Origin of the sequence: Methylocaldum szegediense (assembly GCF_949769195.1) — a bacterium.
Taxonomy (GTDB): Bacteria; Pseudomonadota; Gammaproteobacteria; order Methylococcales; family Methylococcaceae; genus Methylocaldum; species Methylocaldum szegediense.
Window position 1 is genome coordinate 4,263,435 of the sequence record NZ_OX458333.1, and the last position, 56,330, is coordinate 4,319,764.

Consider the following 56,330-nt stretch of genomic DNA (forward strand, 5'->3'; position numbering starts at 1 on the left):
CCGGTTTATCGAGGCTTATCTGGATTTCGTGAGGCAGCGTATTCGGGCGCCTGTGTCGGGTTATGTGGCGAAGCGCAAGGTCCAGGTGGGCGACCGGGTCCACCCCGGAGACCTGTTGCTCATGGTAGTGCCCCTGGATCATTTGTGGGTGGAGGCGAACCTGCGCGAGACTGAGTTGCGTAAGGTTCGGCCGGGCCAGTCGGCCGAAGTGATCGTCGATCTCTACGGTCGGCGTCGGCTTTATCACGGCACGGTCGAAGGGCTGGTGCCCGGCACTGGCAGTGTGTTCGCCCTGCTGCCGCCGGACAATGCCACTGGCAATTTCATTCATATCGTCCAGCGGGTGCCGGTGCGCATTGCTTTGCGGAAAGACGAGATTCTGAAACGACCGATTCGTCCGGGACTATCCACGGTGACTTCGATCCATATCGGCGAGCCCGGCCAGCCGGTGAATACCTCGCTGGCTGATACATCCGCAGAGGCGTACCGAACGGATATTTTCAGCGAAGAACTTGCCGCCGCGGAACGCAAGGCGGAGGAAATCATCCAGGCCAATGTGGTGCCTAAAGACGATCTCTTGGAATCCTCTTGCACTTGGTCCGACATGTCCGTTGAATCTCCACATCAAACTGAGCGAACCAAAAGAGGCGGTCCAAAAGCAGTCCAGTGAGCCAGCTCCTGGAACACTGTCGACAACCGAGCTAAAGGAAGTTCTGAACAAGTGGATTCCGTTTAGTCTGGTCGGAGGACTCAATCAGGGTTTCCTGGAGATGAAAGCACCCCAGTCGTTACTTTCCGGTCGGCACGGACGCTTTCACAATCCGGAATAAAATTCCCGCTGATAAGTGTTCTCGCTTGCCACGGACGTCTTTCTAGCCTAAAGAAATCGGCCAACTCCTACAGCTCGTCAAACGTTTGATGCCCGGCCTTGTCGGGAAGAATTTCCAAGCGTAATCTGACCTGAGGCCGCTGATCGAAATCAACGGATGAGCCTTGAAAAGAATTAGGAACTCGCAATCTCACGAAAGACTCGAAGTTTCATGGGCCAAGGAAGGACGTTGACGCCGGTCGATTGCGGCTGTTTGTTTGCAGACTAACCTTAGAAAATAAAAGGAGTTTGCCATGTTAACCAAGTTCGGTCCTAGGCTTGGCAGGTTTACGTCGTCTTTTTTCACGGCTGCTCTGTTGGCTTCAGCGAGTTCGGTAGTCGCCGCAAAGGAATGCTGGCTCGATCTTTACGACCAAGCGGATTATCAAGGCTCCCACGTCCGAGTGAAAGGACCGGCCGAGTTGCCCAGCCTCAAGTCGCTGAACGGTGAGGACTGGAGCAATCGCATCGAAAGTTTGATCGTCGGTCCGGATGCCGAGGTTTATGCCTTTAAGCAGGAAAATTTCGAAGATACTCCCCAAGGACCGGTCTACCACGAGAACGAGCTTCAAGCTTGGGGAGAAAAGGATATTGCGAGCGCTCAGGACTTAAAGATCAGTTTCGGTCCAGGAACCAAGCAACACCACTTAGGAGACTTAAATTTTCACCGCAACATTAATTCGCTGAAAGTTCAGTGTCGCCGGTGAGGGTGATCGCTTGTACCGAAAAGCCTAATTTATGTTTCTGTCGTAGCGGGCGTCGGCCTCGATCGTGAGCCGTGCAGACTTATAGCCAAGAGCCGAACTGAACGGGCCCTATGCCCTGAGCCTTTTGGCTTCGCTTAGTAGAACAGGGTCTTCTGCTTGATTTAGGACAGGTCTGTGGAAAGGGCTTGGAACCTACAGGACACGCTCGAGTCCGCTCCCCCAAGATTTCCTCCATGCCGCGCATGCCCCGCGCTCACAACCGAACGCACTGTAACGCCCGCTATTGTCCGATGACCTGGTCGACCACGATCTTGTAGCTTCCGCTATCTTCGGGAGCCAAGGCCTCGCTCAACCCCTGCAGATCGCCGTTTTCGGCCTTCGGTTGTCCACTCTTGGAAATGCGCGCGCCGATCACGACGCGGTCGGCGGTAGAGAGCGTCATGCCTTGGACCATGGACATGGAATCGTCCAGCACGACTTCCACCGGGAGGTCTTTGGCTTTTTTGCGGACGACCGCCAAGGGCATGGGCGGGCCTTCGGCCGTGCGGGCAAAGACGAATAGTGCGTCGTCCGGCGAAACTCGGGATTTTAGGTGTTCGGCCAAGGTCACCGTGACGCGGATGTGTTTGCCGGTTCCGCTTGCGGCGGGTGCCGACGGCTCGCTCGGCGTCGGGATGCCTTGGACTCTGGCGATGTAGCCGGCAATCTGCTTGGCTTCCTCGCTGCCCGGCGCGAACTGACTCTTCAATTTTTCCCAATACTCCACCGCCTTGGCCGCGTCTTTCCTCTCCGCGGCCGCGATGCCTGCCATCCAAAGCGCGGTCCGGTGATTGGGATCCTTCTTCAGGATTTCGTCGACGATCTCGGTCGGCTTACCGGCCATGCTGCCCTGGAGAATTTCCGCCAGGGCCTGTGCGTAAAAAGCCTTGATGTCCAAATCTTCGGGGGCGAGCTTTAGGGCGAACTCGTAGGCTTTCAATGCCTTATCCGGCTGATCGGTGGCTTGCAGCGAGCGGGCGAGCAATACCCAGCCTTCCAGATCGTTCGGTTGTTTGGCGAGACGCTCCGCCAGCAGGCGTATGCTCTCCTCGATGTCGGCCATGTTGTTGGGCGCACGAGCGCCGATGAGGTCGACGCGGCCGAGCGCAAGATAAAGCGTTAAAGCCATTATCGGAATGGTCGCGAGCGCAGCGACAACCACGGAACGGCCACGGGTACCCGCTTGCGTTTTCGTCTCTTCGGATGTCTCAAGCTCGCTAAGCAGGTTACGCTCCAATTCCGCGGTCAGACGTTGCAAGTCCTCTGGGTTGGCTGCTTCCTGAGCGAGTTCGGCTTGCCGCTGCCGGTGCAAAAGGAGATTGAGCCTCGCTCGGTTTATCCGTCCGCTGCCGGCTTTGCCCAGAAGCGCGGGAAGGAAAAAGATATAGCCGACCGCGAGGATCAGTACGGCCGAAAGCCAGAAAACCGTCATTGATATTTAACCTTCGAGATTGTTGCGAAGCCGCTCGAGACGCTTTCTTTCTTCATCGGAAAGCGCGAGATCTTCGGTGGCGTTACGGCGCTTCACCTGCCGCCAGAGAAAGGCGCTGCCGCCGGCCAGGAACAGGAACGGCCCTATCCACAAGAGGGCTGTCGTCATTTTGAATGGGGGACGATACAGCACGAAATCGCCATAGCGGTCCGTAAGGAACTTGACCGCTTCCTGCTCACTCTTGCCACTTTGGATGATGGCGTAGACCTCGTCCCGCAGGTCCTTTGCAAGATCAGCATCGGAATCGGCCAGGGATTGGTTCTGGCAGACCAGGCAGCGAAGCTCTTGGATCAGATTTTCGTAGCGCTGTCGCTTGGCCGGATCGTCGAACTCGCGGATCTCGATGGCTTGAGCGGTGAGGGGAAGAATCAGAAAGAACGGCAGTAACCGGTGCATCATGAAGATTTGTTTTGCAATTGGCGGATCAATGGCAACAATTTCTTTTCGAGGATTTCCGGCGTCACAGGCCCGGTCTGCTTATGGCGGATGATGCCATCGCGATCGATGACGAAGGTTTCGGGTACGCCGTATACGCCCCAATCGATCCCGGTCTTGCCTTCGGGATCGAAAGCGCTCGCGGTATAGGGATCGCCGAGGCGCTGCAGCCAAGCGAGGGCATTGTCCCGCTCGTCCTTGTAGTTGAGGCCGTAAATGGGGACGATGTTTTGCTCTGCGAGCTGCAGCAGTACCGGGTGCTCTTCCCGGCAGGACGTGCACCAGGATGCCCAGACATTCACCAGGCTCACCTCGCCCTTGAGATCGTCAGTACTCAGGGTTTTGTTAGCATCCGCTACCTGGGGTAGGTTGAACGTGGGCGCGGGTTTGCCGATGAACGGCGAGGGCACTTCTCTGGGGTTCAATGTTAGACCGATACCCAGAAAGATCACCATGACGGCGAACACGACCAAGGGAATGAGATAGCGCATGATGAATTAAAGATTCGGTTGTGAAAGAAGCGCACCAAAAACAAAGAAATTTAGCTCAGGATAACGCGGTAACATAGGTCGCCAAGCTTTTACCGACAGCCAGCCGGGATTAGGCTCCGGCATTCCAATCGCAAACGGTGCCTCCGGGAGCGCCGGCCAGACCTTTTGCAGGACGACCGTTTACGACTGGGGTCGGATTTCGGAGCTACGGTCTTATTCCAACCTATTATGGATAGAGTCCGCATGCTCGACCCTGAGTGATCTTTACTGTTACGCCAGCTTGCTTTCGGCGGACTCGTTCCAGGCTTCCGCCTGCCGGGTCGCCAAACGGTAACGCCGATCCGCGGCGGAAAAAAGGCCGCCAGCGATCATCAACAAACCGCCCAGCCAAATCCAGCGGATGAACGGCTTGTAATAGAGCCGCACGCTCCAGGCGCCACCATCCATCCGCTCGCCCAGCGCCACATAGAGATCACGGGTGAGGCCGGGATCGATCGCCGCTTCGGTCATGACGTTTCGCTGCACCAGGTAAACGCGCTTTTGCGGCCGGAGTTCGGCGACTTCCCGCTCGCCGCGTTGCACCCGGAATTCGCCTTGTTGGGCGACGAAATTGGGGCCTTGTACCTCGGTCACGCCTTTGAACGTGAACGTGTAATCGCCCAGGGTCGAAGACTCGCCCGGTGCGAGCCGCACGATCTCTTCCTGGCTGTAGCGCTCGGACAGGACGACGCCGGTGAGAAACACCGCGATGCCGATATGCGCTAGGGTCATGCCGTAAAAGCTCCGGGATTGAGCTTTGAGACCCTGAAGCGGGGATTCACGCAGACGGACCCGATTCCAAACACTCAACAGCGCACTAGCGGCTAGCCAGAACGCCGTGCTGAGTCCCGCCATAGTCTTGATGTCCATAGGGTCCCAAAATACCGCGGTCGACACCACGCCGAGCACCAGGCTTGCAAGAAATACAAAACGTGCGCGCCGCGCGATCTTGCCGAGGTCGGCCTCACGCCAGGCGAACATCGGCGCGATGCCAGCCAAAAGAAAGATGGGTGTCATCAAAGGGCCGAACACACTCGCGAAATACGGCGAACCGACCGAAATCTTGCCGAGTTGCAAGGCATCGAGGACCAGAGGATAAAGCGTTCCGAGCAGAATGCTGGCGGCGGCCGTGATCAACAGGACGTTGTTCAGCAGTAAGAGGTTCTCTTTCGACACGAAGCCGTAGCGGACCTGGTCCTTGACCATAGGCGCCCGGATTGCGTACAGCAGCAACGAGCTTCCGACGACGATAGCCAGGAAGATCAGAATGAACAGCCCACGCGCCGGGTCCGAGGCGAAGGCGTGGACCGAGGTCAGGACGCCAGAACGAACCAGGAAAGTTCCCAACAGACTCAGCGAAAAGGCGAAGATGGCGAGTAGTACGGTCCAGGCCTTGAAGGCGCCGCGCTTTTCAGTGACCGCCAGCGAATGGAGCAAGGCGGTCGCGACCAGCCAAGGCATGAAGGAGGCGTTTTCCACGGGGTCCCAGAACCACCAGCCGCCCCAGCCGAGTTCGTAATAAGCCCACCAGGAGCCGAGCACGATGCCGAGGGTCAGGAACACCCAGGCGATCAGGGTCCAGGGTCGCGACCAGCGAGCCCAGGCCGAGTCCAGCGAGCCGCCGAGCAGGGCGGCGATGGCGAAGCTGAATGCGACCGAAAGCCCGACATAGCCCATGTACAGCATGGGCGGATGAACCGTCATGCCGATGTCCTGGAGCAGGGGATTGAGGTCGTTGCCGTCGGCGGGCGGCGGAAAGTGGCGCTCGAAGGGATTCGAGGTCAGCAGGATGAACAACAGAATGCCGACACTGACGAGACCCATGATGCCCAAGACGCGCGCCAGGAATTCCTCAGACAGACTGCGGCTAAAGATCGTCACCATCACTGTCCACAGCCCCATGATCAAGGCCCAGAGCAACATCGAGCCTTCGTGGGCGCCCCAGGCGGCAGAAATACGGTAATAAAGGGGCAGGGCGGTATTGGAATTCCGCGCCACATAGAGCACGGAAAAATCGTGATTCACGAAGCTCGCGATCAGGCAGGCAAACGCCACGGCTAGGAAGAAGAACTGGGCACGCCCAGCGGCCCGCCCCACCGCCATCCAGACCGGCACGCCCTGCGCCGCGCCGAGCAGTGGAAACACCGACTGCAACAGCGCCATGAACAGCGCCATGATCAAGGCGATATGCCCCAATTCCGCGATCATTTCTGAAAATCCTTATAGTTGAGGGACATCTGTCCGCTTTGCTTCAGCGAGTCGGCAACCTCGGGCGGCATGTAATTCTCGTCGTGTTTGGCGAGCACTTGGCTGGCCTCGAACACGCCATCCGCGTTGATCTGCCCGACCGAGATGATGCCCTGACCTTCGCGAAACAAATCGGGCAGGATGCCCGTGTAGAGGATAGGAACCGCGGCGTTTCCGTCGGTAACCGAGAAGCGTACCGTCAAGCTATCGGGTTCGCGCTGCACACTGCCCTCAACCACCAGTCCGCCGACCCGGAAGGGGTAACCCTTGGGCGCTTCGCCCGCGGCGACTTGCGAAGGGGTATAAAAGTACAACAAGTTCTTTTGGAATGCGGTAAGTGCGAGAAACGTCGCTAAGCTGACGCCAACCAGAATCAGCCCGACCACGATCATGCGGCGGCGGCGTGGGGTCATGACCGTTTGCCCTCCTGCCTTATCCGACGCACGACGCTTTTAGTCACTTCGGATTTTCGGCGTATCGCCCAAAAGAGATTGAGGCCCAAAACAACAAACATCAAACCGTAGGACGTCCACACATAAAAGCCGTAGCCGCCCATGGAAAAAAACTGTTGCCAATTCATGGAATCGATTGAAGCTTGTTAACGATTAACCCGGTATTAAACCATATCGAGCCGATAATAATTGCTTGAGTGAACATAAGTCCCGAAAAACGGACAGGTTTGGATGGTTTTCAAGAAAATTTGATCGCTCGATCGGACCGTTTTGAGCCTGAACAGTTCCTCGGGGACGCCAAGGATATCCCTTTCGACATAAAACGACGGCAAATTCTAGGGTGAGTCAGGTGTGCACCGCTATAAGCCATTATATCCTCGCGACTTTCCGCGCGCCGTGACTCTCCGTTTCTGCCGTTTCGCCCAGACGTAAAGGCGCGCATAACTACCGGCAAACATGTCGGCACTGTGGGATGCGAGCATATACCATCCTGCGGCGGAACCTGGTGCATTGTTCGAATAAGTCCTCAGCTGGGCTTCTCTAAGGCCAACACTAGATAGCGCAGCAGTCCCAATCGGCTGGCCCATTCTGCGAACAGGGTTTCGATGATCGCCGACACCGTTGTCGTCGACAGGTCCTTGGCTAGCTTGCGCACGAAATCATAAGTAGGCAGGGTGTTGGATGTGATATCCCGTTCATGGCGGATGACGAATCCCGTTTCCGCAGCCAGGTGGCGATAGTCCTTCAGGGTACTGTGAAACTTGCAGCGCCCGTAGAATCCGGCCGAAGCCGGCCAGCGGGAAGCGAAGGTCATGGCGGGCCGCAGCAACGGCTTCGGGACAAAGTCTGATAAAGCCAACCGCCCGCCGGGTTTCAGCACCCGGTACGCCTCTTCGAAGAAGCTTCTCCGGCTCGGGAAATGAAAAATGCATTCAACCGCCAGAACCGTGTCGAAACTGCAGTTGGCGAAGGGTAGGGCGCAGGCGTCGGCTTGAACCCAGTTAAGGACGTTCCCGATCTCTGCAGAAACCTGTTCACGCGCGCGCCGCAACTGGCGTCGATCGATGTTCAGGCCGATCAATTCGGCGTTTCGTAATCGGCCGTTTAGGCTCGCGACCGTGCCGCCGAAGCCGCAGCCAGCATCCAATATCCGCTGGCCATCCTGGGCTTCCGCCGCCGTATAGACCATTTCGGCAAGCCGCTCGGCCGCCAGCGCGAAATCTTCGGCCGATCCGTCGGCCTGCCTAGGGTCGGGCCAATAACCCCAATGCACGTGACGCCCGAAAGCCCGTTCCACATTGGGATCGCCTCGATCCAGGAGATTCAGAAGGGCATCGAAATAAGGCAGTTTGACCGGGCTGGACATGAGGTGTCGTGGAAGTGAGAACGGGCCATATGCCGATATACTAGCAATCGGATAGATAAAAATGAAAAATTGCCGCCCGACGGCCGAATAGACCGAAATAACAAAGCGCCGCTGGCATGCTTGCCTTCAGAAAGGGTGGGTTTCCGAGACAGCGTTCTCGCTCTGGCGCTCAGGAATGAGTGCACGGGCGGAAAGCCTTTCCGGCACGACATACCGAAATCGAAGGGGCCCCATTCTGACTGACCACCGCGCGCAGGCTCGGATAAGCTACGCGTCCCGGGTGGATGGCGATTATTGTTAACCCGGCCTGTAAATATGGGCCGGGTTAATCCGGGGCAGGGATGTCCCGGCGCGGCAACAAGCCGCGTGAGCCCAGGCCGGGCGTGTACTGGGCTGGGTGGCGGCCCGTAAATACTACGAGGGCATTTACGGGCTGATTAATAAATAAAAAAACGCTTCGTCCTGACATCTCCGTCTCTCATAGCCATGAATCCCCAAGCTTCCGCCTTGGATAAATTTCTCGATCAGTACCCTATTGAAAACGAAGACGGCATTTTGATTTTTCGCGCCGTGCCTGGCGATTATCTTCGGCGGCTGCGCGGACGACCGGTGTTTTGCCAACAGACCTTTAAGCCGGAAGCAGACGCCTTGGTCGGGCTGGGTGCCGAAGCCGTCACCGAGACCGATACTCAGTGCAGTCTTGCCATCGTTTTCGCGACCAAGCACAAGGAAGAAACCCTTTACCACATTGCACAAGCGGTCTCACGGTTGCACGAGGGCGGTAGACTGGTCGTTACCGCCGCCAACGACCTCGGCGCGACTTCGCTGGAAAAACGTTGCGCGGAGCTGATCGGCAGGATTCAGTCATTCAGCAAGCACAAATGTCGGGTATTTTGGGGGAAAAAAGAGTCCGCCCGACTCGATCGGGTATTAATGGCGTCCTGGCTTCGGGCAGGCGAACTCCAGCCGATACCGGGAACAGATTTGTTGAGCCGGCCCGGCGTGTTTAGTTGGAATCGCATCGATCCCGGTTCGCGCTTGCTTGTCGAATGTCTTCCGGACGATCTCGCGGGATGCGGTGCCGACCTCGGAGCGGGTTACGGCTATTTGAGCCGCATGCTGCTCTCCCGTTCCGCCGCTATCACCGGGCTGCACTTGTTCGAAGCTGAGCATAAGGCACTAGAAGCAGCACGACGCAACCTTGCCGTATTCGCCCCCTTGACGTCCTTACATTTTCATTGGCACGACGTTACCGCGGGGTTGCCCGTCGATCAGTTTGATTTCGTCATCATGAATCCGCCGTTTCACACTGGGCGGGAGGCCGATCCCGGCTTGGGCCGAGCGTTTATTCGCACGGCTCTGACTTCCCTCAAGCCCGACGGCCGGCTCTATTTTGTCGCTAATCGCCATCTGCCCTACGAAAAGCTCGTTCGAACCTGCGCCGGCCGCGAGAAAACGCTGGCGGAATGCGGCGGCTACAAAGTCATGGAAGTGCGGAAACAATGGGAAGCCGGGCGCTATGGTCGCTGCCAAAGGCAAGCACCCGAGGCGGCGCTCGACGCCACGGCGAATAGCCCGGACCCACACCCCGCCGAAAACAAAGCACCATCAGAAGCGCCATCTGAGAGACGTCGATCATCGGACACGCTTCTGCAGGTAGAATGACGCTATTTTCGAGCCCTTGAGTACCGGATTGTGAAACCATTTTCCTATCGCTACGCCCAGGTACGAGGTTGGGCGCTGCTCGGCCTATTGCTGCTGGTGATCTTCCTTCTCGGCGGCATGATATGGCGCAACCTGGAGCGATTTGAAACCATGCGCACCTACGTCGGCTATGCCCATCATATTCAGGAAGTCGCATTCAAATTGCAGGACGCGCTGACGGGTTATTTCACAATCGGCACAAGCCGTCGCCTGGATGGACAGCAACTTTCCGAACTTTCCGTGCGGCTTGCCGAACTGGCGCGGCATGACTATCACGTCGCGCCCGCCACACCGAGCAAGCTGACCGAGGTCAGCTCGCTCGTCGACGAGATTAGCCGGGAGCACCTTTCCCCGGACAGCCAGGAGGCGCTCTTGTTCCGTGCCCTGAAAATCACCAGTGCTATGTTGGATGAAGAGACACTGGAACGGGGACGTCTGGCCGAGGAGATCGCGCTAGCGACCCGCACCGAAATCGCCTTGGTATTCGGAATCCTCGCGGCCATTCTGCTGTTAGGAGGGTTGTTTTTCCGCCGGCAGATCCTGACGCCGCTGAATAATCTTAAGGAACTGCTCTTACGCCTCGCCCAAGAAGATTTCACGCCTATCGAGACGGCGCGTGTCGACCCGATCCTGCTTCCGGTGTTCAACAGCTACAACCATATGGTCAAGCGCCTGGCAGAACTGGAGTCGGCCAAGCGTCATCATGCGGAATCGCTGGAAGCGGAGGTGCGCGCGGCGACACGGGCGCTATTGGAGCAACAAGCCAGCCTGTCCCGTGCCGAACGTTTGGCGGCGGTCGGAGAATTGGCCGCCGGTATTGCCCATGAATTGCGAAACCCCCTAGCCGGTATCCAGATGACCTGTGCCAATCTGCGCGATGAAATCGACGATGCCGAGCAAGCCGGACGGGTTGAATTGATTATTGCCGAGTTGAAGCGGATGGGGCGGTTGCTTAATGAGCTGCTAGACCACGGCCGGCACACGCCGGCGCCCGTCAGCGAATGCGATGTGACCGCGCTGATACGCGAACTGGTGACGCTGGTCCGCTATCAGATCCCGCCGACCATTAAGCTCGATTGGGCAGCCTCCGGCGACTTGGTCACCCGCCTTCCAGGCTGCCGTTTGCGGCAGACACTGCTCAATCTGATCCTGAATTCGGCTGAGGCCATCGGAGACCGAGAGGGTTCGATTGAGATTCGGGCGTCTCGCCAGGAAGACCACGTTCTCGTTTCGGTGATTGATGATGGTCCCGGTTTTTCTGTGGAGATCCTGGAAAACGGCATTCGTCCGTTCGCGACTGGACGTCCTGGCGGTACCGGGCTCGGCCTTGCCATGGTTCAGCGTTTTACACGCGATTTAGGGGGGCAACTGAGTCTTTCGAACGTCGAGCCCCATGGTGCTCGAGTGAGTTTGACGCTTCCTTGTCAATAGGTTTGAACGTGCCATGCAGAATACCTTGCTGATCATAGAGGACGAGGCCCTGCTCGGTTCCGAGCTGACGCGCCACTATCGCAAAGCGGGCTGGGAGGTGGAGTGGGCAAAGGATCTCAAGGAAGCGAGAGAATGGTTGCTGGAACGCGATTTCGAGCCCCTCGTGATTCTGTCCGACATGTATCTTCCGGACGGCAACGCCTTGGATTTCATGGAATCGCTTCAGGGGCAGATTGCCAATACGGAATGGTTGCTGCTCACCGGCTACGGGAGCGTGCCGGATTCGGTGCGGGCCTTGCGCCTGGGGGCGTACGACTTTCTCGAAAAGCCGTGCGAGAAATCGCGGTTGGACCTGGTCGTTGCCGCCGCCGCGCGCAGTGCTCAGGCGCAAAAGCGGCTCGCGCAGCAGGCGCGTCAGCGCCATCGCCGCTATTCGCCTGACGCCTATGTCGGCAGGAGCCAGGCGGCCCAGCGGGTGCGCGAAATGTTGACGCGCTTGACCCAAGTCCCTTTCAGCGCCCTGATCATCAGCGGCGAAACCGGTACCGGCAAAGGGCTCGCGGCCCGGATCCTGCATTACGGCGGCAAACGAGCGGAAAACCCGCTGATCGAGCTCAACTGTGCCGCGCTGCCCCGCGAACTGTTGGAATCCGAGCTGTTCGGGCACGAAGCCGGCGCGTTCACGGGCGCTGTATCGCGCCACCGGGGATTGATCGAACAGGCCGACGGCGGCACCTTGTTCCTAGACGAGATCGGCGAAATGGCGCCGGACCTGCAGTCCAAGCTTCTCAAGGCCATCGAGGACCGGAAGATTCGTCGGCTGGGTTCGGAAAAGGAGATCGCCGTCGATGTGCAAATCGTGGCGGCCAGCCACCGGGATCTCGAGGACATGGTCAGGCGCGGCGAATTCCGCGGCGATCTTTATCATCGTCTGAGCGTGTTCAAGCTCAGGCTGCCGCCTCTCAGAGAGATCAAGGAGGACTTGGTGGATTTGGTCGAACTTTTCGTGGCCGAGTTCAACGCTAAGGCCGGAAAGCACGTCAAAGTGGTTCCGGAAGCCGTCTGGGCGGAATTGCGGGCACACGACTGGCCCGGCAACGTGCGGGAATTGCGGAATGTCATCGAGCGCTGCGTGCTGTTCGCCGAAGGACCGGTGTTACCGGCCGAATGGCTGCAATTGCGCCGGCATGACGCGAGAGAAGTTCCGGCGGGAGGGGCGGCGACGGCGGACGGATTGTTCATTCCGCTCGACGGGAGCATGGCGTTGGACGATATGGACTGTTATATCATCCGAACCACGCTGGAACGCCATCACGGCAACGTTACCGCCACTGCCCGCGCCCTCGGCACGACCCGCGAAACGCTGCGCTATCGCATCCGGAAATACGGATTGAAAGAATCGAGCTAATCGCCGCGTATCGGCCGTAGCCGAAATGGGAGAACACCGATCAAGGCGTAACGGAGGTCGCCGGGGCGAACGGTTCGGCGCGTCTCCGTCAGCCGCTGCCGACCGCGCTTGAACGTAGCAACGGTGCCAGAATCACACCGACGAAATTCAGCAGAAAGTGCAGGACGATGAGACTCACGAGACTCTGGCGCCAAAGATAGAGCATTCCGAGACCGAAACCGGCGACGGCGACCGTGATCACTCCGACCGATCCCTCATACCCGTGGCCAAGAGAGAATAGGATGGCGGAGAGTGTCGCGGCGCCTACCGGGCTCGCGCCCAGTTCGACGAAGCGCAGAATCAGGTAGCCGCGAAAGATGATCTCCTCTGCCACCGCCACGACCGCGAGCAAGAGCATGGCCAGAAGATATTGCGGCAGGTTTCCCGGGGTCAGGAATTCCGGCCGCGGTGCGCGTGAGGCTGCAAACCCAGCCGCATGCAAAGCGCTTTCCACGAGGCCTATGCCTACGAAAAACGGAATGAACAGCGCGAAGCCGATGCCGATTTCGGTTCGGACATTCCTGAGTGTCCAGCCGATGCGATCTGCCGATTGCTCGTTTTTCCAGAGAAAGTAAGCGACCAGGCCGACCAGCCCTAAATCCCGCAGGATGGTTGCCCAGGCCGTGACGGTGAAGCTTGCGGCGCCTTGCTCGACCACGAGGAAAGACTGCATCATGGATGGAACGATCAGCAACAAAAAAACCGAGACTTCGAAAAGCTGTGCCTTTTTATCCGAGTCGAATCGGTATTTGCGGCGTAAGCCGTTGTTGCGCGGGTTGCCGTTCACGATGATTTACCCTGGAAAGCGGCGGTGATCTTTGCGGCAAAGTCGCGGTTGGTCATTGGCGGCCGGAGTTTTCAATGGTTTGAACGATGTATCGGTAAAGTTCCAAGGCTTCCCGGTCGGATAGTCTGTCCGCAGGAAACGCCGGCATCGTGCCGACCGAGCCATCCGGAAGCTTGGGATTGCGAATGAAGGCTATGAACCGGTCGGCATCCGCCAAATGCGGGGAGCCTCGCAGGGGCAAATCGGGATTCATGATGTTGCGGCCTTGAGGGTGACAACTGGCGCAATTGGTGGAAAACAATTCGGCGCCCGCTTGGGCTTCGTCGGAATGGGATGGTTCTTCGGCGGTATAGACCAATTCGCCGCCAAAGTAGCCCAGGACGACGACCACGAGAAAACACAGGCTGTAGCTGACCAAAGCTACGCTGGATTCGGCACCGGCTCCACGTCCGAGGAACACCGCCGCTGCCATTAAAATCAGAAGAACGGGCGTGAGGATCAGTTTCATCTTGATCGGAAATGGCATGGCGCCTGCGTAATAATGCAGCCAGTCCATCACCCCGAACAGCACAGTCGGAAACAGCCAAATGAAGGCAAGAACGATGCAATCATATGCTGTTCGGGCAAGCCTCGGCCGCCGGAGAAGCCAAGCAGTCCAGGCGAAGATAAATGCGCCAACCACCAGTCCGATGGGCATATGGACCTCGGTCGGATGGATCGGGTGAGGGTAGCCCCAGCGAGCAAAAGACTCGTAAATAGAATCGAGCATGGTGTTTCCGTTTTGCATGCGCTCGGCATGGTCCTCGTCAAGGTCCGGCGTCATCTTTTGTTTCCATTCCCGCCGAAGCTTGCTCGAGACGCGCCTCCGTTCCTCGATTTCAGACTAGCGGGAAGCGCTAAGGTTCGGTCGGAACCGCCGTCGCACCGAATGCTTGTCTGGGAGTTTTGAATCGGAACGCCGTGCACAGATCCGTCGGATGGCCGGAGCCCGGCGGATCAAAGCCGTTTTTGAGACATCCGGCCGCCGCGTTTAGGGCGGATCGGAGTGATGTCTTGTGCGCCGGGTAGACGTAAGTTCCTGAGCCGAGAGCGCCGGCTCCTGAGGCCGAGCTTTTACGAATAGGTCAAAGCCTAGCCAGAACAAGAGCCAGGCGGGGACTTTTTCGATCATGAGCCCGTTCCGTATCAGTGACCAGAGTCCCGCTCCGACGAAGGCCAACGGCAACACTGTGCGAAGATCGATCGGGAGTCCCGTCCAGCGGCTCAGGCGGGTATTCAAATCGCGAATCGCCTCGTTCGCGGTCAGTGTGGTCTGCGGTGGAATCACCGAGGGGCCGTGAGTCAGATCTTCTACGATGACGTCGATGTCTTGAAGGCACCTGAAGATTCCGGCTTTATCACATCGGGCCGGGTCGTAATGAACCACGAAGCTCCCAGTTACGGGATTCACGCGCACCTGGGAAACACCGGATCGGGCTTCCAGGCCGCCTTTTATCCGGTTCAGAAGCGAGGGGTTGTTGCGAGCGTGACGGTACTTTATCCGCAGCCGTCCAGGCGTGGTGCTGACCATTCGCGCCCGATGAGTTTTGCTTGAACTCATATCGACCGTCGTCTCCTGGGTTATTGCCGGCCCGATCGAATTTCAACACTGGACTCGTTCGGATATTTGTGACGAATAGCCGGCGCAACCGATACGAACCTTGAGTTTCGCCTGGTAGACCTTAAACCGTTCGACTTAGTTTCGGGCGAATGGTCTACAGCGGTCGGAGCTCAAGTGTCGATTACTAAGCTTCTGACATCGAATGCTTTTGGAGATTCCTCGATTGCGACCTCTTGTCGGTGGCAGCCGCGCCGGCTGGCCTTGGTCGTGGTCCGTGAAGGCGTTAAAAAGCCGATCAAAAAAGTAGTACGAGTCTTTCTCGTTTTCCCAAGCTTGAATCTTGTAAGGGTAATTCCACTCGAGCGGCGGTTTTGAGCCGGGCATGGTTCAGATGCACCGTCGCTGGTGGTGGTCCTGAACCACCCGGCCTTCCGCCGCCTCATTGAGCAGGCTAACGATGCCAACAAAAACAATGAAGTAACTCAAACTTCACGCTTGGCACGTAAGTCGCTTCGCCCGACTCGGTTCGCGCGGTTTGCGAGCGCGACCAAGCCTTCGTTCCATGCTTCGTGCCGGGTGCCGAGAACCGATCGGTGGGGTCTCAGAGACCGTGGCGATCGGTTCCGGCTTTTCCGGTGTTCCCGACCGAACAAAAGAAATGACCGTCATATCAATCTCTCCGCCGTCCATCGCTCTGGTCCGGTTTGCCGACCCGCTGAGCAGGGTGCTGAAAACCGAAAGCCAGGCCGAACGCGTTATCGCTGCTTTGCGCCGCTGTTCCCGATGCAGTGTCGAATTGGATTTCTCCGGTATCGCGGGCACTAGCCCGGTTTTCTGCGACGCATTTTTCGGGCTTGCGGAGCGCGAGCTTCCAGACACCTGGCTGGTGCCCCGGCACTACGAGTACCCATGGCCTAGCCTAGTGCACCGACTGGTGGGCCGATTGGCGTGTTTGCGTGAAAAAAACTGGATCAGGGGAGTCGAGTCGCTCGTCACCGGGTTCGGTTCTGTTCCGCGGCTTTATGACAGCGTCTCCGTGCAGAACGGGGCGCAGTGTGTGGTCTTGGCCTTTGAACCGCTGGCTGGACCCGGCAGGACTTCGCCCAGTTCGTTCGAACTCTGATCGAGGGATGCTGTCGCGAGGCGGACACAATCGTGCATGGGGTGGGTCCGTTGAACACGCATTCGATAGCGAGCCTCCATAGACGTTTTTGCGCTGGAGGACGCTCGACAGTTCCCTAAGCGGATAGGGATTCGCCCCAGGTCGAAGCATGGAAGCTGGCTGGACAGGGCCGAAATTGAACTCAGCGCCCTAGCCTGAGGTTGCCGACGCCCGGATCAAACTTTGTAAGCTTTAACCTACCGTCGACAGGTGGCAGGGCACCCGGATGGGTAGGGCTTCTTTCGTATTCATAGTTTATTCCTTATGTGTTGCATACTCTGGCTCGCGCAGAATGGTGTCATGATGTCGGTGCTTCCGTGAGAACTTTACATCTCGGGCGGGAGAATAAGCTTAGCGGGAAAGTCGTATGGGTTATATCAGCGAAAGGAGCGATCGACATGAGCGGCGAAGTGCAAGAACCGAAACCGCCGTTTCCAGAGCAGCATCTGGAGCGGCCGGAGCTGGAATCCGAGCTAGAGCCCCGGCCGAGATACTCGGCGCCTTTGTACAAAGGAGCGGGTAAACTCAAGGACAAGATAGCCCTGATAACCGGGGGCGATTCCGGAATAGGCCGGTCCGTCGCCGTGCTGTTTGCCCGCGAGGGAGCGGACGTTGCCATCGTCTATCACCAAGCACATTCGGATGCCGAGGAAACCAAGCAGGCGGTCGAAGCGGAGGGGCGCAAGGCTATCACCCTTTGCGGAGATGTAAAGGACGCTTCTTTTTGCCGACTAGCCGTGGAACGGACCGTCCAGGCGTTCGGCAAGCTGAACGTGCTTGTGAACAACGCGGCCTATCAGAAGCACTGCGAGAGCCTCGCCGAACTGTCGGACGAGCAGTGGGATCTGACATTCAAGACTAACATCTACGGTTATTTCTATATGACCAAGGCAGCGCTACCGCACCTCAAAGGTGGCGATGCCATTATCAATACCGGATCGATCACGGGCTTGGAGGGCAATGCTGGACTTTTGGATTACGCGGCGACCAAAGGCGCGATCGTCGCCTTCACCAAATCGTTGGCGCAGAATCTCGCGGAATCGCGCATTCGGGTGAATTGCGTCGCACCGGGCCCAGTCTGGACGCCCCTGAATCCCGCCGACCAGCCGGCCGAAAAAGTGGCGGAATTCGGTAAACAAACCAAATACCAGCGACCGGCTCAGCCGGAGGAAATCTCGCCGGCTTATGTGTATTTCGCGTCCGAGGCGGATTCGAGTTACGTCACCGGCGAGGTGTTGACCTTGCTGGGTGGGAATATTCGCGCTGGTTGAACGCAAGACTCAACGGGATGCGCGGCGCTTGATGCAGGAGCCGCCATCCGGCCTCGATCGCGCGATCAAGGCATCGCGGATATCGCTTTGACCAGTTCCCCGGCTTTGGACGCCTCGAGGCCGATTGCCAAATCGCCTTGGCTGACCATTCCGACCAGCTTATGATCTTCGATGACCGGCAACCGCCTGACGCTGTGCTTGATCATTTTCGCCAGCGCCTCGTCGATTGTGTCGTGGGCATAGACCATAACCGGCACACCCTGTGCGAGTTCGCCGGCGGTCGTCGTCGAAGGATCACGATCCGCCGCCAAGACTTTGATTACGATGTCGCGGTCCGTGAGCATGCCCTTAAGGCGGTTATCGTCTCCGCAAATAGGGAGGGCGCCGATGTCGAGCAGCTCCATGCGCTTTGCTGCTTCGACGACGGTCTCGTGTTCGCCGATGCACTCGGCGCCTCTGGTCATGATGTCTCGTACAGTTTTCATGGGATTTCACCTTTCGTTCTCGATTACGTTAAGTCAGCCGTAATGCCGACGGGGAAGGGCTTGGCCGGCGCTCCCGGCCAAGCCGTTTGCGATTGGGAGGGCTTGGCCGGCGCTCCCGGCCAAACCTTTCGTAATTGAAGGATCATCTGGGCGTCCCAACTCAAGGTTTCGGATGCCGCTCCACATCACCTGTCTCGTCTGCTTTTTCGTCGCCATAGGCTCGACCTATGGTGTCGGCCGCGTACGCGCGGCGTTCGCCTAAAGGTTCGGCTTCGCCTTCGGTCGTGTCTTCTTTGGTCTGCCGCTCCAGTTCGGCGTTGAGCTCGGCGCCAAGAAGCACCACGTAAGCGGTGAGATAGAACCAGGTGAGCAGAATGACGATGGCTCCGACCGAGCCGTAGGTTTCGTTGTAATTTCCGAAATTGGATACATAGAACGAAAACAGTCCGGAGCCCAACAGCCACAACACCACTGCCAGCACGGCGCCGGGACTGACCCATTCCCAGCGCGGCTTGTTACGGCAGGGGCCGTAATGATAGACAACGGCCAAACCGAAGACGAACGCGAGAGCGAGAAGCGGCCAGCGGAGAAGAGAGAACAGGAACGACAGAAAGCCGCCGAGGCCGGTAAAGCTCAAAAAAGCGGGCAGACCGGCAATGAGTCCTATTGCCAGCAAAGCGAAGACGATTCCGCCGAAGGTGAAGCCCAAGGCCAGACCGTTGAGTTTCAGAAAGCTTCTTCTTTCCTGTTCCTTGTAAACGATGTTCAGCGCAGTAATCAGGGACGTGATGCCCTTGGTGGCGCTCCAGATCGCGATCGCCAAACCGATCAGCACGCCCAAGCTCAGGGCGGTATTCGCATGGCTGGCAATGTCGTTCAGTTGTCGGCTCAGCAAGGCATGCGCCTCGGGCGGGACGATGCTCGCCAAGGCCTCGATTTCTTTTTGGACGTCGGCGGGGTCGGCAACCAGACCGTAAATGCCGATCATGGCCGCCAAGGCGGGGAAAATCGCCAGCAGGGCGTAGAACGCCACGCCGGCCGCGACGATAGAAATATTGTCGCGCTCGAGTTCGTTCTTGACACGATAAGCGATATCCCGCCATCCCGCGAGCGGAACATCCCAGGGACGCGTTGCCGAACGGCCCCGTTCGTGGTCTTCTGCGGAAGCGTGGGTCGGTATTGGCATTGGGGAAGCCTCCCTGAAAGAATCAAGGGCGAATAGTCCGGCGATGCAAAGGCGTCGGAGCCCCGGTAGTAGCCGGATCATCCGTCATGTCACGCGTTCGACCGGTATTTCCCATGACGCGCGACGGGTGGCGCGTCATGGTTTTTTCCGATGGGCCAAACGGGTTGGTTTTACGGCGTGTTCGGAGAGTCGTAGCCGGTTTGGCCGCTCGCGGACCCGGATATTCGTCGATCCGGCAAGCCGTGCCGCCGCTCTTCGGCAGGCGGGAATCTCGTCGCGGCTCCGACCGTCTCGGCCAGGGATCCCTTGCGGCGGTCACGTACGCCGCTGCGGCGTTCGCCCATCGGCGGCATAGCTTTCATCGATTCGGCACCAGCCGCCTCCTCACCGCCAACGGTTCTTGTGACGCCGCCCAGACCTTCGTTGGTCGTTCCGCCGGCTGTCGTGCCGACGACTGGGGCTCGTCCCGCAGGGCCGCCGGCAGCGGGCATTACGGGCGAGGTTTCGGTCCCGGTTTCGCCTCTGGCCATGTCGCGCCGAATTTCTCCTGCCATCGAGCCGGCGGTGAGCGGGCTGCTCTCGGCTTCGGTCGGTCCTCCAGACATCGGTTCACGGGTAAGCCGTTCGCCCTCAGTCGGGGCCTCGCGCATGATGTCCCGGCCGGTTTCGCGAGCCTCGCGTGCTAACCGGTCCCGGGTTTCACCCATCATCTCGTCCTCCATCCGTGTTCGGGGCATGAAGGCGCCCAGAGCCGCGCCGATGGCGAGCCCGAGTACGCCCAAGAGCAAGGGCTGATCTTGAGCGACATGTTGATACCGTTCCTGGACGGCATGCCCGAGTTGTGCGGCCTGATCCTGCGCTCGATGGGAAATGTCTCCTGCCTTTTCACGGACGCTGCTCATGGTATCGGAGACGGAGTGCCGAACATGGCTCGCCTTATCCCCCAGCGTTTCCCGAACATGGCCGACAGTGTCCGATACTCTGCCTTTCACATGTTCCATCCTTTCTCCTATCGCGCCTTCGCCCTGGCCACCGCCCGCAGCGTAAGGCTCGGAGCGAGGTACTTCGCCGTGCAGACTGTGCAAACCTTCCATTCCGTGGGAGGGCTTTGTGAACCGGGGCAAGTGTAGGTGACCCTTGGTGCCAGCGCGGCCCGACAGGGCCAGCCAAGTAAATCCGATGCCGAGAAGGCTTACCGGAATCGGATTTTCCTTGATGACGGTCCCGGCGTTTGTACTCAACCGTCGAAAGTTTTCACCGATGTGCATTTCGTCCAGATAGCCGAGAGCCTGATCCAGGAGCTGTCCGGGCGAAAATCTCTTTTGTATCGTGTCCAGAGTTTTTGCGATTTGGCTCCGTGTCCGTTCGATATCGGTTTCGATTTGTTCGGGACTTCTGGTTTCGTCATAGGTAGCCATAAAATTCTCCACTGCGCTTGCTTGAGAGCGCCCGTCCCGATCGTTTCGTCGTCTGGGGCTCGTCTCTTGATGTTGATAAAGCATCCCTGAACTGTCGGATTAACGTGGAAATCCACCGACAAACCGTCACATCCTTGTCAAACGCTCTTCTATCCAGACCCGATGCCGGTGTTCGTCCGCGAGATTGCGCTCCAGCACCGGGCGAGCCACGGGCAAGATGTCGCTGCGCTGGAGTGCCTGTCGATACGCCTGATTGGTGTCGTCTTCGTTGGATTTCATGGCTAGGAGAATGCCCTTGTCTCCGGCGATGTTCCCGATGATGACCTTTCCTTGGGTCAAGACGGCCTTGAAATCGGCTTCGGTAGGCGGCACCCGACCGAGATCGCGTACGATGCGGCTGAGTTCCTGAATATGGCGCTGGTGGTCGCTCATGAATTCACCGAGCCGATCGCCAATGCCGCCGTCGTCGATCCTTTTGATGGCCGCCGCGTACGCGGCGGTGGCATCGAAGTCGAGTTCGATCAGGTTGATGAGTGTTTCGACAAAAGAATCCTCGTTTCCGATTAAGCTAGGCATACGGTTCCTCGTTCCTCCGAAGCGTTAAAAGCCGCCGCGGTTCACTTGAGATGCTCGCGCAAGACTTCCGAGTCTCTGCGAAGCGAATCGCCGGATTTTTTCGGTACCAGGTTTTTCGCTTTGAGATTGCTGCGGCCCTTTTGCAGCAGTACCACGCCGATGATGGCGACGATCGATCCGACGATGAGCGGCGATAGCCAGGGGTTGTCGACGGCAAAGCTTCCCAATGCGTCGTTGAGCGCGGCGACCGCGGCGAGCAAGAGAATTAGGAATCCTGCGAACAGGATGGCGCCGCCGATCGTCAGTGAGCCGACCCCGGCCCCTGCTTCCGACACTTTCTCGGATAACTCGGCCTTCATCAGCTGTCCTTCCTGACGGACGAGCGTCGATAATTCGCGCGTAAAATCTGTAATCAATCCGGCAAGAGAAGGATCTTTCTTGCCTGTCACTTCGTCTGGTTGCATGACGGTATTCCTCTCAAAAATGGTTGTGCCGGCGCCCTCGAGGCCGGACGTTTCGCCTGTCGGATGACCGGCCTTTCCGAAGTCGGATCCCTTAATGGGTATAACGGGCTCCGGCCTCCGGGCGCTCCATGGAGCCATATCCCGGCTCGGTCGCTCTTCGCTCCGCGGAACTTTTGAGAAATCGCGAGAGCATCAAGCCGACGAGTAGGCTGCCTCCAAAGAACACACCCGGATTTCGGCGGGCGAAGTCCTCGGTCTTTTTGAGCACCGTGCGAAGGTCTCCCTCGCGGATAGAGTCAACCATCCGGTCGAGCGCTTCCGCCGTACGATCAAGATAACGGGCCGTCGTCGACTGCTGCCGCTCGCTTAACTGCTGGGCAGCTCGATGCAAGGCCTCCGCTACGCCACCGACTTCCTCGGCGGCCGCACGGCGTTGTTCCTTGAACAAGGATTCGCCTCGTTGCTTGACCTCATCCTTCAACCGCTGCACTTCGTGTTTGATCTCGCCGGCCATCGCCCTAGCCTCGGCTTTGACCTCGGGGGTATGCGTTTCCGTGCTGGCCGAAATACCGGTTTCAGGCTGTGATGGCGATCGGGTCGTGCCCGATTCGGTTTCTATGTGAGCCATGACTACACCTCTAATGCTTGATATTTAGCAAATTATTCCGCCTCATACCGTTCAAAAACAGTCGTAATAATTCGTATCTTTAGCGAAACAGTTCCGCTTCCGTGGTGATTCTAGGATGCGCTGGCCGTATATTTGGGGACGCGGGAGTGGTGTTTTGGATGGTTTTTGTTTGGGTCGTTTGACCGGGTTGCGAATACTGGGATTTGGATATTATCGAAAAACGACAAATATCCTTAAAAATGGATCAGGTGATCGAGGGTATAAAAACACTGATATATAAATTTTCAGACAGCCATCATGGATCGTTAGGTTGCAGGTCTACAACAGCTTGGATGAAAAATTGGAAAAAATATATAACCATGTGGCATATCTCCAACTTAGGTTAGATTGGGATCAAACCTAAATACTCCAATTTCCTGGGAAACCAAGGTCTTTTATATCAGAGGGACAATATCCGCCGTACGCCGTTTTGGAGGATGGTTAGGTGTCACGTCCCGTATGATTATTTACCCAGAAGGAGTTATGCTCTGTTCGAAGCCCGGAGCCTTCTCCAGGAGATCTTTGGTTCGTCCAAGTAAGGTCCATCACCATGCAGATTCGTCTTCATAAGAACGCCCGTACCACCCCAGCCGTTCGGCAGGCCATTCAAGCGTCCACGTTGAGCGAGCGCGCCTTGGCCCAAAAGCATGGCATTAGCCGAACGACCGTCCGCAAGTGGAAACACCGCTCCTCGGTCGAAGATGCCTCACACCGGCCCCACACCCTCAGAACCACGCTCACGCCCGCCCAGGAAGCCATCGTGGTCTACCTCCGCCAAGCTCTGCTCCTCCCCTTGGATGATCTCCTGGCCGTGACCCGGGAATTTCTCAATCCCGCCGTGTCCCGTTCCGGGCTAGACCGCTGCCTGCGCCGCCACGGGGTGGCGTCCCTCAAGACCCTGCTTCCGCCTACAGAGAAGGCGAAGGTCAAACCCTTCAAGGCCTATGAGCCCGGCTTCCTTCACCTGGATGTTAAGTACTTGCCCGCCATCGACGGCGAACCCCGCCGATACCTGTTCGTCGCCATCGACCGCGCCACCCGCTGGGTCTATGTCGCCCTCAAGCCCAACCGCACCGCCTTAAGCGCAAAGGACTTCCTCAAAGCGGTGATTCAGGCCGCGCCTTTCCGCATCCAGAAATGCCTGACCGACAACGGCTCGGAGTTTACCGACCGTTTCCTGATCCGAACTCGGCAGTCCTCGGGGACGCATGAGTTTGACCGCCTCTGTACTGAACAAGGCATCGAACATCGCCTGATTCCGCCGGGCCGGCCCCAAACGAATGGCCTGGTGGAACGCTTCAATGGCCGCATCGAGGAGGTGTTGCAAACCCATCACTTCGATTCAACCGCCGATCTGGACACCACCCTGCACCGCTATGTCGAGCTGTACAATCATCACATTCCCCAAAAGGCCTTAGGCCATCTCACCCCGATCCAGGCTCTCAAAAACTGGCAACTGTCCCATCCTCATCTTTTTCGAAAGAAGGTTTACGATCTTGCGGGACCTGACAGTTAGGGACATGATCGCCGTTCCATTGCTTCCGACTGTCTCGCTGGGGGTGAGATATGATGTTCACGATTGATCGGGTTGCGAGTTTCTTTCGGGTTTGTTGGCGATGCGCGGCGTCGGTCGCTTGGAAGCGCTTAGGTAAAGTGCTGTGCCCAGACCAGCCAGTAAGGCCACGAAACCCGCAGTCCACGCTGTTTTTCGTCTACGGATTTGCCGGTACGGTTCGAGCCAGCCGCCATGCACCGTGTCGAATTCGGGCATGGGTTCGAAAAGATTTCCCGGCGAATTTCGGTCGGGTTTGTCTTGAAAGTGACGTCGCTCGACCTTACGTGCCACGATCCGTTCCGCCAACGGGGGCACAAAAGTCCGCATGGCGATCATCCGCCCCGCGTTGCCTACCGTGACCTCTCTCTTAGGATGGCGGATGGTTTCCAGAATCGCCTCTGCTACTTCTTCCGGCGCATACACCGGCGGCATCGCCTGAACTGCTTTCCCGGAATAGTTGGCGGCATGCTGGAACAGGGGCGTGTCGATGGTCGCGGGCAGAATCATGCACACGCGAATGTCGGGCTCGTCTCGAAGCTCCATGCGCAAGCTTTCCGAAAATCCGGTGACCGCGAACTTGCTGGCGACATAGGCACTGGCATAAGGCGCCGCGACTTTCCCTTCGACGGAGGCCACATTAATCAAAACGCCGTGGCCTTGTTTGCGGAAATAGGGCAGAACCGCCCGTGCGCCGTATACATAACCGAAAAAGTTGGTTTCCATGACACGCCGGAATGCATCCGCGGGCGCGTCCTCGAACCGAGATAGCATGGTGACTGCAGCATCGTTCACCCAGGCGTCGATACGCCCGTATGTCTCGACCGCGCGGCGCGCTAATTGTTTAACTTGTTCTTCGTCGGTGACGTCGGTTCTTACTGCCAGCGCGCGTCCTCCGATTTGTTCGCACTCGCGGGCGACTTCATGTAATACGTCCGCTTGGCGGGCTGCCAGCACGACGGTTCCATGTTGCTCGGCGAGCTTCATCGCCGTCGCTCTGCCGATGCCGCTGGATGCTCCGGTTATGACGGTCACGGAATCGGCGATATTCAAACGCATGGAAACGCGCCTCCAGTTTCGGCGAGCTCGGATTTGGAATGACCTGTACGATCCGCAGAAACAAGTCAGGCGCGGTAAACAGAATGCGGCGACGGGCCCGCCGCCGTTCTGTGGCCGCGCCCCATTCGCTTCAGGCGCTTCCGATGAATTTGTTTAAAACGTTCAGGTGCTGCTGTTGCCTCGGCAGCAGTGTCGTTTGAATCAAGTTCCGAATGTCGCTCGGCATGTCGGCTTCCTGCAAAGCCTCTTGATAGTCCTCGATGCCGTTTTCTTCGCCCTGGCGTAGAGCGGTGAGAGCCGCTTTGTCGCCCAGGAGCTTGACTGCGCCCATGACCATTTTCGACCAGGAACCCCAAGCGCCGGAATCTTCCGTGGGACGACCTCCCTGTTGGAGGATTCGCTCTCTCAGCTTGTTGGCCGAGTCCCGATGGTCTTCGCAGATCGAGGCAATTTGCTGCAACTCGCCGGTTTGCGGCTCGCCGCGCAATTTATCCAAGGCTTGCTGATAGGTTTCAACGGCGGATATTTCAGCGCGCAACAGCTTGTTAAGTCTGGATGCTTCCCATGGCATAAACGTCTCCTGTTGTTTCCGACTGATGCCGGTGGAGCCGGCCATTAGGTGACGCTGGCTTCGCCGGTTACAGCGATGTCTTCGGCATCGGCTTCTTCAAAGATGTCTTTAACCTTGGAACGCTCGTCACTGTCGTCAGTATGCACGGAAATCAGAATATTTCCGTCTTTGATTTTTCCCTCGTAACGCTTGGCCTCGTACTCGGGAATGCCCATGCCGACCAGTGCTCCGACCAGCCCGCCAGTCGCGCCGCCGATAGCGGCTCCGCTCAAAGCGGCCATGATCGGGCCAGCCGCAATGAACGGCCCCACACCCGGTATGGCCAAAGTACCCAGCCCGGCCAGCCAACCCAGTATGGCACCGACTCCCATGCCTGCGACTCCCCCGGCGGTAGCGCCTTCCGGTGCCTTGGTATGTTGCTCGTGGACAAAGTCCTTGGTAGTCGACTTGTCGGGGAAGAGGACCGAAATGTCGTTGTTAGAGAAGCCCGACGCTTTCAGTCGGTCGATAATTGATTCGGCCTGATCTCTCGTTCTGGCGATGCAGAAAACGGCTTTTTTCATGTCAATCTCCTTGCAAAAGAATGCGTGATGATCATCTATGTTCGGGAATGCCGAAACGGAATGATCTACTGTTTAGATTGGAGCGAAATAGGGAAGAAGATTTGAAGTCGATAGCATTTCAAGCGTTCTTTCTCCAATATTCAGGACGCCGGCTGACGACATATATCGCTCGTGCCCGTGATAAAGAATGCGAGCATGACGACATCATCGTCAGTCCGGCTTGAAATTCCCTTTTACATCTTCATGCCTTCGATTTGCTTTTCGGCTTCCTCACGGGCTATTCCATATCTTTCTTGAATCTTGCCGATCAGTTTTTCTCTTTCGCCATTGATCTCATCGAGTTCGTCGTCGGTCAAGCGACCCCATTGTGCTTTAATGGTGCCTTTGACTTGTTTCCAGTTTCCTTTTACTTGATCCCAATTCATGATAATCCTCCAAAGAATCCACCATCGAATAAGGCATGCCGCCTTAGGTGGTCCATAAATGAGTACATATACGTATTGATGGTATATGAAACTTTCCTTGACCGTGTTTACAACTTGATAATAGTTGATAAAACTTCGACACAATGTCCCGCGAAAGATTCCGTCCGAATAATGTTTCTAGAGTCTGGACGCAGGGCGGGTGAAAAACGACTTGTGATCGCTCCCGCACCAAGGTATAAAAACCGAACATTCAGATTCTGATTTTCGAGGAGTTGCATCATGACTGAGGAACTCAAGCCTGCGAGCCACGATCAGACGTTTGATGAAGAGCAGGCCAAGAAATCTGAGGCACAGACCGGAACAAACAAGCAAGCCGATCGCCCGGAGCCGACCCGCTACGGTGATTGGGAAAAGGATGGACGGTGCATCGATTTTTAGCGTGTAGGCGTGCAAGTCACGCCGTAACCGGCGAAGTTCCGTTCATCGGGTGACCGTCGCTGCCCACGACTATCCGCAAGACGCTTTTCATAGCATGAGCGAACGTCCTCTCTCGCCCCATCTTCAGATTTACCGTTTGCCGCTGACCGCGATTTTGTCGATCACGCATCGCGTCACCGGCGTGTTACTGAGCATCGGTCTGGTATTCTTAGCGGTAGGCTTGATGGCCGTTGCCGAGGGAGAAGAACAGTTTGCCTGGCTTCAGGCGGCTGCGGGCTCGACGCCGGGCAAAATCGTGTTGTGGGCCTGGTTGTTATCCTTGTTCTTCCATTTTTCTCACGGCGTCAGGCATCTGATCTGGGATACCGGGCACAGTTTCGACCGTGACAGTCTGGATCGGAACGCTTGGCTGGAATTGGCTGCGGCGTTCCTTTTGACCTTGGGCTTATTCCTACTGACGTGATCGCCGTCTTCTGAATGCCTATGAACTATCGATCGCCACTGGCCCGTGCCCGGGGACTGGGCTCGGCTAAACAGGGAACGCACGACTGGTGGCGGCAGCGGGTGACCTCTGTCGCGCTGATTCCTCTGATATTTTGGCTTGCGCCTGCCCTGGTCGCTCTGCCGCACGCCGATTACGAACAGGTCGTCCGCTGGATCGCGACGCCCTGGAACAGTATTTTCATGCTGTCTTTCATCATTGTGGCGTTTTATCACGCGATGCTGGGGTTGCAGGTGGTGATGGAAGATTACATACACATTGAGTGGCTGAAGATGCTCGGCATTTTGGGCATGAAGCTGGTTTTTTCGTTCCTGGCGCTGGCGTCGATTTATGCGACACTGCGCATCGTGTTCATGGGGTAGCATGACCAAAGCCTACGAGATCATTCGCCACACATACGATGCCGTAGTCGTCGGAGCCGGCGGCGCGGGTTTGCGCGCGGCTCTCGGGTTAGGCGAGAAAGGCCTGAAAACCGCTTGTCTGACCAAGGTCTTTCCAACGCGCAGCCATACCGTGGCGGCGCAGGGGGGCATTAGCGCGGCCCTGGGCAACATGGGCGAGGACGACTGGCGCTGGCACATGTACGACACGGTGAAGGGATCCGACTGGCTGGGCGATCAGGACGCGATCGAATACATGTGCCGGGAGGCGATTCCCGCTGTCATCGAGTTGGAGCATTACGGGGTTCCATTTTCTCGTACCGAAAACGGCAAGATTTATCAGCGCGCCTTCGGCGGCATGACCACCCATTTCGGAAAAGGGGTAGCTCAGCGTACCTGCGCGGCGGCGGATTTCACCGGCCATGCCATTCTTCACACGCTTTATCAGCAATCGCTCAAGCACAAGGTGGAATTCTTCACCGAATATTTCACCCTCGATCTCATCATGGACGAAGGCGAATGCTGCGGGGTGCTGGCCTGGCGACTGGAGGACGGAACGCTGCATTGGTTCCGTTCCCACATGACGATTCTGGCGACCGGAGGGTACGGGCGCTGCTATTTCTCCTGTACCTCGTCGCACACCACGACCGGCGACGGCAACGCCATGGTGCTGCGCGCCGGCTTGCCGCTCCAGGACATGGAGTTCGTGCAATTCCATCCCACCGGTATCTACGGCGCCGGCTGCCTGGTCACGGAGGGTGTGAGAGGCGAGGGCGGTTATCTCACCAATTCCGAAGGTGAGCGTTTCATGGAGCGCTATGCGCCTCATGCCAAAGATTTGGCCTCGCGTGACGTGGTGAGCCGGGCCATGACCCGGGAAATCCTGGAAGGGCGGGGTGTCGGGCCGGATCGGGATCATTTACACCTACATTTGGAACATGTCGATCCCGCAGTGATCGAAGAACGGCTGCCGGGTATCAGCCAGACCGTCAAGATCTTCGCCGGCGTGGATGTAACGAAGGAGCCGATCCCGGTCATTCCCACCGTCCATTACAACATGGGCGGTATCCCCACCAATTACAAATGCGAGGTAGTCACGCTGAAGGATGGCAATCCCGAGACGCCTGTGCCTGGTTTAATGGCCATCGGCGAGGCGGCCTGTGTATCGGTGCACGGAGCGAACCGGCTCGGGTCCAACTCCTTGCTCGATCTGGTGGTGTTCGGGCGCGCCGCGGCTTTGCGCTGTGCCGAATTGGTTCAGCCCGGGAAACTCCACAAACCGCTTCCGCCGGATGCTTGTGATGCGGCGCTGGCCCGCTTCGACCGGCTGCGCCATGCCAAAGGCTCCCGGAAAACAGCGGAGATCCGTTTGGCCATGCAGCGGTGCATGCAGACCCATGCGGGCGTTTTTCGGACGGGTGAGGTGCTGAAGCAAGGCGTCGAGCAGTTAAAAGGCGTGATGGACTCCTTTCAGGATGTGCACGTTTCGGATCGTTCGCTCATTTGGAATACCGATTTGGTCGAAACCCTGGAGCTCGAGAATCTTCTCGCTCAGGCCATGGTGACCATCGTAGGCGCCCTTAACCGAGAAGAAAGCCGGGGCGGGCACAGCCGCGAGGATTTTCCCGAAAGAGATGATGAGAACTGGCTGAAGCACTCTCTGTTGTGGCTCGATGAGCGTCACAACGTTCGTATCGATTATCGTCCGGTACACCTGTACACCCTGACCGACGAAGTCGAAGTCATTCAGCCGCAAAAACGGGTGTACTAGAGCAAAGACTATGGGGCTTTTTTCACTACCCAAGAATTCCACAGTAAGACCCGGTAAGGTCTATCCGGCGCCCGAGGGTGCCACGAATGTCAAACGCTTCGAAATCTACCGTTACGATCCGGAGTCCGGCGAAAATCCACGCCTTGATGCGTTCGAGGTGGATTTGGACCGCTGCGGGCCGATGGTTCTCGACGCCATCATCAAGATCAAGAACGAGATTGACAGCACGCTGGCCTTCCGCCGCTCCTGCCGCGAAGGCGTGTGCGGATCCTGCGCCATGAACATCGATGGGCACAACACCTTGGCGTGTACTACAGCGATCGCCGACTGCCGAGAGGTGGTCAGAATTTATCCCCTGCCACATCAACCGGTGATCAAAGATTTAGTGCCCGATCAAACGCACTTTTTCGCCCAATATGCCTCCATACGGCCGTGGATCCAGACCCAGACACCGCCACCCGCTGATCGCGAGCGCCTTCAGAGCAAGGAAGAGCGAAACCGGTTGACCGGCTATTACGAGTGCATCTTGTGCGCGTGCTGTTCGACGGCTTGTCCAAGCTATTGGTGGAACAGCGACCGCTATCTGGGGCCTGCGGTTCTGTTGCAAGCGTATCGCTGGATCGTGGACAGCCGGGACGAAAATACCGGCGAGCGGCTGGACGAATTGGAAGATCCCTTCAAATTGTACCGTTGCCACACCATCATGAACTGCACGCACGTGTGCCCGAAACATTTGAACCCCGCCAAAGCCATCGCCGAAATCAAGAAGCTTTTGATCGAGCGGCAGCGTTGAACTTATGAAAGAGGCTCAGCTCCGGTGGCGCTGCCGTCGCGGCATGCGCGAACTCGATCTGCTGTTGCTGCGCTATCTGGATGATGCTTACCCTCAAGCGCCGAGCGCGGAAAAGTCGGCGTTCGTCCGGCTCCTCGATGAGCCGGACGACAAACTTTGGCGCTATCTTTATGCCGATTGCGTTCCTGTAGATTCGTCACTGGCCGAGCTTGTCCTCAAAATCCGTTCCGTCTCTCCGTCTTCATTTTGATCCATCCCTGAGTTTCTCTGCCGCCGTCACGGCCGTTCATGTGTTGGCCGGGTTTTCTGCCCTGGCCAATCCACTGCCGCTATGGGTCAGGTTCGGCACGCTTGCCGCCGTGGCGTTGAGTTTGTATCGCTGGTGGCGGGCATACTGGGTGAACCCGGATGTCAGGGAAGTGGTTCTGAAGCCAGGCGGCGAGTGTGAAATCGTCGTTCGGTCGGGCGCGCAACCTGGAACCGTACTGGACAGCAGCTTCATCACCACTGCGATAGTCGTGTTGCACATCAGAACCGAAACGAAGACACGGTTCGTCGTCGTATGTCGCGACAGCACGGATTCAGAGTCGTTTCGAATGCTTCGGGTCTATCTCCGATGTCGGTATTAGTGCCTTCCACTCTTTCGATGCTATCCGACATATTCGGAGACGAGATCGTCATTTCGGTTATGTCCGGACATCCCGAATCTAATTGTAGATAGGCCGCGACAATTTGTCATACCGGGTATCTATCGGGTTGAAACGGATATCCGAAACTTCGGTCGAGTTTATGAGTCAAAGATAATAAATTCCGCCTCTAAGCCAGGTTTATGGCTTCGTTCGACATCGTAACGCCGTAGTTACGATTTTTTCCAATAAGGGAAACTTAAACACTTGCGCGTCGGAAGACATCGAACGGAGCGGGATTATGTCACGCTACGTAACGGTAGCTCGTTCTAGACGTTCCCCGACGACATGATCGGGAATTCAAACGAATAGTTTGGGCTACCTTTTCAGGGAGAGCATGCCCTATGCAAAAAGTATTTGGATCGACCGGGTTCGAATTCGGTTTTCTGTTCGTCATGCGAGCCGAAAGCGCGATGGATCCCGAAACTTTCGAGCCTTTCTTTTGGAATCTGCCTGTCGACCCTTATATCAAGGGTGATTATCGCCTTCGGAGATTATCTCGGTTCAAGGTTTTAGAAGAAGATATCGTCAAGATGCCGCATGGCTATCTTTTTCAGCCAAAAGAATATAATCCCCTGGTCGGCGGTATAAAGAGAGAGTTTGTTGAATTGGATGACGAACTCGTCGAGTTCGACATGTTTAAACGTTTGTTATCGATATTCAGGGACTTCTGCAGTCTCGATATCGGTGCCGAAATAGGGGTCCATCAGATACGGACCACATGCTCGCCGGACAATTTTGGAAACCCGGCACCCGAAGGTATCCATAGCGATGGCTCCGATTTCGTTTGTATCTATTCCATAGACCGAAGAAACGTCCAGGGCGGAGAAACTCATCTCTACAGAGACAAAACGGGTAAACCTGTTTTTGACAAAATCTTATATCCGGGAGAATTGTTGTTAATCAACGACCGGAAGTTTTTCCACTATACCAGTCCGATTCAACCTATCGGGCCTGGCAATGGTCAAAGAGACGTTTTCGTCCTGACGTCCCCGAGCCTGCTTGTAGATCACTGAATCTGAAGATTTTTCATCTCTTCCGTACGGCAGCACGGCAGGTAGCCCGGATGCAACGCAGTGAACTTCAGGAAATCGGAGCACCGAACTCCCGGATCCGCAAAGCCTCGTTCGGGCTACGCTGGCTGTTCGTTCTTCAGAGTAATTCGGCGATATTGTTGGCCGCTCGCTTGACGTCGAGGAAAATCAGACCCAACTTGGCATTCGGCTTCGCCAGGACTGTTAGGACGGCTTCTTTGCCGGCATAGGTCATCAATACGTAGCCGGATTTTCCTTTGATCAAAACCTGTTCCAGTTCTCCGCGGGTGAGCTCCTGTGCAGTGCGGTCACCTAGAGATAACATCGCGGCGCTCATGGCGCCGACGCGATCTTCGTCGAGCGTGGCGGGCAATACGGCAGCTATCATCAAGCCGTCGGTCGAAACGAGACCCGTCGCCTCGATGTCCGCCGAAGCGCCATTCAACTCTGAAAGTATGGAAACGAGCAATTCGGAACGCATCAGATTCTCCTATTTATCCTTGTAGGCGGCGGCCAGGTTGGCAAACAAGGTGCGGCTCATGCCGGAAATCTTAAGAAATCTTTCCAGTTCCTCCGCGAGGCTCGACGCCTGATACGACTGCTGCATAACCAATAACGTCATGCCGGTAACTGCGCTTACCGCAGTCAGTACCTCGGCGCAGCGTTTTTTATCGTCTCCGTAGGTTTCCACGATCAGTTCGATCAGACGATTATTGATCAAGGTCATCGCCCCTGCCATGAACTCGACGGGTAGCTTCACTTTGACGTGCACGTCACCCACCTTGAACATGCGTTCGGCATAGGTTTTGTCGTAAGGCCCGCTGAACAGCTCCTCCATCCATCGGAGATGGGTTTTCTTCAGCGATTCGACTCGATCCTTAAGGAAATCAGCCGCTTCCGGAATGGCAAGCAGTTGCCGGTAAAAATCTTCGGTGACTCCTGCCAGTTTCGGTTTGATTTGCTTGCCGACTTCCATCAGCAGGGCTTCTCGTTCGGGTGTCAATCCGGTAAAGGATTTGGCATATTGGCTTAATTTGTCGAAATCACTTGACATCAAGTGCTCCTTCAACGTGCATTGATCTAAATTGCAACCACTCGAGTTCACGACGGGAACGAGGCCGTATGTCAGCCCTCGTTGACAAAGTGTATACCAAGGATTTCAGTCGGAAATTTTGGGGGTGGATTTTTTTAAATTTTGTGATCGACATCGCAAAAACTCGCCTTGTTGTGTTCCTCGAAGCGGGATGGGGTGTCGCACTGTTCGCGATAAGGGCGGGTTTATCCAATCCCCCCTATCGAGACGCCGTGCACGAATGGACTCCGACACGTCCGGAGAGGCCGTCCGAAGGGCCTACCCGGAAACTGTCGAAGAATTGGAGCTACTTTCGAGGTCTGTTGGAAAGTCGAATCAACGTACCAGCCGCTCTAAGCGACGGAGAATCCCGTCGGGTTCGGCCACGGCCATGTCGGTGATGGCGGTCGCACGTTCCGGGGTGTCCGCGACCGCATAGATGCGAAGTTCGTCAGCGTTGCCTGAAGGCCTGATATGGGCCACATCCCCGTTGTCGAACCGGATGCGTACGCCGTCGATGAAGTTGAGGGTGGTGATGGCTCCAAAGCCGAAATCGGCTGTGAAGAAACCGCCGAGCTCTCGTCGAATCGTGTCCAGCGCACGAATCTCTGCGTCCGTGACTTCGAGACGCCTCCCATCCGTACCGAATGCAGAGGAGCCATCGGGTAAGAACCGGATCTCGGCGATGTTCGGATTCACGGGTGAAAATCGCCGGACGATTTCCAGGCCGACCGGTCGTGGGAACTGCTTGAGTAGCGCGGCGCGGCTGTAACGTTTGGGTAGCGACGCGAACAGCTCGGTCAAACCGACGCCCCGTTCGCGAGCAGCGCAAAGCACGGCAAGGATAGGTAGAACCGCGTCACGTGTGGGCAACGCCTTGAGGAACTTGCCATTCTTAGAAATATCAGAGCCGGCCAGAAAACCCCCGTTGGCTTCCCAGCCGCAGACCGTTCGCTTGCCGCGAGCGCGCGCCGATTCCATACCGGCGATGACGAACGGCGAGCCGATACGCGTTTTCGGCTCGGTGATATCCTTGAGCGCACCGAGGTCTATGGCATCGTTGCAGCTGATCGGCACGACGACGGCGTCAGCCCCGAGGTATTCTGCCGTGATCATCCCCACCAGATCACCGCCGAAGAAACGCACAGCGGAGCTTTCCTCATCCACGCCGAGAATCAGCGGTCTGTCGCTGTCGCCGTCAGTGGAAACGACGGCGTCGATACGGCCGTGTTTTGCGCTAGCGTCGTCGAACAGTGCCTGGATGACCGCCAACCGCTCCGCATCGATGTTCTCAGTGTCGATCGGAACGAAAGTTTCGCTGCGGCCGGCGACGACGACTTCGGCGCCGAGCTTGCGGAGAATTTCGGCCAAGAGATCCCTGCCGACAGCGGAATGCTGATAGACCAGGACGCGCAGTCCTTCGAGTGCGTTGTCGGCAAAGAAATCGGTATAGCGCTTGACGTAGGCGGTGGCGGCCTCGCCGCTCTCAACGGAAAGTTCGAGGTGGCCCGCCTTAAACAGCCCGTGTTCGTCGAACAGAGAATCGGCAAACGGCTGGTTGTAGAGCCGTTCCCGGACTTCTCGGACTTTTTCGTTGATCGGCTGCTCGTGCTGTTTCAGTAGTTCTCCGCGTGAGGTGTTGGTCTTGTAGCCGTTGCGGTCGAACGGGATATGGCTGCCCGTCACCATGATGCTGCCCTTGCCCCGCGATGTTGCGTAGCAAGTCAGTGCGGGCGTCGGAATACGGCCCAGGTTAACCGGCTTCATGCCGGCGGCGCGGATGGCGCATTCGACGGCTTGCGCAAGCTCGCCGCGCCGGGGTTCGCTGTCGACGAAGCTACTAGAACTGGGGCGTAAATCGTAGGCGAAAAAGAATTCGTCGCCGCGCACAATGCCGCCCTCGGTAACCGGCAGCGATTGCAGATACTCGAGTTCGGCGAGCGCATTGATGAAGACTTCCAACTGGCTGAGGTGGACCAGCAGGCCGCGGCGGCCGCTGGTTCCAAATTGCAGCGCTTGCGGCTCATGCGCCAGCCGCGAACGGAGCGTGTCATTTCGAGAGATAGTGGATGTCATGCGAATTGCGAATTTTCCATGGCACAAAGATCGACTTTGAGTCAGCCTTGCTAGGCTAAAAGAGCCTTTCGACCCGGCTCGGAACATGCCCTTCGACTGGTTCAAGATGAACGGTCTGCCGAGTTCGGTTCTAAGTGTTCCACCAACCGGTCTGCTGGGCAAGCCGAGCGACCATCCGGCTGTAGGTGGTGAAGGCCGGAAAACCACTGACGGCGCGCTTTTCAAAACCGGGCCTATTCAGGGCGCCTCAGACTTTGCCGGCGTCCTTTGTGCTAACCTGTCGGAAACCGAGCTTCGGGATCGACGAGAAGTGTTGGCGCTCGATTCCGGCCCGACGGCAAAAAGCGACCGTATCGACATAGGAGTCCGCCATGGCGTCTTTTGATCTCGACTGGATACGTTCCCAATTCCCGGCGCTTTCTCAAGACATCGACGGCTATCGTCCGATTTTCTTCGACGGACCTGGTGGAACCCAAGTACCTCAGTCCGTCATCGACGCCATGAGCCGCTATTTGGCGACATCGAACGCCAACGCGCACGGCGCTTTCGCCACGAGTCGGCGGACCGATGAGATGATCGGCTCGGCCCGCTCGGCAGTCGCGGATTTCTTGGGCTGCGATGACGACGAAGTGATCTTCGGCGCCAATATGACCACGCTTGCCTTCGCTCTCAGCCGGGCCTTAGGGCGAAGCTTGAAACCCGGCGATGAGATCGTGGTGACGCGGCTCGACCATTACGCCAACGTTTCCCCCTGGTATGCGCTGCAAGAAGCCGGCGCGGTAATCCGCGTCGTCGACATCCATACGGAAGACTGCACGCTCGATATGGCCGATCTGGAGCGCCAGCTCAGCGAGCGGACCCGGATCCTCGCGATCGGCTATGCATCCAACGCGGTCGGCACGATCAACGACGTCGCGAAAGCGGTGCGTCTCGCTCATGCCGTGGGAGCGCTAGTCTTCGTCGACGCGGTGCATTACGCGCCGCACGGACCGATCGACGTGCGTGCCCTCGATTGCGATTTTCTTGCCTGTTCGGCGTACAAATTTTTTGGGCCGCATGTCGGCATCCTGTTCGGGAAGCGCGAACATCTCCAGCGTTTTCAGCCTTACCGGGTGCAGCCAGCTCCGGACGAAGTCCCGTTCCGCTGGGAGACCGGAACCTTGAATCACGAGGGGCTGGCAGGACTCACCGCGACCATCGATTATCTAACGGAACTCGGCCGACGCCTTTCGCCTTCGGCCGAAAACCGCCGCGCCGCCTTGATCGCCGCAATGGAGGCAAGCCGGCAGTACGAACGTGGCCTGAGTGAGCGTTTGATCCAGGGACTCCTGCAGATCCGCGGCTTGAGACTTTACGGGATAAGCGATCCCGCCCGTTTCGACTGGCGGACGCCCACCGTCGGCGTGACTTTGGCCGGTCGGACGCCCTACGCAGTCGCGGAACAATTGGGCAAACGCGGCATCTTTACCTGGCACGGTAATTTCTATGCGCTAGGACTGACCCAGCGTCTGGGCGTCGAATCGACGGGCGGCCTGTTGCGCATTGGATTGGTGGCTTACAACACGATCGATGAGATCGACAGCTTGCTGAACGCACTAGAGGATATCAACGCCGCTGTGGCCTGAAGCGGCCCGAGCGGCGTTCTTTGGTTTCACTGTCGGGTGCCTACTGGTCTGCCGTACGACTCGGGTCGGCTTGTCGAAAACGCTGCGTTCTTCGGTTTTCGCTCGGCGTCAGCCTATTCGTGCCCGCGGTGCGTGGACCGATTTCGTATCCACATCGCTGGGTCGGGCACTGCCCTGGGGCGGCATCGGTTCGTTATACCCCGTATCCATCCTATCGTCGCTGCTGTCCATCCGAATCGCCATTGTTGTCGTTTTCATCGTCATCGTTGTCGCCGTCCGCAGGTGTGGCAATGGTTACACCGGTCGGCTCGACGATATGCGGATCGGTAATGGAGGTCAGCAGTTCGCCGGAGTTTGCGTCGTAGACATTCAAGGCATTGGCGAAGTATTCGGAGACGTACAGCTTGGGCTTGCTGGGATGCAGCGCGATTTGATCGATTCCGTAGAATCCGAATGTGACCGAAACCGGGATCGATAGCTGCGGTCGTTCAGGCAATGCCCCGGTCGTTGCGTCGAAAGAAAAAACGTCGACGAAACCGTCGTAGCTGCTGCGAACGAATACCCGGTTTCCGTCCGGGGCGACCAGACCCGAAATGCCAAAATTTCCGGATAAGGCGCGCGTGTCGACCCGCTTCAGCTCCGGCACAGTGAACGAAGTCATGTTGCCGGACAAGGTCGTGACGACGATTCCCGAGGCGCTGTTCGGCGCGCAGAAAACGTTGTTGGGTTCGCCATCGAGCAGCAAGGTTTCCCCGGTATCCTTCAACGTGCCGGTGCTATCGATCGTGAGCCGGCGCACCGTACCGGTCGAGGACGTAGTGAGCACGGAACCGTCGCGACAGATATCTACGGAGTTGGTGTCGGCGTCTACGGAAAACGTGTAGATTTCGCGACGGCTTTCGATGTCGACGACCGAGATCGGTTGAACGGCGTTGCCGTCGGACACGACCAGAAACTTGCCGTCCGGGCTAAGCGAAAGATCCTCGCCGAAATTGGAGATGCGAATTGGATTCGTGCCTTCCGCGAGGCGAGGGGGCGACGTGGTCAAGTCGATCACGAAGACTTCATTATTGAAATTGGTTACGAAACCCCATCGCTGATCCGGCGTGATCAGCACATCGCCGATCGTACCAGGGGGGATCGCCAGCGACCCAAGTACGGTATCGGTATCGGCGTCGAATACCGTCACTGCAGATTCGGTGTTATCCGCCACCAAACCGAGAGTTCTCGCGGAAATCTCGGACGACTGCAAGGCCAAGGTCACGACGGCGCCGCTGAATACCGACGCCAGCCGAGCCCTTTTTCTGTAATCGTTCGTCATGATGGTCCATCCCTGAAGTATGTGTGAAAGACGTGCCGCACGTTCGTGCGGCTTCCCATCCGCGTCTTCGCCGTGACGGGGCGGCCCCCACAAGGGCGTCACCTCGAAACGGATACGCAGGACTCATGCGGTCGAAAAACCGTAACAAATTAGACAGACTTTGTATCGGACGATTCGAGTCGGATGCGGGAATTTGTAAAGATGTATCCGCAACTTGCCGTAGAACCTTCTTCCAGGCAGTATGAACGCGTGCTTTTGGAAGATCGGCTTAGCGGTGTTCAGACGCGATTACGCTGTCTGTTGCGGGGCGAAATCAGCCGGAATTAGGTACGGTCTTTGAACTTAGGGCATGCCGATCGCTCTATGAGTGAATGCCGTTTGGCGCAGTAAAAATTTTTGCGATCTGCCATGGTTGAGCAGTACGACCTTGGTGATTGCTCCAGGCAACTGACAGCGAGGTTTATGAGGCACGGCAAGGCTCTTAAGTTACAGGGAACGACCGGGTCGGATATCGTGTCGTCGAAAAGACTTTACGGGCGGAACCGACAACTTGAATCGAGGGTGCTCCCGCCGGACGGTGTCGAACCGGGCCTGGTGGGGCCGTTCGGGTTGTGGTTTGAGGCGTGGCCCCTGCGACTGGCATTTATACTGGGTTTGATTTTCTCCGGTTTCGCCTGGGCCGAGCCGGACCGCCCTCTTGTCGTAGGATCCAGGGTCGGTTTTCCGCCCTATGCGGATGTCGATGCGGAGGGCCGACCGATCGGCTTCGCCGTCGAGCTGTTTGCCGCGGCGGCTGCCGCTGTGGAGATTCCCGTCACCTTTCGGTCCGGCCGATGGGATACTGTGTGGCAAGCCTTAAAGGCCGGCGAACTCGATGCTCTGGCTCTGGTCGCACGCATCGACGAACGTGAAGGTCAGGTGGAATTCACCCAGCCGCATACCATCGGCTACGATAGCTTTTTTGTCCGCACGGATCGTCCGCACATTCATGCCATAGGCCAGGCGCGCAGCCTGAGCATCATCGTCTCACGCTCGGATGCTGCTCACCGGGCTCTCGTCGGCCGCGGCTTCACCCATCAACTCGTGATCGTCGACAGACTGGCCGACGGCTTTCGTCTGCTGGCATCGGGACAGCACGACGCGGTGTTGGCGCCGAAACTGCAGGGAGAAATGCTGGTGCAGACGAGCGGGCTTGCCGGAGTCATCGAGGCCGGTCCGCTGCTCAAGGATTACCGGCGTGAGTTCTGTTTCGCAGTACGCAAAGGTGATGTTCAGTTGCGTGACCGTCTCGACCGAGGACTCGCGATTGTCCGGGCGAACGGGGAGTACGACCGGCTTTACAGGAAATGGTTGGGCATCTACGAAACTCCGACGTTCCCGGTCAAACACGTCGCCTGGGGTGCGGGAGCGATTGCCGTCCTGCTGGCTCTCCTAGGGCTTTGGACCAGACAACTGCGTCGGCAGGTGGCTCTCCGCACCGCCGAATTGGGTCGAGCCGTTGCGGCGGTGCAGGCGGAACGCGAGCGGTTGCATGAGGTGCTGCAAGCACTTCCGGTTTCCGTGATACTGCTGTCGAGCGACTACCGGATCGCGTTCGCCAATCGTTTTTTCGAAGAGCGCTACGGCAAGGCGTTAGGGTGGCGTTGCCATGAGTACCTGTTCAACCGCGTTGAGCCCTGCGAACGCTGTGAAACTTTCAAGGTCCTGGAGACGAACGCACCTTTAAACTGGGAGTGGACCGGACCAGACGGTAACGATTACCAAATTTACGATTTTCCGTTTACCGATACCGACGGTTCTCCGATGATCATGGAGGTCGGCATCGATGTCACCGAGATCAATCGCGCCAAGCAGGCCTTGAGAGAAGTTAATGCGTCACTGGAAAGGCGCGTCGCCGAGCGCACCGCAGAACTGGAGGCGGCACGACGGGAAGCGGAGGAAGCACGTGACCTCTTGCACGTGACCATGGAAAATGCCCCCGCGCTAATGTCCTATATCGATGCCGACGGCCGATACCGCCGTGTCAACAAGGCGTATGAGCAATGGTTCGGTTATTGCGGCCAAGAGCTGTATGGGCGTCATATCGCGGATGTTCACGGCGAAGCCGCATGGCGGTCCCTCGCTCCTTATGTCGAGCGTGCTCTGGCGGGAGAGCAGCTCGCTTTCGAAACTCCGGTGTGCTACGCCAAAGGCGGCACGCGCTGGATCCAGGCCACTTATTCCCCGGATCTCGATGCGGCAGGGCGGGTCCGAGGTTTCGTGGCGCACGTGCTCGATATTACCGAGCGCAAACAGGCCGAAGATGCGTTGCGCGAAACCGACCGGCGCAAGGACGAATTTCTGGCTATGCTTGCCCACGAACTCCGAAATCCCCTGGCGCCGATCCGCAACGCGGTACAAATCATGCGCAGGTTGGGGGCGACGGATGCCAAGCTGGGCTGGGCGCGAGACGTGGTCGACCGGCAGGTGGAGCACTTGACCCGGTTGGTGGACGATCTTCTCGATGTCTCTCGGATCAGCCGTGGCAAAATCGAACTCAAACGGGAGCCGCTTTCCGTGTGCGAAATCGTGCAGCGGGCGGTCGAGACCAGTCGGCCGTTGATCGAGGCTCGCCGGCATCGGCTCGCCATGCACCTTCCATCGGAAACGGTCGGCGTCGAGGGCGATCTGGTTCGTCTGGCGCAGTCGGTGTCGAATCTGCTCAACAATGCCGCCAAATATACTGACGAAGGGGGGCTGATCAGTCTCACCGTCGAGCCGTCCGAAAGCGACGTTACGATCCGGGTCCGTGATACCGGCCGCGGCATCGATCCCGCGCAGGCAGCCAGCTTGTTCGACTTGTTCTATCAGGTGGATCACACCCTCGACCGGGCCGAAGGAGGTCTAGGGATCGGACTATGCCTGGTGAAACGCCTGGTGGCGATGCACGGTGGTGACGTATGGGCTACTAGCGAGGGGTTGGGGAAGGGTAGCGAGTTTGCGATCCGCCTGCCGCGTCTGCCGGATTACCCGGCGGCTCATCCCCCCGCCGTTCGGAACGGTACCAGCGAGCGGCGGATTGCGCAGCTTGGGCCATCGTCTTAAGAGATTGGCGTCACGGGCGGGCAATCGCGTTACGGCCGGTATCCGGAGCGTTTCCGGCCGGTCGATCAATAAACCGAGCCCGGTCCGCGCTTGCCTTTCGGTATGATGGTGATCCGGGAAGGGGATGCCGTAGCACGCTGTTGGTCGAGATACCGTGCGTCGCCGATGACGGACCCGGGCGGAATGATGTTGTAGCGGTCGACGATGGTCCGGCGCAGTTTCGCACCTCGTCCGATAACGGAGTAATCCATGATGATACACTCGTCGATGTCTGCGTCCGGCTCGATCACGACTTCGCGGCGTATCACCGAGCGATTGACTCTGGCGCCGCGGATGACGGTCCCGGCACCGAGAATGCTGTTTCGGACTTCGCCATCGATGATCCGCGTTTCCGGGCCGAGATAATTGTCGGAGTAAATCGGCCAGCTCGGATTGAAGATGTCGAAACGCGGCTCGTCGCCCAGCATATCCATGTGGGCCGCGAAATAGGCTTCGCTTGTGCCGACATCGCGCCAATAAGGTTGCTCTTCGTACGGTTTGATTCCGAGTGCCCGGTTCAAGGCGAAGTCGTAAACGCATACGTTATGCGTGTGGATCAGCCGCGGCAACACGTCCCGCCCGAAATCCTGTTCGCTGCGCAGGCGAATGGCTTTGAGTGTGCCGATCAGGACGTCGGTGCTGAAGATGTAATTGCCCATGGAAGCCAATGCTCGCCGCGGATCGCCGGCCATGGGCCTGGGATGAGCCGGTTTTTCCTGGAATTCCGCGATCCAACCGGTATGCTCGGGGCGGACGACGCCGAGAGTCGAGCACTGCTCCAGGGGCATGGCGAGCGCGGCCACGGTAACGTCCGCGTTTTGCTCCAGATGAAAGTGGACCATTTGATTGATATCCATGCGATAAACGTGATCGGATCCGAAAGCCGCCACCACGTCGGGGCGATGATGTTCGATCAGTCTCAGATTCTGATGGACCGCATCGGCGGTATTTGGAACAAGTCCGGCCCGTCGCGCATCTGAGACGGTACGACGGTGACGAGATGGCCCGCGATCAAATGGAATATCGACTACGCCCTGCGTACATGTTCAATCAAGGATTGGGACTTGTATTGGACAAGCAGATAGATCGAATGGATTTCGGGATTGACCAGATTGCTCAGTACGAAATCCACGATCCGGTACCGGCCGCCGAACGGAACCGCTGGTTTCGAACGCTCGGCCGTGAGTGGAAGGAAGCGGGTGCCCACGCCGCCGGCCATTACCATGGCCAAGACTTTGGGGGTCACCATACTCGGCCTCTGTTGTTTTAGTTGAATAGTCAAAATAGCAAACGCATACGATTGTCTTTCTCAATGTTTCCGGCAATAAGATTGATTACGGATGCCTGGGCCATGTCGTCGAATTTGGCCGGGGCGCTCAGTTTCATGACTGCGACGCGTTTGCGATGCCGCCTCAAGGAACGCTTTGGCCGATACTGGACTCCAAGCCAAGTCTTTTGCCGATCTAACGCCTGAGGTGCCAACCCGATGTCCATGTTTAGATTCCTGCCCGGAATCCTCGTCGTGGAAGCGGCGACGGTCGGCGTGGTGATGGCGGCGAAGAGCGCCTCCGGCGAGGCGGATTGGGTTCCGCTGGGATTCCTCGCCTTCATCATTACGTTGCTAATTGCCATATGGTTCGGGTCTATCGCCGACCACGTAAAGAAGGATGCGCTGGCCGAAGCCCGCAACAGCTTTGCCCGAGAACGGGAGAGCCTCCTGGTCGCCGCCGAAACCGACAAACGAGCAACACTGGAAGAAACCCATCGGCGGCTGGTCCGAGAAGTAAACCGCGCTAACCGCAGAGCGAACATCAAACTGGGCTTCGGGCTTTTTGTCCTTCTGGGCATCGGAGCCGTCCTTCTGGCGGTCGAGCTGGTGACGGTGGGTCTGCTGACTTTCGCCGCCGCCGGGGGGGCAGTCGCGGGTTATCTCGTTCGAGGCCGGCAGGAGGCTCTGGCGTATCAAAGGAAAACCGGCCAAGGCGTACCGCCTCAGCTTGATCGCGTAATCGAGGTCAAGCCGGAGAAACCGCTGCCGCGCCGGCTCGTCCGGTCGAAACGCCGGGATGAGAGGAATGGTGAATCGTAGAGGGAAGTAGCTGGTCGGTTAGGAATCCTTCCTCAGGCCGTAGGTGGGCAGAAGGATGTTTCGGCAAGGGGTTGCCGACATCCCTTGAACGCCGTGTGCCCGATCTCGGCGCTTTACCCGCTGTTTCGTCTCTGTGCATCGGCTCAGCTACATGCGGCTGCCTGCCGATGGCCGCTTGCACCGGATCACGATCGTTTTCTTGACGACAGGCGCCGTTTTTCCGTGCCGGATCGCTTCCGTCACCATTTCGAAGAGCTCATTGACCTGCCGCTCGTCGCTCAAGCGGACCTCGTCGTAGCCCCGCGTCCCGCAGAGGTCACCGGCCTTCCGGTAACAACTGTCTTTCGCGAGTCCTTCTTCCTCGCAGGTAATCTGGTACGCCGGCTCGCCGCTGGCGAGATAAATGGACCTCGCGGTCGGCTCCGACAGTGTGTGGGTGCAGCCGATCAGAGCAGAAAACAAACCGATGATGCCCAGCCGCTTTTTCATTTTTTTTGTTGACCTTCGCGTCGGATGCCGATGGTGTTTGGATGATTGGATTATAGATCAGTCTATGCTTTGTCTGATTTTTGCCTCGATGTATGTTCGGTGCGAGTCGAGATAGATCGTCCGTACCAACTCCCGTGCCGCCGATAGCGTTCCGAAGCCGCGGGAGAAACCGGGTACGACCGGGTCGATCGTCAGCTTTGCCGTGTCGATCCAGTGCCGGATCAAGTCGAGCGGGTCTTCGTTGCCGACAGCGATGCGTATGGTGGTCGGCGAGATGCCGGCTTCGCGCAACGCCTTTTCGTCGAGTTCCGAATGGGTGGTCAGGGCGGGGCAAGCTACGATGGTGTTGCTCTGGCCGAGGCTGATCATATGGCCGAAAGTAGGCGAGAGATTGTCGAAGAACCGCTGAAACGCTTCCCGCGGCAAATCGCCCATATCCAGCGTGAACAACGGCGCAGGCAGGGCAAGTGCGGCCGTCTTCTTCATGATCTCGTGGTTAGGATCGTCGGGCAGTGCGTTGCAATGGACCGTGATGCTCGGGTGGGACGCCAAGAATCGAGCGAGTATCTGTGTATTGATGCACTTTCTGAGCATGCGCACATCCAGCGTACGCATGCCCTGGAGCACTTCAAAGGCGGCGTCGGCGTTGAGAAACGCGCCCTTGACGTAATACACGTTCCAGAACAGGGTTTCGTCCCATTTCACGCCGTCCGCCGACTCTCCTTTGGGAATGAACATGTCCTCGTTGCGACCGATGACGGTGCCGGCGATGACCGAGCCGCTGCCGGAAAGATCTTTGGTATAGCTGTGAATGACAAAATCGGGGCGTTCCGCAGGGTCTTCCCGCTGTAGCGGGGTATAAAGGAAGGGCGTGCCGATGGTGGAATCGAGGATGACGCGCAGTCCGAGCCGATGCGCTTCCCGGCATATGGCCGGCACATCCAGCACGTAGCCGTGCGGGTTGCACGGCGATTCGAGATAGACATAGGCACGCCGTCCGGCTGAGAAGCGGTCAGCGTACCGGGTGCGGGCACGCTGCCAGGCTTTCAGAAAATCGTCGGCGGTATAGCCGTCGAAGGTTTCGACACCGATCTCCAGATTTGCAGGTTTCTCGAACCAATTGTGAATGAGCTGATGGGTGCCGCCGTAAACGTTACGGCTGGTGATCAGGATATCGTCGCGTCCCAAGACGTGCGACAGCACGCCATCGATGGCCGCCATTCCGCTGTTGAAGTTCCAGGCAAAATACTCGCTGGCATAGGGGCCGGCTTCGAGATCGACGATATGATTGGCCAAGGCGATCGAGGTTGGATTGAGCAGCCGTGAGTAGATCTGCAAAAGCTGCTCTTTGCCCTGAAAGGCATCTTCGATCCACTCAGCACAGGCATAGATATAAGTCGCCGTGCGGGTAATGACGGGATTCGCGGAGAAAAGTGCGGGAACATTGTCGAAGACGGAATAAGGTCCCTTGCTGGCGATCGTTGCGCTGCGGTAGTTCAGGGCCTGGTAACAGCGCCGGTTCGGATTCTGCAAATAGTCGAGCAGTTTCGCCAGTTGGAACGACAGGAATTTTTTTGCGTTGAAATAGGCGATCCTGTCGGAACGATCGAGGTTCTGGATGGTTTCCGCGGTTTCCATCCAAAGCCGGTCGATGTCGGCGTAGCTCTCGTACATCCGGCGCGATAGGCGTGCCAGCGTCCGACCGAACGTCGTGTCCGGATCGATGCCGAAATGGGCGAGCTGCTCGTCCACCAGTTCGTCGAGCGAGCGGGCCGCCGTGGATTTTCGTCGTGGCGAGAGAATGCGCAGGCGGTCGATGCCTTCCGACGCATGGCCGTCCTGCTGCGCCGGTTCATGGGGTATGGGGGGCGTAGCAAATCCGATGTTGTCCATAATCCGAGTCTTCGTATTGATCAAGATAGCGGTGCGGCGAGAGTGAATAGGCCGCACTCGACAACCATTAGACCAAATCGGCGGTCAATCGACTCGCATCCGGTACCGCCGTGCAAGATTTCCCTGAGGCACCAGCCGTTTCAAGGAGTTCGCGGCTGGCTCTTACATCGTTTCATCGGTTTTGCGCACCTCAACGGGCGCTCCGTTGTTTCCAGTGCTGCTCTGTTGCCTAAATTGAGCATCGCTTCGATCTGGCGGGGACAAGGGGTGGCTTCCTCTTCTATATCGAAAGTCGCGTAACAAGGCTCGAGAAAAGGCAGAAAGGCGGATGACGACTTCGCTATTTCCTATTTTCCGCTGTCTAATAGTCGCCATTGATGGACAAACGGGCGATCGATACGTGGTTTTTGCCACGTTCCCGGGAATTCGTACTTAAATTTGGCAATAAAAAGCCGCTCGACCTTCTATGGAGCGCTTTTTTAATGACTCACTGGATAAATAATCCGATCTTCTGGAGGCTGAGGTCGGAATCGAACCGGCGTCCACGGCTTTGCAGGCCGCTGCATAACCACTCTGCCACTCAGCCTGTGTTTAGAGGCTAGCGAAAGCAAAAAGCCGCGCTCGTTGCCGCGGCTTTCTTGAATTGGAGCGGGAAACGAGACTCGAACTCGCGACCCCAACCTTGGCAAGGTTGTGCTCTACCAACTGAGCTATTCCCGCGTCGTGCTATTTAGACCCGAAATTTTAGGTATCACTGACGGCTTTGTCAACTCCTCGTTCTCACCTCTTAGAGCGGGCAGCGCAGCCCTCAGATAATTCACCATGGACCAGAGTGTCAGTATGGCGGATATGAAAAGAAGTACCTGACCGACATTCTTCAGAAAGCCGAGCCAGACATCCATGCCGAGCAGGAGCGTGATGATGGCGATCATTTGTACAGTCGTTTTACATTTGCCCAGCCAGGAGACTTCGACGCGCTTGCGTTGGCCGATTTCCGCCATCCATTCGCGCAAGGATGCGATGGTGATTTCGCGGCCAATGATGACAGCGGCGGCGATAGCAACGTAAGGGCTGGGGTCGGCCTGAACGATCAGAACCAGTGTGACGGCCACCATCAGCTTGTCGGCGACCGGGTCGAGAAACGCGCCGAAGCGGGTGGTTTGTCGCATCTTGCGGGCCAGGTAACCGTCCAGCCAATCGGTCACGGCGGCAATCGTGAAAACGAAGGCGCAGGCAATATGGGCGCCACTCCACGGCAGATAGAAAAGTACGACCAGGACGGGGATCAGCGCGATCCGAAGTATGGTCAGATTGGTGGGGAGATTCAACTCCATGTTCAGCTTTCTCTTTCGTGGAAAGTTTCGTAAATGCGCTTCGCCAATTGAGCGCTGATGCCTTCGACGCTGCTCAGGGCGTCCACGCCCGCACGACTGATTTCTCTGAGTCCTCCGAACTGGCGCAACAAGCGCTGCCGCCGCTTCGGACCAAGTCCGGCAATGTCATCGAGCGCGGACCGTTTTCTGGCCTTGGCGCGTCGTTGTCGATGCCCAGTGATGGCGAAACGGTGGGCTTCGTCGCGAACCTGTTGAATCAATAGCAAGGCAGGCGAATGAGCGGGCAGAATGATCGCATCGGATGAGTCCGCCGGGAAGAGCGTTTCCATTCCTGGCTTGCGGTCGGGCCCCTTGGCTATTCCAACGGTGCGGACGCCATCCATTCCAAGTTCGCGCAAAACCTCACGCACCGCGTTGACCTGGCCTTTGCCGCCGTCGATGAACAGAATATCAGGCGCCTCGATCTCACCTTGTTTGATGCGTTGATAGCGCCGCGAAATCGCTTGCGCTAATGCGCCGTAATCGTCGCCGGGTGTGATACCCTCGATGTTGAACCGGCGATAGGCGGATTTAACCGGGCCTTGCCGGTCGAACACGACGCAGGATGCGACGGTTTGGTCGCCCTGGGTATGACTGATGTCGAAGCATTCCAAGCGTTTCGGCGGCTCCGGGCAATGCAGCGCCTCGCCGAGAGCGAGGAAACGCGCGTACAGGTCCTGTCGGTTCGCCAGTTTTGCAGCCAAAGCGTTTTCGGCATTGACGAGAGCCAACTGCAGGCGTTTCTGACGTTCGCCGCGAACGCGGGCGGAAATCTGTACAGCATGCCCAGCTTGGCTGGCGAGCATTTCCTCGATCACTCCGGCATCCTCGATCGGATGGCTGATGAGGATTTCGCGGGGAATCTGCTTGCCGAGGTAATACTGTGGGATGAACGCCGCCAGAATGCTGCCGGGATCCTGCTCCTCCGGCATGGTGGGGAAGAATGCGCGGTCGCCGATTTGCTGACCGCCGCGGATGAAGAGCATCTGCACGCAGGCGACATTGCCCTTGAAAGCACAGGCGATAATGTCGATATCACCGTGTTCGCCGTGCACCGCCTGTTTCGCCAAGACAGTCCTCAAGCTCGCGATTTGATCCCGGTAGCGTGCCGCCCGCTCAAATTGCAAGTCGGCCGCGGCTTTTTCCATGCGCGCCACCAAATCGTCGATTAGCCGCTTGCCGTCGCCTTCCAGGAACATAATGGTATCTCGCACGTCCTGGCTGTAGGATTCAGGGTCGATCAGACCGACGCAAGGTGCGGTACAACGTTCGATCTGGTATTGCAGGCAGGGGCGAGAGCGATTTTGGAAATAAGAATCCTGGCATTGGCGCACTGGAAAGATCTTTTGCAGCAGCTTCAGGCTCTCCCGGACGGCGCTCGCGCTCGGATAAGGTCCGAAGTAACGGCCGCGCTTGCTCTTCGCGCCGCGATGGAAAGTGAGACGAGGGAAAGGCTGATGGGTAGAAACATAAATATAAGGATAGCTTTTGTCGTCACGCAGATTGATGTTGTACCGCGGTTTGTGACGTTTGATGAGCTGGCTTTCCAGCAGCAGAGCTTCGCCCTCAGTGTGTGTGACCCGCACATCGATCGAGTGTACCCGCGCGATCATGGCTTGCTGTTTGGGCGAACAGTCTTTCCCCGAAAAGTAGCTGGACACGCGCTTTTTGAGGTTTTTTGCCTTGCCGACGTAAATGACTTCGCCCTTTTCGTCCAACATCCTGTAAACACCCGGCAGCTGGGTCAGGGTCTCGAGAAAAGCTTTGATATCGAAGGACCGGGCATCTTCGCGCAAATTCATGACAGATAGGGCCGATTCGTCAAGAAGAGGACATTATAATCCCGAACGCACGGGCGGCACGTGGTTTGACCGTTTGTGGCTTTCTGTTTGGCTGGAAGCGTTCAGCAAGGCGGTGCCTGAACTATCGGCAAGCCGCCACTGCAAGCCGAGCGGCGCAGAAGCAAGGTCATCGATTTTTACGTTTTTTGAGCCGTGACAGCGATGGCGTTCGATCGGTTTTAAGGCCAAGTTCTCGCCTTTCAATTCGGCTGCGGCCTAGGCTGGACCGCTGCAACCGGAACATGTTTTAAGACCATAGTTCGTTTCGATTGTGCCCGTTGTGAGGCGAAAGAGCGTTTATCGATGGGAGCAATGTCCGCACGGTTCGCTCTTTATTTGTTGCGCTACAAAACTATGTCGGTAGGCTCTTCGCCCTGAAGCTGTCGCCTGGGCAGGAACGGGATCCGCTTGTTTGGACTTGTTTGGGCTTGCTTAGAGTGGTGAAAAGCCGCATGAGATAAGGGCTAGAACGTGTTAACGAGTTGGCTGGCACTTGCGGCCAGCCCGTTTGCGATAGACGCGCCCCGATGGTCCTTGCTTGCCGGAGTGGCGGCCTGCCTTAAAACGACATTGCTGAAATGCCAGGTGGATACTTGCGCGCGGCTCGATCAATACGCGATCGCCGCTTTTTTCTTAACTCTAATATCAATATGGATAGCTCCGACTCGACTTCGCTCCGCTCGCGCGAGTGGGCTTGGGCCCTCTACGATGTAGCGACTTCTTCCTTCGCCACCACGGTGATGGCGGCTTTTTTTCCGGTGTTTTTCAAGCAATTCTGGGCAAGAGAGTTACCGGTTACGGAAAGTACCTTCTGGCTCGGCGCGGTGAGTTCGGTCGGCGCGCTGGTTGCACTGGTTCTCGCACCAGTACTCGGAGCCTTGTCGGACGCCGGCGGTTGGAAGAAGCCTTTGCTCGCACTTTGCGCGTTCCTCGGCGTCGCCATGACGGCGGGCCTTTTTTGGATCGAAACAGGCGCTTGGGAGTTGGCGCTCCTTCTTTACGGCTTGGGACTCGTGGGGTTTTCCACCGGAATGGTTTTTTACGACGCGCTTTTGCCGACGGTCACGGTTCCATCCCGCTTCGAGCACGTGTCCGCCTTCGGAGTGGGGATGGGCTATCTTGGCGGTGGCGCGCTCTTCGCAGTCAATATCCTGATGACACAGAAGCCGGAGTGGTTCGGGCTCCCCGATGTGACCGCCGCGGTTCGGATGTCGTTCCTGATGGTAGCGGTGTGGTGGTTCGTATTCACTTTGCCGCTGCTACTGGTCGTGCGTGAGCCGTCGGCCCGGCGCGCGAGCGGTAGCGCCGTCAGGGCTGGATTGGCGCAACTTCGAGATACGTTCAAACATGTCCGACGGCTCAAGGTCGTCATGCTGTTTCTTGGCGCGTATTGGCTGTACATCGACGGTGTGGACACCATCGTCCATATGGCGGTGGATTACGCGCTCGCGATCGGTTTCGACGCAAGCGGGCTGATGCTCGCCTTGCTCATTACCCAGGTGGTCGGGGTTCCCTCGACCCTTGCCTATGGCCGGCTCGGTCAGCGTTTTGGCGCCAAGGCGAGCATTCTTGTGGGGCTTGTGACCTATGCCTTGCTGGTGGTCTGGGGTTCGGTCATGAGCCGACAGTGGGAGTTTTTTGGGATCGCCGTGGGTATAGGTTTGGTCCAAGGCGGGGTCCAGGCCATGAGCCGCGCACTCTACGCGCGCATTATCCCGAAAGAGAAATCGGGCGAGTTTTTCGGTTTCTTCAATCTGCTCAGCAAGTTCGCGGCGGTGCTAGGACCCGTGCTCGTGGGCGTTGTCAGCTATGCCACGGGAGAGCCACGGCTTTCGATACTTGCCTTGCTGGTTCTTTTCGGCCTGGGCGGCGCCTTGCTCTGGTACGTCGACGTGGCGGAAGGCGAGCGGTGCGCCTCGGAGCTATAGGCGGACCCCCTATGCGGCGGGTTGCCGGGGCAGGCGTAAGGACACCAACACGGTAAGCACCAGAACAACAACACCCAAGGCGAAGATCGCCGTTACGGGACCCATGCCCCTTGCCGACGCGAGGGCATAGATGCCCATGCTCCCCAGCATCGCAGCGTTTTGAAAGAAATTTTGGACTGCCACGGCGCCGCCGCTACCGATCGTATGGTGGCCGATCTGCTGGATCGCGGCATTCAACGGTACGACGAATAGACCACCGGCAATGCCGATGGCGAGCAGCGTCGCTCTAGCCGGCCATAGGCTATCCACACCAGCCAGGATCAGGAAAAAAAGACTCAGCGCATAAGCGGCGTGCCGCGCTCGCCGGATATGTTCCAGGGGAATGAGTCGAGGAACGATGCCGGACCCGATGATGATGCCCACGGCCAGGAACAGGGTCAGTTGCGCGATGTCCCCTGAGGTGTGTGCATCAAGCACTTGCGGCGCCCAGGCAACAAGAATCACGCGCAAGGTTGCCGCTGAAGCCCAGAACAGGCTGAGAGCCATAAGTACCAGCCGGGCACGCTCGGACGCGAGAAGCGCTTTCATGGCGTGGAGGAGCTTGGCTAAAGTCGAGCCGGAGCGCGCGCCGCGCGCCGGCAACTTGGGCAGCAGGAGGGTCATCGCGGCCGAAATCACATAGCAAGCGATGATGACGGCGAGCGCAAGTTCGATCGAAGCATCGGCGAGCGTTGCGCCGATCACCGTACCCAACAGGATCGCGGCGATGGTCGCGCCTTCGACCCAGCTGTTGATTTTGACCAGCTGCGTGTGATCGGCCAGTTCGGGCAGGATCCCGTATTTGGCGGGGCTGTAGGTTGCTGCGCCGATACCGACGACGGCATAGCCGATCAGAGGCTCGACGCCGAGCAGAATCAACAGTCCGCCTAGCCCTTTGATGATGTTCGCCAGAATCAATACTTTCGGCTTCGAATGTCGGTCGGCGAATGCTCCGACCCAGGGCGTCAGCAGGACGAATGCGACTAGGAAAACGCTTTGCAGCGCCGGGACGTACCAGGGCGCGCGGTCGCCTGCTTGCAGCACGATGGCGATGACCGTGAAGAGTATGGCGTTGTCCGAGAACGCAGAGAGAAACTGGGCGGCAACCAGCGAGCCGACTCCGCGGTTCATAGGTCACCCCTTTCGTGGAAGAAGCCGGTAAGCGCCGGATAATCCACCTTGCCGGTAGCGAGCAGGGGCAGTTCTTTGAACACCCGAATATCCTTCGGCAGACAGAGTTCGCCGAGTCCCTCCTGCTGCGCCCGTGCCGTCAGCTCGGCGCGATCGGCATGCTTGTATTCGGTGGCGAGTATGATCTTCTCGCCCTTCTTGGGGTCGGACAATACGATCGCTGCGTGCCGCTGTCCCGGCCAGATCCGTGCGGCCAGTTCTTCGACCGCTGTCAGCGACACCATTTCCCCGCCGATCTTGGCGAACCGTTTGACCCGGCCGACGACGGTAACGAAGCCTTCGGCGTCGATACGGACGATGTCGCCGGTGTCGTACCAGCCGATGCCGTAGCGCGATGCGGGCGGTTCGAGTTCGCCAGGACGCTCGGAACGGAGATAGCCCAGCATGACATTGGGGCCCGCGACATGAAGGCGTCCGCCTTCGGTGACGCCGGGAACTTCTTCTATCCGCCATTGAACACCGGGAAGAAAGCGTCCGACCGTACCTTCCCGGTAGTACATGGGTGTGTTGGCGGACAATACCGGTGAGGTTTCCGTGGCTCCATAGCCTTCTAGCACGCGAAGTCCGAATTTTTCCATCCATATCCGGCGGGTGTCGGCCTGCAGTTTTTCCGCACCGGCGAAGACGTAACGCACGCTGTAGAAATCGTATGGATGGGCGTGCTTGGCGTAACCGTGGAGGAAAGTATTGGTGCCGAACAGGATGGTGGCGTTGATGTCGTAGGCCACTTCCGGAATGATCCGGTAATGTAGTGGCGATGGATACAGGAACAGGCGCATGCCGGACAGCAAGGGCAGCAGCGTTCCGGCCGTCAAGCCAAAGGCGTGAAAGACCGGCAGCACGTTGAGGATGATGTCCTGGGCATTGAAATCGAAGCGTGCCGCAAGCTGTTCGCGGTTGGCGAGCAGGTTGGTATGCGAGAGCACGACGCCTTTCGGTTCTCCCTCGGACCCCGAGGTGAACAGGATCACCGCGGGATCATCCGGTTGGTGTTTGCCGCGGTACCAGTAATCAGCCGTGAGCGCGGCGAGGAAAGCCCTGATTTTGTCCGGAGCGCGGAGTTCTCGACCGAGGTCTTCCAAATAGATCACCGAGGCTTTTTCCGACAAGGCCGCTACCGCTTCGTCCAGCTTGACTGTGGCCACGAACTGACGGGAGGTGACCACTGTCTTAATATTTGCCGCGGCACAGCTCGCCAGCAGATTGCGGGTTCCGGCACTGTAATTCAGCATAGCGGGAACGCGCCCCTCGACCTGTAGCCCCAGGAACGCCGCCACCGTCCCGTTCAGATTGGGCAGCAGCAGGCCGACCGTTTCACCCTTATTCGTTTTATCCGCGAGCTTTCTACCCAGCGCCAGGCTCTGCGCGATCAACCGATCATAGGTGAGTGGTTTTCGCTTGACGTCCTCCAGCACGCGGTGTCTGCCGCCGTGTACTCTGCGCGCGTCGAGTAAGGCGGAGAACACTGTCCGCCGGTAATTGCTGGTTTCGAACATCATGTCGCTCATCAGGTCTGACAGCATAAGCCCGACCTGATGTCGCCGCTCGGGGCCGGACAAACCGGAAGGCAGGTTCACGTTCCGAGGCGGTAGAATGTTCAGCGTGATGGGCGGGAACCAGCGCAGCCGCACCACGCCGTGCAGACGGGAGAATTGGGTGTATTGTGTACCGTCGATGCGGATTGGCAGAACCGTCGCGCCAGATTTTTCGGCGATTAATCCTGCGCCGTCGTATACTTTCATAAGGGCTCCGGTCACGGTGATGCGACCTTCCGGGAAGATCACCGCCTTGCGGTCTTCTTTCAGATATTGCGTTAATGCCTTGACCGAGAGCGGCTGCGTGGGGTCCATTGGAAACACCTTGGCGAATCTGAGCGCTGGCCGTACCCACCAGTGCCGCGCGACATGGGTGTTGATTGCGAAGGTTATGTCGTCCGGTAGGAACGCCCATAGCAAGATAGGGTCGAGGTAGGACGAATGATTAGCTGCGATCAGGACGCGCGGACCGGCTTTTCGGTAGTTTTCGAGGCCGATGAGCTTGACGCGGAACAATCGGGCGAGAAGCCAGCGAAGTATTGTTTTTATCATGGTGTTCACCTCCGACGACAGAGTCTAGGTCAAAAATAAACACTGTTCAATATTTTTGAGTCGGGTAAACACCGTAATGCGCAACCTTAGCGACCCGATACGATCAAAGCTAAAAAGGTCATAATTAGGATTGGTCCATCATTCGTCGTTTCTGTCATGACACTAAAAACCCTTCGTTTGTCTTGCTTCGTGCTCTTTCCATGCCTGTTGCTAGGTGGTTGTACGCCGCTCGTCCGTCCTCCTGGACCGGAACGCGTGGAACCGCAGCTTCACAAAGCCCATTTTGTTGCTACCGACGGCGCCGTGTTGCCGGTACGATCCTGGTTGCCTAAAAGCGGTGACGTCAAAGCTGTAATCGTAGCGCTCCACGGTTTCAACGATTACAGCAACGCCTTCGCCATGCCTGGTCGCTATCTGAGCGAACACGGGATCGCGTTGTACGCCTATGATCAGAGAGGATTCGGAAACTCTCCCGGTAGAGGGCTTTGGGCAGGGATGGACGCCTATGTTGATGATTTGAGGCAGTTCACGCGCCTCGTCGGTAAGAACCATCCGGGCAGACCGCTTTACGTACTCGGTGAGAGCATGGGCGGCGCCGTAGCTATCGTCGCGATGACGTCGGAACGGCCTCCCATGGCAGACGGAATTATTCTTTCGGCACCGGCGGTGTGGGGCAGGGATACCATGCCGTGGTATCAACGGGCCTTGCTTTCGATCACGGTGAGTACCGTGCCCTGGCTTCAGTTGACCGGAGAAAGCCTCGGGATTCTTCCTTCGGATAATATCGAAATGCTGCGCGGACTCGGACGAGATCCGCTAGTCATCAAAGAGACTCGCGTCGATACGATCTATGGTCTGGTGAATCTTATGGACGAGGCTCTTGCGCGAGTAGACAAGCTGAATAAGGATGTTTTGGTGCTCTACGGTGAACGCGATCAAGTGATTCCCAAAGAGCCAGTGTCCGTGATGCTGAAGAAATTGTCGAAAACCGGAAGCGCTCGCGTGGCCCTTTACGAGCAAGGCTATCATTTGCTGTTGAGGGATTTGGGTGCGGCCAAACCCTGGGCCGATATCTTGGCATGGGTTGCGGATAGCTCAAAACCTTTGCCGTCCGGAGCAGACAGACGGAATATGCTGGCTTTCCTTAAGGATTGAAGAGCGCCAGGTTCGGATGAAACCACGCCGTCCGATGTTCGGGCGAGCTCATGAACGCTCTACAAGAAAGGCTCTTTAGATCGGTCTTTTGAATGGCGAGCTCGAGGTATAGGCCGGCAAACCGTGCCGGTATCGCGGCTCGCTGTGAGGTTTTATGGGCTAGGGATTGTCGAGCTCTGCTCGTTCCGGTCTGAAACCAATGAGGTGAAAAAGGTTTCGGAGCCTATCTTGGAAGATCGTTCATTCTAAAAGGCCTCTCCCAAGCCCTTCGACGGCGCTCAGGACAGGCCTTTCAACTCGGCTCACGACAGGTTATCCCGGCCTACCTTGTAAGGAAATTTCCCGGTTGTCCGAAAAATGGAACTTGCCGTATGCGACGGGAAGTCGCGAGGAGTCCGTCCTGCCGGAAAATCTCCGTGACCGTCAGCCTTTCCTCATTGCCTTGGCTAAGGCTTCTGCCATAACGCCCTTCGGTTTCGAAGGTAGTTCCTGTCGCGGTTTCTTGGCTCTCGGTTCCACTTTTCTACTCGAGTCCTGCGAAGAATTCCGCTCCGAACCAGGCGTGGTCACCGCCGCATCCTTTTTCATCGACAAGCCGATGCGACGTCTCGGTACGTCAACTTCCACCACTTTCACTTTCACTACATCGCCGGCCTTGACCACCTCGCGCGGATCCTTGACGAATTTGTCGGACAGGTGCGAGATGTGGACCAAGCCATCCTGATGCACGCCGATGTCGACGAAAGCGCCGAAATTGGTAACGTTGGTGACGACGCCTTCGAGCATCATGCCGGGTTTCAGATCCTCGATCTTGTCCACACCTTCCTTGAACTGTGCGGTCTTGAATTCCGGGCGCGGGTCGCGGCCGGGTTTTTCCAATTCTTTCAGGATGTCGGTGACGGTCGGAAGGCCGAAACGTT

56 protein-coding genes and 2 tRNA genes (2 of these 58 cut by a window edge) are annotated in these 56,330 nt (G+C 57.6%); 22 read left to right on the plus strand and 36 right to left on the minus strand.

Annotated elements, in window-relative coordinates:
• Window positions 1-670: the 3' portion of an HlyD family efflux transporter periplasmic adaptor subunit gene (locus QEN43_RS18575; RefSeq protein ID WP_084161783.1), read on the plus strand. It extends 587 nt beyond the left edge of the window; only the last 670 of its 1,257 coding nucleotides appear in the window; the start codon falls outside the window, past its left edge; it ends in the stop codon at window positions 668-670.
• Between the two features lie 452 nt (window positions 671-1,122).
• Complete coding sequence (locus QEN43_RS18580) at window positions 1,123-1,575, plus strand: beta/gamma crystallin domain-containing protein (protein WP_026609775.1); 453 nt, start codon at window positions 1,123-1,125, stop codon at window positions 1,573-1,575.
• A 280-nt stretch (window positions 1,576-1,855) separates the two neighbouring features.
• Here QEN43_RS18580 and ccmI read toward each other — a convergent pair whose 3' ends face one another.
• From ccmI to QEN43_RS18615, 7 genes are all read right to left on the minus strand, one after another.
• A complete protein-coding gene (gene ccmI / locus QEN43_RS18585) occupies window positions 1,856-3,046 on the minus strand; it encodes a c-type cytochrome biogenesis protein CcmI (protein ID WP_026609776.1) in 1,191 nt (396 codons plus the stop codon).
• A 6-nt stretch (window positions 3,047-3,052) separates the two neighbouring features.
• On the minus strand, window positions 3,053-3,505 hold the full coding sequence (locus QEN43_RS18590; protein WP_317963482.1) for a cytochrome c-type biogenesis protein: 453 nt from the start codon (window positions 3,503-3,505) through the stop codon (window positions 3,053-3,055).
• On the minus strand, window positions 3,502-4,032 hold the full coding sequence (locus tag QEN43_RS18595) for a DsbE family thiol:disulfide interchange protein (RefSeq protein ID WP_202901091.1): 531 nt from the start codon (window positions 4,030-4,032) through the stop codon (window positions 3,502-3,504). The genes QEN43_RS18590 and QEN43_RS18595 overlap by 4 nt, the downstream gene beginning before the upstream one ends.
• 270 nt (window positions 4,033-4,302) lie before the next feature.
• Window positions 4,303-6,279: a heme lyase CcmF/NrfE family subunit gene (locus QEN43_RS18600; RefSeq protein ID WP_026609779.1), complete on the minus strand. Its 1,977-nt coding sequence runs from the start codon at window positions 6,277-6,279 to the stop codon at window positions 4,303-4,305.
• Entirely contained in the window at window positions 6,276-6,731 is a 456-nt protein-coding gene (gene ccmE / locus QEN43_RS18605; protein ID WP_026609780.1) for a cytochrome c maturation protein CcmE, read from the minus strand. Before ccmE ends, QEN43_RS18600 begins: the two co-directional genes overlap by 4 nt.
• Entirely contained in the window at window positions 6,728-6,898 is a 171-nt protein-coding gene (ccmD, locus tag QEN43_RS18610) for a heme exporter protein CcmD (RefSeq protein ID WP_084161786.1), read from the minus strand. The genes ccmE and ccmD overlap by 4 nt, the downstream gene beginning before the upstream one ends.
• Before the next feature lie 398 nt (window positions 6,899-7,296).
• A complete protein-coding gene (locus QEN43_RS18615; RefSeq protein ID WP_036268055.1) occupies window positions 7,297-8,136 on the minus strand; it encodes a class I SAM-dependent methyltransferase in 840 nt (279 codons plus the stop codon).
• Between the two features lie 486 nt (window positions 8,137-8,622).
• Between QEN43_RS18615 and QEN43_RS18620 the strand changes: the two genes are divergently transcribed.
• From QEN43_RS18620 to QEN43_RS18630, 3 genes are read left to right on the plus strand one after another with little or no spacing between them, the layout of a single operon-like run.
• Complete coding sequence (locus QEN43_RS18620) at window positions 8,623-9,801, plus strand: class I SAM-dependent methyltransferase (protein WP_051331532.1); 1,179 nt, start codon at window positions 8,623-8,625, stop codon at window positions 9,799-9,801.
• A gap of 30 nt (window positions 9,802-9,831) precedes the next feature.
• Window positions 9,832-11,271 (plus strand): sensor histidine kinase, encoded by a 1,440-nt coding sequence (locus QEN43_RS18625; RefSeq protein ID WP_317963483.1) that lies wholly within the window; start codon window positions 9,832-9,834, stop codon window positions 11,269-11,271.
• A 13-nt stretch (window positions 11,272-11,284) separates the two neighbouring features.
• Window positions 11,285-12,679 carry a sigma-54-dependent transcriptional regulator gene (locus tag QEN43_RS18630; RefSeq protein ID WP_026609782.1) on the plus strand — a complete coding sequence of 465 codons (1,395 nt, stop codon included), beginning with the start codon at window positions 11,285-11,287 and terminating at the stop codon, window positions 12,677-12,679.
• An 88-nt stretch (window positions 12,680-12,767) separates the two neighbouring features.
• Here the strand turns inward: QEN43_RS18630 and QEN43_RS18635 are convergent, their stop codons facing one another.
• From QEN43_RS18635 to QEN43_RS18645, 3 genes are all read right to left on the minus strand, one after another.
• Window positions 12,768-13,505 carry a CPBP family intramembrane glutamic endopeptidase gene (locus QEN43_RS18635; protein ID WP_026609783.1) on the minus strand — a complete coding sequence of 246 codons (738 nt, stop codon included), beginning with the start codon at window positions 13,503-13,505 and terminating at the stop codon, window positions 12,768-12,770.
• A 52-nt stretch (window positions 13,506-13,557) separates the two neighbouring features.
• Entirely contained in the window at window positions 13,558-14,328 is a 771-nt protein-coding gene (locus QEN43_RS18640; RefSeq protein WP_036268059.1) for a DUF2231 domain-containing protein, read from the minus strand.
• Window positions 14,329-14,535: 207 nt separating this feature from the next.
• The gene (locus QEN43_RS18645) at window positions 14,536-15,105 is read right to left on the minus strand and encodes an HMA2 domain-containing protein (RefSeq protein WP_156912683.1); all 570 of its coding nucleotides are present in this window, start codon (window positions 15,103-15,105) and stop codon (window positions 14,536-14,538) included.
• 658 nt (window positions 15,106-15,763) lie between these two features.
• Between QEN43_RS18645 and QEN43_RS18650 the strand changes: the two genes are divergently transcribed.
• Both QEN43_RS18650 and QEN43_RS18655 read left to right on the plus strand, forming a co-directional pair.
• Entirely contained in the window at window positions 15,764-16,228 is a 465-nt protein-coding gene (locus QEN43_RS18650; RefSeq protein ID WP_156912684.1) for a hypothetical protein, read from the plus strand.
• A gap of 437 nt (window positions 16,229-16,665) precedes the next feature.
• Complete coding sequence (locus tag QEN43_RS18655; RefSeq protein WP_026609785.1) at window positions 16,666-17,538, plus strand: SDR family oxidoreductase; 873 nt, start codon at window positions 16,666-16,668, stop codon at window positions 17,536-17,538.
• A 65-nt stretch (window positions 17,539-17,603) separates the two neighbouring features.
• Here the strand turns inward: QEN43_RS18655 and QEN43_RS18660 are convergent, their stop codons facing one another.
• From QEN43_RS18660 to QEN43_RS18685, 6 genes are all read right to left on the minus strand, one after another.
• Window positions 17,604-18,023, minus strand: a complete 420-nt coding sequence (locus QEN43_RS18660) for a CBS domain-containing protein (protein WP_026609786.1) — start codon at window positions 18,021-18,023, stop codon at window positions 17,604-17,606.
• A 160-nt stretch (window positions 18,024-18,183) separates the two neighbouring features.
• Entirely contained in the window at window positions 18,184-19,209 is a 1,026-nt protein-coding gene (locus tag QEN43_RS18665; protein ID WP_051331534.1) for a YihY/virulence factor BrkB family protein, read from the minus strand.
• Between the two features lie 170 nt (window positions 19,210-19,379).
• On the minus strand, window positions 19,380-20,627 hold the full coding sequence (locus tag QEN43_RS18670) for a DUF3618 domain-containing protein (RefSeq protein WP_026609787.1): 1,248 nt from the start codon (window positions 20,625-20,627) through the stop codon (window positions 19,380-19,382).
• A gap of 126 nt (window positions 20,628-20,753) precedes the next feature.
• Entirely contained in the window at window positions 20,754-21,203 is a 450-nt protein-coding gene (locus tag QEN43_RS18675) for a DUF2383 domain-containing protein (RefSeq protein WP_026609788.1), read from the minus strand.
• A 41-nt stretch (window positions 21,204-21,244) separates the two neighbouring features.
• Window positions 21,245-21,667, minus strand: a complete 423-nt coding sequence (locus QEN43_RS18680) for a phage holin family protein (protein ID WP_317963484.1) — start codon at window positions 21,665-21,667, stop codon at window positions 21,245-21,247.
• Window positions 21,668-21,758: 91 nt separating this feature from the next.
• Window positions 21,759-22,295 (minus strand): hypothetical protein, encoded by a 537-nt coding sequence (locus QEN43_RS18685; protein WP_051331535.1) that lies wholly within the window; start codon window positions 22,293-22,295, stop codon window positions 21,759-21,761.
• A gap of 589 nt (window positions 22,296-22,884) precedes the next feature.
• Between QEN43_RS18685 and QEN43_RS18690 the strand changes: the two genes are divergently transcribed.
• Complete coding sequence (locus QEN43_RS18690) at window positions 22,885-23,850, plus strand: IS481 family transposase (RefSeq protein WP_317963485.1); 966 nt, start codon at window positions 22,885-22,887, stop codon at window positions 23,848-23,850.
• Window positions 23,851-23,907: 57 nt separating this feature from the next.
• Here QEN43_RS18690 and QEN43_RS18695 read toward each other — a convergent pair whose 3' ends face one another.
• The 4 genes from QEN43_RS18695 to QEN43_RS18710 form a co-directional block, all read right to left on the minus strand.
• The gene (locus QEN43_RS18695; protein ID WP_026609791.1) at window positions 23,908-24,945 is read right to left on the minus strand and encodes an SDR family oxidoreductase; all 1,038 of its coding nucleotides are present in this window, start codon (window positions 24,943-24,945) and stop codon (window positions 23,908-23,910) included.
• Between the two features lie 130 nt (window positions 24,946-25,075).
• A complete protein-coding gene (locus tag QEN43_RS18700; protein ID WP_026609792.1) occupies window positions 25,076-25,516 on the minus strand; it encodes a DUF2383 domain-containing protein in 441 nt (146 codons plus the stop codon).
• A 44-nt stretch (window positions 25,517-25,560) separates the two neighbouring features.
• Window positions 25,561-26,079, minus strand: a complete 519-nt coding sequence (locus QEN43_RS18705) for a DUF3341 domain-containing protein (protein WP_026609793.1) — start codon at window positions 26,077-26,079, stop codon at window positions 25,561-25,563.
• Window positions 26,080-26,312: 233 nt separating this feature from the next.
• Window positions 26,313-26,504: a CsbD family protein gene (locus QEN43_RS18710; protein ID WP_026609794.1), complete on the minus strand. Its 192-nt coding sequence runs from the start codon at window positions 26,502-26,504 to the stop codon at window positions 26,313-26,315.
• 279 nt (window positions 26,505-26,783) lie between these two features.
• On the opposite strand from QEN43_RS18710, the gene QEN43_RS18715 reads away from it, so the two are divergent.
• From QEN43_RS18715 to QEN43_RS18750, 8 genes are all read left to right on the plus strand, one after another.
• Entirely contained in the window at window positions 26,784-26,942 is a 159-nt protein-coding gene (locus QEN43_RS18715; protein ID WP_084161795.1) for a DUF1674 domain-containing protein, read from the plus strand.
• 94 nt (window positions 26,943-27,036) lie between these two features.
• The gene (gene sdhC / locus QEN43_RS18720; RefSeq protein ID WP_026609795.1) at window positions 27,037-27,405 is read left to right on the plus strand and encodes a succinate dehydrogenase, cytochrome b556 subunit; all 369 of its coding nucleotides are present in this window, start codon (window positions 27,037-27,039) and stop codon (window positions 27,403-27,405) included.
• Window positions 27,406-27,425: 20 nt separating this feature from the next.
• Entirely contained in the window at window positions 27,426-27,806 is a 381-nt protein-coding gene (gene sdhD, locus QEN43_RS18725; protein ID WP_026609796.1) for a succinate dehydrogenase, hydrophobic membrane anchor protein, read from the plus strand.
• Between the two features lies 1 nt (window position 27,807).
• Window positions 27,808-29,595, plus strand: coding sequence for a succinate dehydrogenase flavoprotein subunit (sdhA, locus tag QEN43_RS18730; RefSeq protein WP_026609797.1), 1,788 nt, complete (start codon window positions 27,808-27,810; stop codon window positions 29,593-29,595).
• A 10-nt stretch (window positions 29,596-29,605) separates the two neighbouring features.
• The gene (locus QEN43_RS18735; RefSeq protein ID WP_026609798.1) at window positions 29,606-30,388 is read left to right on the plus strand and encodes a succinate dehydrogenase iron-sulfur subunit; all 783 of its coding nucleotides are present in this window, start codon (window positions 29,606-29,608) and stop codon (window positions 30,386-30,388) included.
• A gap of 4 nt (window positions 30,389-30,392) precedes the next feature.
• Complete coding sequence (locus QEN43_RS18740) at window positions 30,393-30,638, plus strand: FAD assembly factor SdhE (protein WP_026609799.1); 246 nt, start codon at window positions 30,393-30,395, stop codon at window positions 30,636-30,638.
• A gap of 40 nt (window positions 30,639-30,678) precedes the next feature.
• Window positions 30,679-31,017, plus strand: coding sequence for a protein YgfX (locus tag QEN43_RS18745; protein WP_026609800.1), 339 nt, complete (start codon window positions 30,679-30,681; stop codon window positions 31,015-31,017).
• 401 nt (window positions 31,018-31,418) lie between these two features.
• Complete coding sequence (locus QEN43_RS18750) at window positions 31,419-32,090, plus strand: 2OG-Fe dioxygenase family protein (protein ID WP_026609801.1); 672 nt, start codon at window positions 31,419-31,421, stop codon at window positions 32,088-32,090.
• 136 nt (window positions 32,091-32,226) lie between these two features.
• On the opposite strand, the gene QEN43_RS18755 is transcribed toward QEN43_RS18750, so the two are convergent.
• From QEN43_RS18755 to QEN43_RS18765, 3 genes are all read right to left on the minus strand, one after another.
• A complete protein-coding gene (locus tag QEN43_RS18755) occupies window positions 32,227-32,589 on the minus strand; it encodes a roadblock/LC7 domain-containing protein (protein WP_026609802.1) in 363 nt (120 codons plus the stop codon).
• A gap of 9 nt (window positions 32,590-32,598) precedes the next feature.
• A complete protein-coding gene (locus QEN43_RS18760; RefSeq protein WP_026609803.1) occupies window positions 32,599-33,162 on the minus strand; it encodes a protoglobin domain-containing protein in 564 nt (187 codons plus the stop codon).
• A gap of 354 nt (window positions 33,163-33,516) precedes the next feature.
• On the minus strand, window positions 33,517-35,256 hold the full coding sequence (locus QEN43_RS18765; RefSeq protein ID WP_051331536.1) for a phosphohexomutase domain-containing protein: 1,740 nt from the start codon (window positions 35,254-35,256) through the stop codon (window positions 33,517-33,519).
• Window positions 35,257-35,341: 85 nt separating this feature from the next.
• On the opposite strand from QEN43_RS18765, the gene QEN43_RS18770 reads away from it, so the two are divergent.
• Complete coding sequence (locus QEN43_RS18770) at window positions 35,342-35,641, plus strand: hypothetical protein (protein ID WP_026609804.1); 300 nt, start codon at window positions 35,342-35,344, stop codon at window positions 35,639-35,641.
• Window positions 35,628-36,881, plus strand: coding sequence for a cysteine desulfurase-like protein (locus tag QEN43_RS18775; RefSeq protein ID WP_026609805.1), 1,254 nt, complete (start codon window positions 35,628-35,630; stop codon window positions 36,879-36,881). Before QEN43_RS18770 ends, QEN43_RS18775 begins: the two co-directional genes overlap by 14 nt.
• A 211-nt stretch (window positions 36,882-37,092) precedes the next feature.
• Here the strand turns inward: QEN43_RS18775 and QEN43_RS18780 are convergent, their stop codons facing one another.
• A complete protein-coding gene (locus QEN43_RS18780) occupies window positions 37,093-38,202 on the minus strand; it encodes a hypothetical protein (protein WP_026609806.1) in 1,110 nt (369 codons plus the stop codon).
• Between the two features lie 462 nt (window positions 38,203-38,664).
• Between QEN43_RS18780 and QEN43_RS18785 the strand changes: the two genes are divergently transcribed.
• On the plus strand, window positions 38,665-41,286 hold the full coding sequence (locus QEN43_RS18785) for a PAS domain-containing protein (protein ID WP_084161801.1): 2,622 nt from the start codon (window positions 38,665-38,667) through the stop codon (window positions 41,284-41,286).
• Window positions 41,287-41,351: 65 nt separating this feature from the next.
• Here QEN43_RS18785 and QEN43_RS18790 read toward each other — a convergent pair whose 3' ends face one another.
• The 3 genes from QEN43_RS18790 to QEN43_RS18800 form a co-directional block, all read right to left on the minus strand.
• A complete protein-coding gene (locus QEN43_RS18790) occupies window positions 41,352-42,218 on the minus strand; it encodes a sugar phosphate nucleotidyltransferase (RefSeq protein ID WP_268870461.1) in 867 nt (288 codons plus the stop codon).
• Window positions 42,219-42,352: 134 nt separating this feature from the next.
• On the minus strand, window positions 42,353-42,574 hold the full coding sequence (locus tag QEN43_RS18795) for a sugar phosphate nucleotidyltransferase (RefSeq protein WP_202901092.1): 222 nt from the start codon (window positions 42,572-42,574) through the stop codon (window positions 42,353-42,355).
• 29 nt (window positions 42,575-42,603) lie between these two features.
• Window positions 42,604-42,819, minus strand: a complete 216-nt coding sequence (locus QEN43_RS18800) for a hypothetical protein (RefSeq protein WP_051331537.1) — start codon at window positions 42,817-42,819, stop codon at window positions 42,604-42,606.
• Between QEN43_RS18800 and QEN43_RS18805 the strand changes: the two genes are divergently transcribed.
• Entirely contained in the window at window positions 42,812-43,414 is a 603-nt protein-coding gene (locus QEN43_RS18805) for a hypothetical protein (protein ID WP_026609807.1), read from the plus strand. The two genes, QEN43_RS18800 and QEN43_RS18805, sit on opposite strands and share 8 nt — an antisense overlap.
• Window positions 43,415-43,561: 147 nt before the next feature.
• On the opposite strand, the gene QEN43_RS18810 is transcribed toward QEN43_RS18805, so the two are convergent.
• The 6 genes from QEN43_RS18810 to uvrC all read right to left on the minus strand — a co-directional run bounded on the left by QEN43_RS18810 (window position 43,562) and on the right by uvrC (window position 48,971).
• Window positions 43,562-43,903 carry a hypothetical protein gene (locus QEN43_RS18810; protein ID WP_026609808.1) on the minus strand — a complete coding sequence of 114 codons (342 nt, stop codon included), beginning with the start codon at window positions 43,901-43,903 and terminating at the stop codon, window positions 43,562-43,564.
• 57 nt (window positions 43,904-43,960) lie between these two features.
• The gene (locus QEN43_RS18815; RefSeq protein WP_084161804.1) at window positions 43,961-45,796 is read right to left on the minus strand and encodes a trans-sulfuration enzyme family protein; all 1,836 of its coding nucleotides are present in this window, start codon (window positions 45,794-45,796) and stop codon (window positions 43,961-43,963) included.
• A gap of 512 nt (window positions 45,797-46,308) precedes the next feature.
• Window positions 46,309-46,382, minus strand: a tRNA-Cys gene (locus QEN43_RS18820).
• 58 nt (window positions 46,383-46,440) lie between these two features.
• A tRNA-Gly gene (locus QEN43_RS18825) sits at window positions 46,441-46,516 on the minus strand.
• A complete protein-coding gene (pgsA, locus tag QEN43_RS18830; protein ID WP_051331670.1) occupies window positions 46,507-47,130 on the minus strand; it encodes a CDP-diacylglycerol--glycerol-3-phosphate 3-phosphatidyltransferase in 624 nt (207 codons plus the stop codon). The genes QEN43_RS18825 and pgsA overlap by 10 nt, the downstream gene beginning before the upstream one ends.
• A 2-nt stretch (window positions 47,131-47,132) precedes the next feature.
• Entirely contained in the window at window positions 47,133-48,971 is a 1,839-nt protein-coding gene (gene uvrC, locus QEN43_RS18835; RefSeq protein ID WP_026609810.1) for an excinuclease ABC subunit UvrC, read from the minus strand.
• Window positions 48,972-49,660: 689 nt separating this feature from the next.
• Here uvrC and QEN43_RS18840 point away from each other — a divergent pair.
• Window positions 49,661-50,938, plus strand: a complete 1,278-nt coding sequence (locus QEN43_RS18840; protein WP_317963486.1) for an MFS transporter — start codon at window positions 49,661-49,663, stop codon at window positions 50,936-50,938.
• 9 nt (window positions 50,939-50,947) lie between these two features.
• On the opposite strand, the gene lplT is transcribed toward QEN43_RS18840, so the two are convergent.
• Window positions 50,948-52,108 carry a lysophospholipid transporter LplT gene (gene lplT / locus QEN43_RS18845; RefSeq protein ID WP_026609812.1) on the minus strand — a complete coding sequence of 387 codons (1,161 nt, stop codon included), beginning with the start codon at window positions 52,106-52,108 and terminating at the stop codon, window positions 50,948-50,950.
• A complete protein-coding gene (locus QEN43_RS18850) occupies window positions 52,105-54,255 on the minus strand; it encodes an AMP-binding protein (protein WP_317963487.1) in 2,151 nt (716 codons plus the stop codon). The genes lplT and QEN43_RS18850 overlap by 4 nt, the downstream gene beginning before the upstream one ends.
• Before the next feature lie 255 nt (window positions 54,256-54,510).
• On the opposite strand from QEN43_RS18850, the gene QEN43_RS18855 reads away from it, so the two are divergent.
• Entirely contained in the window at window positions 54,511-55,410 is a 900-nt protein-coding gene (locus tag QEN43_RS18855) for an alpha/beta hydrolase (protein ID WP_235726551.1), read from the plus strand.
• Window positions 55,411-55,833: 423 nt separating this feature from the next.
• On the opposite strand, the gene QEN43_RS18860 is transcribed toward QEN43_RS18855, so the two are convergent.
• Window positions 55,834-56,330, minus strand: the 3' portion of a protein-coding gene (locus QEN43_RS18860) for a Tex family protein (RefSeq protein WP_026609816.1). Its footprint extends 1,813 nt past the window's final position; only the last 497 of its 2,310 coding nucleotides appear in the window; the start codon falls outside the window, past its right edge; it ends in the stop codon at window positions 55,834-55,836.

Bases quoted from the DNA above. Each gene is read 5' to 3' on its own strand.
- lplT (WP_026609812.1), bottom strand. From the start codon at position 52,108: ATGAACCGCGGAGTCGGCTCGCTGGTTGCCGCCCAGTTTCTCTCTGCG.
- QEN43_RS18700 (WP_026609792.1), bottom strand. From the start codon at position 25,516: ATGCCATGGGAAGCATCCAGACTTAACAAGCTGTTGCGCGCTGAAATA.
- QEN43_RS18785 (WP_084161801.1), top strand. From the start codon at position 38,665: ATGAGGCACGGCAAGGCTCTTAAGTTACAGGGAACGACCGGGTCGGAT.
- QEN43_RS18765 (WP_051331536.1), bottom strand. From the start codon at position 35,256: ATGACATCCACTATCTCTCGAAATGACACGCTCCGTTCGCGGCTGGCG.
- QEN43_RS18665 (WP_051331534.1), bottom strand. From the start codon at position 19,209: ATGCCAATACCGACCCACGCTTCCGCAGAAGACCACGAACGGGGCCGT.
- uvrC (WP_026609810.1), bottom strand. From the start codon at position 48,971: ATGAATTTGCGCGAAGATGCCCGGTCCTTCGATATCAAAGCTTTTCTC.
- QEN43_RS18805 (WP_026609807.1), top strand. From the start codon at position 42,812: ATGTCCATGTTTAGATTCCTGCCCGGAATCCTCGTCGTGGAAGCGGCG.
- QEN43_RS18685 (WP_051331535.1), bottom strand. From the start codon at position 22,295: ATGGCTCACATAGAAACCGAATCGGGCACGACCCGATCGCCATCACAG.
- QEN43_RS18675 (WP_026609788.1), bottom strand. From the start codon at position 21,203: ATGCCTAGCTTAATCGGAAACGAGGATTCTTTTGTCGAAACACTCATC.
- QEN43_RS18810 (WP_026609808.1), bottom strand. From the start codon at position 43,903: ATGAAAAAGCGGCTGGGCATCATCGGTTTGTTTTCTGCTCTGATCGGC.
- QEN43_RS18795 (WP_202901092.1), bottom strand. From the start codon at position 42,574: ATGGTGACCCCCAAAGTCTTGGCCATGGTAATGGCCGGCGGCGTGGGC.
- QEN43_RS18620 (WP_051331532.1), top strand. From the start codon at position 8,623: ATGAATCCCCAAGCTTCCGCCTTGGATAAATTTCTCGATCAGTACCCT.
- QEN43_RS18600 (WP_026609779.1), bottom strand. From the start codon at position 6,279: ATGATCGCGGAATTGGGGCATATCGCCTTGATCATGGCGCTGTTCATG.
- QEN43_RS18760 (WP_026609803.1), bottom strand. From the start codon at position 33,162: ATGTCAAGTGATTTCGACAAATTAAGCCAATATGCCAAATCCTTTACC.
- QEN43_RS18850 (WP_317963487.1), bottom strand. From the start codon at position 54,255: ATGATAAAAACAATACTTCGCTGGCTTCTCGCCCGATTGTTCCGCGTC.
- ccmD (WP_084161786.1), bottom strand. From the start codon at position 6,898: ATGAATTGGCAACAGTTTTTTTCCATGGGCGGCTACGGCTTTTATGTG.
- QEN43_RS18680 (WP_317963484.1), bottom strand. From the start codon at position 21,667: ATGCAACCAGACGAAGTGACAGGCAAGAAAGATCCTTCTCTTGCCGGA.
- QEN43_RS18660 (WP_026609786.1), bottom strand. From the start codon at position 18,023: ATGAAAACTGTACGAGACATCATGACCAGAGGCGCCGAGTGCATCGGC.
- QEN43_RS18800 (WP_051331537.1), bottom strand. From the start codon at position 42,819: ATGGACATCGGGTTGGCACCTCAGGCGTTAGATCGGCAAAAGACTTGG.
- QEN43_RS18735 (WP_026609798.1), top strand. From the start codon at position 29,606: ATGGGGCTTTTTTCACTACCCAAGAATTCCACAGTAAGACCCGGTAAG.
- QEN43_RS18740 (WP_026609799.1), top strand. From the start codon at position 30,393: ATGAAAGAGGCTCAGCTCCGGTGGCGCTGCCGTCGCGGCATGCGCGAA.
- QEN43_RS18815 (WP_084161804.1), bottom strand. From the start codon at position 45,796: ATGGACAACATCGGATTTGCTACGCCCCCCATACCCCATGAACCGGCG.
- sdhD (WP_026609796.1), top strand. From the start codon at position 27,426: ATGAACTATCGATCGCCACTGGCCCGTGCCCGGGGACTGGGCTCGGCT.
- QEN43_RS18695 (WP_026609791.1), bottom strand. From the start codon at position 24,945: ATGCGTTTGAATATCGCCGATTCCGTGACCGTCATAACCGGAGCATCC.
- QEN43_RS18630 (WP_026609782.1), top strand. From the start codon at position 11,285: ATGCAGAATACCTTGCTGATCATAGAGGACGAGGCCCTGCTCGGTTCC.
- QEN43_RS18580 (WP_026609775.1), top strand. From the start codon at position 1,123: ATGTTAACCAAGTTCGGTCCTAGGCTTGGCAGGTTTACGTCGTCTTTT.
- QEN43_RS18775 (WP_026609805.1), top strand. From the start codon at position 35,628: ATGGCGTCTTTTGATCTCGACTGGATACGTTCCCAATTCCCGGCGCTT.
- QEN43_RS18710 (WP_026609794.1), bottom strand. From the start codon at position 26,504: ATGAATTGGGATCAAGTAAAAGGAAACTGGAAACAAGTCAAAGGCACC.
- QEN43_RS18715 (WP_084161795.1), top strand. From the start codon at position 26,784: ATGACTGAGGAACTCAAGCCTGCGAGCCACGATCAGACGTTTGATGAA.
- QEN43_RS18645 (WP_156912683.1), bottom strand. From the start codon at position 15,105: ATGAGTTCAAGCAAAACTCATCGGGCGCGAATGGTCAGCACCACGCCT.
- ccmI (WP_026609776.1), bottom strand. From the start codon at position 3,046: ATGACGGTTTTCTGGCTTTCGGCCGTACTGATCCTCGCGGTCGGCTAT.
- QEN43_RS18595 (WP_202901091.1), bottom strand. From the start codon at position 4,032: ATGCGCTATCTCATTCCCTTGGTCGTGTTCGCCGTCATGGTGATCTTT.
- QEN43_RS18690 (WP_317963485.1), top strand. From the start codon at position 22,885: ATGCAGATTCGTCTTCATAAGAACGCCCGTACCACCCCAGCCGTTCGG.
- QEN43_RS18670 (WP_026609787.1), bottom strand. From the start codon at position 20,627: ATGGCTACCTATGACGAAACCAGAAGTCCCGAACAAATCGAAACCGAT.
- QEN43_RS18615 (WP_036268055.1), bottom strand. From the start codon at position 8,136: ATGTCCAGCCCGGTCAAACTGCCTTATTTCGATGCCCTTCTGAATCTC.
- QEN43_RS18705 (WP_026609793.1), bottom strand. From the start codon at position 26,079: ATGAAAAAAGCCGTTTTCTGCATCGCCAGAACGAGAGATCAGGCCGAA.
- QEN43_RS18590 (WP_317963482.1), bottom strand. From the start codon at position 3,505: ATGATGCACCGGTTACTGCCGTTCTTTCTGATTCTTCCCCTCACCGCT.
- ccmE (WP_026609780.1), bottom strand. From the start codon at position 6,731: ATGACCCCACGCCGCCGCCGCATGATCGTGGTCGGGCTGATTCTGGTT.
- QEN43_RS18770 (WP_026609804.1), top strand. From the start codon at position 35,342: ATGCCCTTCGACTGGTTCAAGATGAACGGTCTGCCGAGTTCGGTTCTA.
- QEN43_RS18640 (WP_036268059.1), bottom strand. From the start codon at position 14,328: ATGACGCCGGACCTTGACGAGGACCATGCCGAGCGCATGCAAAACGGA.
- QEN43_RS18755 (WP_026609802.1), bottom strand. From the start codon at position 32,589: ATGCGTTCCGAATTGCTCGTTTCCATACTTTCAGAGTTGAATGGCGCT.
- QEN43_RS18840 (WP_317963486.1), top strand. From the start codon at position 49,661: ATGGATAGCTCCGACTCGACTTCGCTCCGCTCGCGCGAGTGGGCTTGG.
- pgsA (WP_051331670.1), bottom strand. From the start codon at position 47,130: ATGGAGTTGAATCTCCCCACCAATCTGACCATACTTCGGATCGCGCTG.
- QEN43_RS18650 (WP_156912684.1), top strand. From the start codon at position 15,764: ATGACCGTCATATCAATCTCTCCGCCGTCCATCGCTCTGGTCCGGTTT.
- QEN43_RS18780 (WP_026609806.1), bottom strand. From the start codon at position 38,202: ATGACGAACGATTACAGAAAAAGGGCTCGGCTGGCGTCGGTATTCAGC.
- sdhC (WP_026609795.1), top strand. From the start codon at position 27,037: ATGAGCGAACGTCCTCTCTCGCCCCATCTTCAGATTTACCGTTTGCCG.
- QEN43_RS18750 (WP_026609801.1), top strand. From the start codon at position 31,419: ATGCAAAAAGTATTTGGATCGACCGGGTTCGAATTCGGTTTTCTGTTC.
- QEN43_RS18655 (WP_026609785.1), top strand. From the start codon at position 16,666: ATGAGCGGCGAAGTGCAAGAACCGAAACCGCCGTTTCCAGAGCAGCAT.
- sdhA (WP_026609797.1), top strand. From the start codon at position 27,808: ATGACCAAAGCCTACGAGATCATTCGCCACACATACGATGCCGTAGTC.